Source organism: Flavobacterium algoris (assembly GCF_048158525.1).
In the GTDB taxonomy this organism is placed as follows: domain Bacteria; phylum Bacteroidota; class Bacteroidia; order Flavobacteriales; family Flavobacteriaceae; genus Flavobacterium; species Flavobacterium algoris.
In genome coordinates this window covers 1-54,790 of the sequence record NZ_JBLNKT010000025.1, presented here as the reverse complement: position 1 = coordinate 54,790, position 54,790 = coordinate 1, and the positions used below count along the sequence as shown (strand labels likewise).

50 protein-coding genes and 1 tRNA gene are annotated in these 54,790 nt (G+C 33.3%); 22 read left to right on the top strand and 29 right to left on the bottom strand.

Annotated features, from left to right (window positions below; genetic code table 11):
* Window positions 1-196 precede the first annotated feature (196 nt).
* Both carB and rpmH read right to left on the bottom strand, forming a co-directional pair.
* Window positions 197-3,049 carry a carbamoyl-phosphate synthase large subunit gene (carB, locus tag ACM55I_RS12615; protein WP_416847159.1) on the bottom strand — a complete coding sequence of 951 codons (2,853 nt, stop codon included), beginning with the start codon at window positions 3,047-3,049 and terminating at the stop codon, window positions 197-199.
* Window positions 3,050-3,203: 154 nt separating this feature from the next.
* The gene (gene rpmH, locus ACM55I_RS12610; protein ID WP_007136275.1) at window positions 3,204-3,365 is read right to left on the bottom strand and encodes a 50S ribosomal protein L34; all 162 of its coding nucleotides are present in this window, start codon (window positions 3,363-3,365) and stop codon (window positions 3,204-3,206) included.
* A 164-nt stretch (window positions 3,366-3,529) separates the two neighbouring features.
* On the opposite strand from rpmH, the gene ACM55I_RS12605 reads away from it, so the two are divergent.
* Window positions 3,530-4,045, top strand: a complete 516-nt coding sequence (locus ACM55I_RS12605; protein ID WP_416847158.1) for a DUF2892 domain-containing protein — start codon at window positions 3,530-3,532, stop codon at window positions 4,043-4,045.
* Window positions 4,046-4,106: 61 nt separating this feature from the next.
* On the opposite strand, the gene ACM55I_RS12600 is transcribed toward ACM55I_RS12605, so the two are convergent.
* Window positions 4,107-5,000, bottom strand: coding sequence for a lytic transglycosylase domain-containing protein (locus tag ACM55I_RS12600; protein ID WP_416847157.1), 894 nt, complete (start codon window positions 4,998-5,000; stop codon window positions 4,107-4,109).
* Between the two features lie 28 nt (window positions 5,001-5,028).
* Window positions 5,029-5,712, bottom strand: coding sequence for an alpha/beta hydrolase (locus ACM55I_RS12595; protein ID WP_416847156.1), 684 nt, complete (start codon window positions 5,710-5,712; stop codon window positions 5,029-5,031).
* A 112-nt stretch (window positions 5,713-5,824) separates the two neighbouring features.
* On the opposite strand from ACM55I_RS12595, the gene ACM55I_RS12590 reads away from it, so the two are divergent.
* Window positions 5,825-6,547, top strand: coding sequence for a pirin family protein (locus ACM55I_RS12590; RefSeq protein ID WP_416847155.1), 723 nt, complete (start codon window positions 5,825-5,827; stop codon window positions 6,545-6,547).
* A gap of 24 nt (window positions 6,548-6,571) precedes the next feature.
* On the top strand, window positions 6,572-6,856 hold the full coding sequence (locus ACM55I_RS12585; RefSeq protein WP_416847162.1) for a GNAT family N-acetyltransferase: 285 nt from the start codon (window positions 6,572-6,574) through the stop codon (window positions 6,854-6,856).
* Window positions 6,857-6,921: 65 nt separating this feature from the next.
* Here the strand turns inward: ACM55I_RS12585 and ACM55I_RS12580 are convergent, their stop codons facing one another.
* Together ACM55I_RS12580 and ACM55I_RS12575 are read right to left on the bottom strand one after the other, a co-directional pair.
* Entirely contained in the window at window positions 6,922-7,998 is a 1,077-nt protein-coding gene (locus ACM55I_RS12580; protein WP_416847154.1) for a hypothetical protein, read from the bottom strand.
* A gap of 195 nt (window positions 7,999-8,193) precedes the next feature.
* Window positions 8,194-9,831, bottom strand: coding sequence for an ABC-F family ATP-binding cassette domain-containing protein (locus ACM55I_RS12575; protein ID WP_416847153.1), 1,638 nt, complete (start codon window positions 9,829-9,831; stop codon window positions 8,194-8,196).
* Between the two features lie 376 nt (window positions 9,832-10,207).
* Between ACM55I_RS12575 and ACM55I_RS12570 the strand changes: the two genes are divergently transcribed.
* Window positions 10,208-10,741, top strand: a complete 534-nt coding sequence (locus ACM55I_RS12570) for a murein L,D-transpeptidase catalytic domain family protein (RefSeq protein ID WP_416837507.1) — start codon at window positions 10,208-10,210, stop codon at window positions 10,739-10,741.
* Between the two features lie 95 nt (window positions 10,742-10,836).
* On the opposite strand, the gene ACM55I_RS12565 is transcribed toward ACM55I_RS12570, so the two are convergent.
* Window positions 10,837-12,012 (bottom strand): GlmU family protein, encoded by a 1,176-nt coding sequence (locus ACM55I_RS12565; protein ID WP_416847152.1) that lies wholly within the window; start codon window positions 12,010-12,012, stop codon window positions 10,837-10,839.
* 165 nt (window positions 12,013-12,177) lie between these two features.
* The gene (locus ACM55I_RS12560) at window positions 12,178-12,429 is read right to left on the bottom strand and encodes a type B 50S ribosomal protein L31 (RefSeq protein WP_039109118.1); all 252 of its coding nucleotides are present in this window, start codon (window positions 12,427-12,429) and stop codon (window positions 12,178-12,180) included.
* 241 nt (window positions 12,430-12,670) lie between these two features.
* Between ACM55I_RS12560 and ACM55I_RS12555 the strand changes: the two genes are divergently transcribed.
* The 5 genes from ACM55I_RS12555 (at window position 12,671) to ACM55I_RS12535 (ending at window position 18,831) form a co-directional block, all read left to right on the top strand.
* Complete coding sequence (locus ACM55I_RS12555; protein WP_416847151.1) at window positions 12,671-13,204, top strand: DUF4199 domain-containing protein; 534 nt, start codon at window positions 12,671-12,673, stop codon at window positions 13,202-13,204.
* A 6-nt stretch (window positions 13,205-13,210) separates the two neighbouring features.
* The gene (locus ACM55I_RS12550) at window positions 13,211-14,170 is read left to right on the top strand and encodes a glycosyltransferase family 2 protein (protein WP_039109116.1); all 960 of its coding nucleotides are present in this window, start codon (window positions 13,211-13,213) and stop codon (window positions 14,168-14,170) included.
* A 269-nt stretch (window positions 14,171-14,439) separates the two neighbouring features.
* On the top strand, window positions 14,440-16,167 hold the full coding sequence (locus ACM55I_RS12545; RefSeq protein ID WP_416847149.1) for a phospho-sugar mutase: 1,728 nt from the start codon (window positions 14,440-14,442) through the stop codon (window positions 16,165-16,167).
* 80 nt (window positions 16,168-16,247) lie between these two features.
* Window positions 16,248-18,074: an ABC transporter ATP-binding protein gene (locus ACM55I_RS12540; RefSeq protein WP_416847148.1), complete on the top strand. Its 1,827-nt coding sequence runs from the start codon at window positions 16,248-16,250 to the stop codon at window positions 18,072-18,074.
* Between the two features lie 55 nt (window positions 18,075-18,129).
* On the top strand, window positions 18,130-18,831 hold the full coding sequence (locus ACM55I_RS12535) for a hypothetical protein (RefSeq protein WP_416847147.1): 702 nt from the start codon (window positions 18,130-18,132) through the stop codon (window positions 18,829-18,831).
* 3 nt (window positions 18,832-18,834) lie between these two features.
* Here ACM55I_RS12535 and ACM55I_RS12530 read toward each other — a convergent pair whose 3' ends face one another.
* The 3 genes from ACM55I_RS12530 to ACM55I_RS12520 all read right to left on the bottom strand — a co-directional run bounded on the left by ACM55I_RS12530 (window position 18,835) and on the right by ACM55I_RS12520 (window position 23,863).
* Entirely contained in the window at window positions 18,835-19,557 is a 723-nt protein-coding gene (locus ACM55I_RS12530; protein ID WP_416847145.1) for a hypothetical protein, read from the bottom strand.
* Window positions 19,558-19,684: 127 nt separating this feature from the next.
* The gene (locus tag ACM55I_RS12525) at window positions 19,685-22,153 is read right to left on the bottom strand and encodes a TonB-dependent receptor (RefSeq protein ID WP_416847144.1); all 2,469 of its coding nucleotides are present in this window, start codon (window positions 22,151-22,153) and stop codon (window positions 19,685-19,687) included.
* A gap of 12 nt (window positions 22,154-22,165) precedes the next feature.
* Window positions 22,166-23,863: a M23 family metallopeptidase gene (locus ACM55I_RS12520; protein WP_416847142.1), complete on the bottom strand. Its 1,698-nt coding sequence runs from the start codon at window positions 23,861-23,863 to the stop codon at window positions 22,166-22,168.
* Between the two features lie 180 nt (window positions 23,864-24,043).
* Here ACM55I_RS12520 and ACM55I_RS12515 point away from each other — a divergent pair, with 180 nt between their 5' ends.
* From ACM55I_RS12515 to rny, 3 genes are all read left to right on the top strand, one after another.
* The gene (locus ACM55I_RS12515) at window positions 24,044-24,334 is read left to right on the top strand and encodes a hypothetical protein (protein WP_416847141.1); all 291 of its coding nucleotides are present in this window, start codon (window positions 24,044-24,046) and stop codon (window positions 24,332-24,334) included.
* 8 nt (window positions 24,335-24,342) lie between these two features.
* A complete protein-coding gene (locus ACM55I_RS12510) occupies window positions 24,343-24,636 on the top strand; it encodes a cell division protein ZapA (protein ID WP_416847139.1) in 294 nt (97 codons plus the stop codon).
* Between the two features lie 208 nt (window positions 24,637-24,844).
* Window positions 24,845-26,410, top strand: coding sequence for a ribonuclease Y (gene rny / locus ACM55I_RS12505; protein WP_416847137.1), 1,566 nt, complete (start codon window positions 24,845-24,847; stop codon window positions 26,408-26,410).
* A gap of 82 nt (window positions 26,411-26,492) precedes the next feature.
* On the opposite strand, the gene xerD is transcribed toward rny, so the two are convergent.
* Window positions 26,493-27,404 carry a site-specific tyrosine recombinase XerD gene (gene xerD, locus ACM55I_RS12500; protein WP_416847136.1) on the bottom strand — a complete coding sequence of 304 codons (912 nt, stop codon included), beginning with the start codon at window positions 27,402-27,404 and terminating at the stop codon, window positions 26,493-26,495.
* Window positions 27,405-27,479: 75 nt separating this feature from the next.
* Entirely contained in the window at window positions 27,480-28,004 is a 525-nt protein-coding gene (locus ACM55I_RS12495) for a hypothetical protein (RefSeq protein WP_416847135.1), read from the bottom strand.
* A gap of 303 nt (window positions 28,005-28,307) precedes the next feature.
* Between ACM55I_RS12495 and ACM55I_RS12490 the strand changes: the two genes are divergently transcribed.
* Window positions 28,308-28,871 carry a porin family protein gene (locus tag ACM55I_RS12490; RefSeq protein ID WP_416847134.1) on the top strand — a complete coding sequence of 188 codons (564 nt, stop codon included), beginning with the start codon at window positions 28,308-28,310 and terminating at the stop codon, window positions 28,869-28,871.
* A 73-nt stretch (window positions 28,872-28,944) separates the two neighbouring features.
* Window positions 28,945-29,358, top strand: coding sequence for a type II 3-dehydroquinate dehydratase (gene aroQ / locus ACM55I_RS12485; protein ID WP_039109103.1), 414 nt, complete (start codon window positions 28,945-28,947; stop codon window positions 29,356-29,358).
* A 74-nt stretch (window positions 29,359-29,432) separates the two neighbouring features.
* Here aroQ and ACM55I_RS12480 read toward each other — a convergent pair whose 3' ends face one another.
* From ACM55I_RS12480 to ACM55I_RS12465, 4 genes are all read right to left on the bottom strand, one after another.
* Window positions 29,433-30,302: a cation diffusion facilitator family transporter gene (locus ACM55I_RS12480; RefSeq protein WP_416847132.1), complete on the bottom strand. Its 870-nt coding sequence runs from the start codon at window positions 30,300-30,302 to the stop codon at window positions 29,433-29,435.
* 109 nt (window positions 30,303-30,411) lie between these two features.
* Complete coding sequence (gene murA / locus ACM55I_RS12475; RefSeq protein WP_416847131.1) at window positions 30,412-31,722, bottom strand: UDP-N-acetylglucosamine 1-carboxyvinyltransferase; 1,311 nt, start codon at window positions 31,720-31,722, stop codon at window positions 30,412-30,414.
* A 102-nt stretch (window positions 31,723-31,824) separates the two neighbouring features.
* Entirely contained in the window at window positions 31,825-32,544 is a 720-nt protein-coding gene (locus ACM55I_RS12470) for a DUF4290 domain-containing protein (RefSeq protein WP_416847130.1), read from the bottom strand.
* Between the two features lie 84 nt (window positions 32,545-32,628).
* Window positions 32,629-32,925 carry a DUF493 family protein gene (locus ACM55I_RS12465; RefSeq protein ID WP_416847129.1) on the bottom strand — a complete coding sequence of 99 codons (297 nt, stop codon included), beginning with the start codon at window positions 32,923-32,925 and terminating at the stop codon, window positions 32,629-32,631.
* Between the two features lie 148 nt (window positions 32,926-33,073).
* Here ACM55I_RS12465 and ACM55I_RS12460 point away from each other — a divergent pair, with 148 nt between their 5' ends.
* The 5 genes from ACM55I_RS12460 to ACM55I_RS12440 all read left to right on the top strand — a co-directional run bounded on the left by ACM55I_RS12460 (window position 33,074) and on the right by ACM55I_RS12440 (window position 37,670).
* Window positions 33,074-33,613 (top strand): AAA family ATPase, encoded by a 540-nt coding sequence (locus tag ACM55I_RS12460; protein WP_416837523.1) that lies wholly within the window; start codon window positions 33,074-33,076, stop codon window positions 33,611-33,613.
* 83 nt (window positions 33,614-33,696) lie between these two features.
* The gene (locus ACM55I_RS12455; protein ID WP_416847161.1) at window positions 33,697-35,592 is read left to right on the top strand and encodes a RecQ family ATP-dependent DNA helicase; all 1,896 of its coding nucleotides are present in this window, start codon (window positions 33,697-33,699) and stop codon (window positions 35,590-35,592) included.
* On the top strand, window positions 35,592-36,539 hold the full coding sequence (gene fmt / locus ACM55I_RS12450; RefSeq protein ID WP_416847128.1) for a methionyl-tRNA formyltransferase: 948 nt from the start codon (window positions 35,592-35,594) through the stop codon (window positions 36,537-36,539). Before ACM55I_RS12455 ends, fmt begins: the two co-directional genes overlap by 1 nt.
* Before the next feature lie 179 nt (window positions 36,540-36,718).
* Entirely contained in the window at window positions 36,719-36,991 is a 273-nt protein-coding gene (locus ACM55I_RS12445; RefSeq protein WP_035667751.1) for an HU family DNA-binding protein, read from the top strand.
* A 118-nt stretch (window positions 36,992-37,109) separates the two neighbouring features.
* The gene (locus tag ACM55I_RS12440) at window positions 37,110-37,670 is read left to right on the top strand and encodes a YqgE/AlgH family protein (protein ID WP_039109095.1); all 561 of its coding nucleotides are present in this window, start codon (window positions 37,110-37,112) and stop codon (window positions 37,668-37,670) included.
* On the opposite strand, the gene ACM55I_RS12435 is transcribed toward ACM55I_RS12440, so the two are convergent.
* Entirely contained in the window at window positions 37,667-38,506 is an 840-nt protein-coding gene (locus tag ACM55I_RS12435) for an aminotransferase class IV (protein ID WP_416847127.1), read from the bottom strand. The genes ACM55I_RS12440 and ACM55I_RS12435 overlap by 4 nt on opposite strands.
* 55 nt (window positions 38,507-38,561) lie before the next feature.
* Window positions 38,562-38,954 carry an START-like domain-containing protein gene (locus tag ACM55I_RS12430; protein WP_039109093.1) on the bottom strand — a complete coding sequence of 131 codons (393 nt, stop codon included), beginning with the start codon at window positions 38,952-38,954 and terminating at the stop codon, window positions 38,562-38,564.
* Window positions 38,955-39,108: 154 nt separating this feature from the next.
* Between ACM55I_RS12430 and ACM55I_RS12425 the strand changes: the two genes are divergently transcribed.
* Together ACM55I_RS12425 and ACM55I_RS12420 are read left to right on the top strand one after the other, a co-directional pair.
* Window positions 39,109-39,182 (top strand) — tRNA-Met (locus tag ACM55I_RS12425).
* 274 nt (window positions 39,183-39,456) lie between these two features.
* Window positions 39,457-39,831 carry a hypothetical protein gene (locus ACM55I_RS12420; protein ID WP_416847126.1) on the top strand — a complete coding sequence of 125 codons (375 nt, stop codon included), beginning with the start codon at window positions 39,457-39,459 and terminating at the stop codon, window positions 39,829-39,831.
* Here ACM55I_RS12420 and ACM55I_RS12415 read toward each other — a convergent pair.
* Together ACM55I_RS12415 and ACM55I_RS12410 are read right to left on the bottom strand one after the other, a co-directional pair.
* Window positions 39,828-40,775, bottom strand: a complete 948-nt coding sequence (locus ACM55I_RS12415; RefSeq protein WP_416847160.1) for an IS3 family transposase — start codon at window positions 40,773-40,775, stop codon at window positions 39,828-39,830. The genes ACM55I_RS12420 and ACM55I_RS12415 overlap by 4 nt on opposite strands.
* Entirely contained in the window at window positions 40,733-41,032 is a 300-nt protein-coding gene (locus ACM55I_RS12410) for a transposase (protein WP_416847125.1), read from the bottom strand. The genes ACM55I_RS12415 and ACM55I_RS12410 overlap by 43 nt, the downstream gene beginning before the upstream one ends.
* 298 nt (window positions 41,033-41,330) lie before the next feature.
* Here ACM55I_RS12410 and ACM55I_RS12405 point away from each other — a divergent pair, with 298 nt between their 5' ends.
* A complete protein-coding gene (locus ACM55I_RS12405; protein ID WP_416847124.1) occupies window positions 41,331-41,912 on the top strand; it encodes a helix-turn-helix domain-containing protein in 582 nt (193 codons plus the stop codon).
* A gap of 69 nt (window positions 41,913-41,981) precedes the next feature.
* Here the strand turns inward: ACM55I_RS12405 and ACM55I_RS12400 are convergent, their stop codons facing one another.
* The 8 genes from ACM55I_RS12400 to ACM55I_RS12365 all read right to left on the bottom strand — a co-directional run.
* Window positions 41,982-42,665: a phosphonatase-like hydrolase gene (locus tag ACM55I_RS12400; RefSeq protein ID WP_416847123.1), complete on the bottom strand. Its 684-nt coding sequence runs from the start codon at window positions 42,663-42,665 to the stop codon at window positions 41,982-41,984.
* Window positions 42,662-43,825 (bottom strand): TIGR03364 family FAD-dependent oxidoreductase, encoded by a 1,164-nt coding sequence (locus ACM55I_RS12395; RefSeq protein ID WP_416847122.1) that lies wholly within the window; start codon window positions 43,823-43,825, stop codon window positions 42,662-42,664. The genes ACM55I_RS12400 and ACM55I_RS12395 overlap by 4 nt, the downstream gene beginning before the upstream one ends.
* Window positions 43,809-45,113, bottom strand: a complete 1,305-nt coding sequence (locus ACM55I_RS12390; RefSeq protein ID WP_416847120.1) for a DUF5690 family protein — start codon at window positions 45,111-45,113, stop codon at window positions 43,809-43,811. Before ACM55I_RS12390 ends, ACM55I_RS12395 begins: the two co-directional genes overlap by 17 nt.
* Window positions 45,113-46,210 (bottom strand): sulfatase-like hydrolase/transferase, encoded by a 1,098-nt coding sequence (locus ACM55I_RS12385; RefSeq protein ID WP_416847119.1) that lies wholly within the window; start codon window positions 46,208-46,210, stop codon window positions 45,113-45,115. Before ACM55I_RS12385 ends, ACM55I_RS12390 begins: the two co-directional genes overlap by 1 nt.
* Window positions 46,211-46,446: 236 nt before the next feature.
* Window positions 46,447-47,949, bottom strand: coding sequence for a SusD/RagB family nutrient-binding outer membrane lipoprotein (locus tag ACM55I_RS12380; RefSeq protein ID WP_416847118.1), 1,503 nt, complete (start codon window positions 47,947-47,949; stop codon window positions 46,447-46,449).
* 12 nt (window positions 47,950-47,961) lie between these two features.
* On the bottom strand, window positions 47,962-51,048 hold the full coding sequence (locus ACM55I_RS12375) for a SusC/RagA family TonB-linked outer membrane protein (RefSeq protein ID WP_416847116.1): 3,087 nt from the start codon (window positions 51,046-51,048) through the stop codon (window positions 47,962-47,964).
* 270 nt (window positions 51,049-51,318) lie between these two features.
* Window positions 51,319-54,129, bottom strand: coding sequence for a bifunctional YncE family protein/alkaline phosphatase family protein (locus tag ACM55I_RS12370; protein WP_416847115.1), 2,811 nt, complete (start codon window positions 54,127-54,129; stop codon window positions 51,319-51,321).
* A 247-nt stretch (window positions 54,130-54,376) separates the two neighbouring features.
* The coding region (locus tag ACM55I_RS12365; RefSeq protein WP_416847114.1) for a transposase at window positions 54,377-54,790 on the bottom strand (414 nt) is incomplete at its 5' end.

The window sequence follows — 54,790 nt, the reverse complement described above, 5'->3', positions numbered from 1 at the left end:
TTAAAATGAGAACCTATAAAACAAAAAACAGTAGTAAACCGGAGCTTACTACTGTTTAAAAATTGTACTTTTATTTTTTATTAATCCTGTATCGTTTTTTCAGGACTAGACAAATTTTATTAAAAACAACACAAAATAATCCACAAAAAAAGTCCCGAAAATTTCGGGACTTTTTACATATAACAAATTCAAGTTTTTATTTACTCAAATACATTTTTCTTCTAGAGTACAATTCGTAGAATTGATCGTCTTTCAAGTCATCAATAAACAAGATACTTTCTCCTGTCGATTTCATTTCTGGTCCTAATGCTTTGTTCACATTATGGAATTTACTGAAAGAGAAAACCGGTTGCTTGATGGCATATCCTTTCAATTGTGGGTTGAAAGTAAAATCGGTTACTTTATTGTGCCCTAACATAACTTTAGTCGCATAGTTCACATAAGGTTCACCGTATGCTTTTGCAATAAATGGAACCGTACGAGACGCTCTAGGATTGGCTTCAATGATGTAAACGATGTCATCTTTTATCGCAAACTGAATGTTGATTAAACCAACCGTTCTCAAAGCCAACGCAATATTCTTAGTATGGTCTTTTATTTGTTGCATTACAAATTCACCTAAGTTAAACGGAGGCAAAGTAGCGTTACTGTCTCCAGAATGCACTCCGCAAGGTTCGATGTGCTCCATAATTCCTATGATGTACACATTCTCCCCATCGCAAATCGCATCCGCTTCGGCTTCAATCGCCCCATCCAAATAATGGTCTAAAAGCAATTTATTTCCTGGAATCGTTTTCAATAAATTGATCACGTGTTCTTCTAATTCTTGTTTGTTGATTACAATTTTCATTCCCTGACCACCCAACACATAAGAAGGACGAATCAATAATGGAAAGTCTAAAGTATCAGCCAAAGCAGAAGCTTCGTCAGCTGTTTCTGCAATTCCAAATTGTGGGAAAGGAATTTTTAAATCGGTTAAAAGTTCAGAGAAACGGCCTCTGTCTTCGGCTAAATCCAAAGCATCAAAACTCGTTCCTATAATTTTAATACCGTATTTAGACAGTTTTTCAGCCAATTTCAAGGCCGTTTGCCCACCTAATTGTACGATAACGCCTTCCGGTTTCTCATGTTGAATAATATCGTAAATATGTTCCCAGAAAACCGGTTCAAAATACAATTTATCCGCTGTATCAAAATCAGTCGAAACTGTTTCTGGATTACAGTTGATCATAATCGTTTCATAACCACATTCTTTAGCGGCAAGCACCCCGTGAACACAAGAATAATCAAATTCGATTCCTTGTCCAATTCTATTTGGGCCTGACCCAAGAACGATTATTTTCTTTTTATCTGTAACAACACTTTCGTTATCAACGTAACGTGTTCCATCTGCTTTTTCAATTTCGGCTTCAAAAGTCGAGTAATAGTAAGGCGTTTTTGCTTTAAATTCGGCCGCACAAGTATCAACGAGTTTGAATACACGATTGATGTTCATTTCTGAACGTAAATTGTGAACTTGGCTTTCCAGGCAACCTACCATATGAGCGATTTGTCTGTCGGCAAAACCTTTTTGTTTCGCTTCAAGCAACAATTCTCTTGGTAAAGATTCTACTTTATAGTTAGAAATTTCTTTTTCTAACGTATAAAGCTCTTCGTATTGTTTCAAGAACCACATATCGATTTTAGTAATTTCATGAATGCGGCTCAATGGAATTCCCATCGCGATAGCATCATAAATAACAAAAACACGATCCCAACTCGCAAAAGTCAGTTTCTCGATAATTTGTTCGTAGTTTTTATATCCTTTTCCGTCAGCTCCTAAACCATTTCTTTTGATTTCCAATGATTGAGTCGCTTTGTGCAATGCTTCTTGGAAAGAACGTCCAATTCCCATCACCTCACCAACGGATTTCATTTGAAGTCCTAATGTTCTGTCAGCGCCTTCGAATTTATCAAAGTTCCAACGAGGAATTTTCACAATCACATAATCCAAAGTTGGTTCGAATAATGCCGAAGTCGATTTGGTAATTTGATTTTGCAATTCATCTAAATTGTAACCCAAAGCCAGTTTGGAAGCGATTTTTGCAATAGGATATCCCGTTGCTTTTGATGCCAAAGCAGAGGAACGAGACACACGAGGATTGATTTCAATCGCTACAATATCTTCTTTATCGTCCGGTGAAACGGCAAACTGCACGTTACAGCCTCCGGCAAAGTTACCTATGCTTCTCATCATCAAGATTGCATAATCACGCATTCTTTGGAAAGTCGTATCAGATAATGTCATTGCTGGTGCAACCGTGATGGAATCTCCGGTATGAATTCCCATTGGATCCATATTTTCGATAGAACAGATAATTACAACATTATCATTCTTATCTCTCAAAAGCTCCAATTCATATTCTTTCCAACCCATTAAAGCTTTATCAATTAAAACTTCGTGAATTGGTGATGCTTCTAAACCTCTGGTTAAAAGTTCATCAAAATCTTCTTTTTTATAGACGATAGCAGCTCCGGTTCCACCTAAAGTAAAGGAAGGACGGATTACTAACGGGAAACCAAATTCCTGAGCAATTTCTTTTCCTCTAAGATATGAGGTACATATTTCTGCAGGTGCAGATGGAACTCCTATTTTTTTAAGCAATTGTTTGAACTGCTCTCTGTCTTCGGTAATATTAATCGCATTGACATCAACCCCGATTAATTTTACTCCAAAATCCTGCCAAATTCCTTTTTCATCAGCTTCCAGACACAAGTTCAAAGCGGTTTGTCCACCCATAGTAGGCAAAACGGCATCGATTTGAGGATGTGCTTTAAGGATTTCAATAATGGATTTGGTCGTTAATGGTTTCAAGTAAACGTGATCGGCCATAGTTGGGTCGGTCATAATCGTTGCTGGATTCGAGTTGATAAGAATCACTTCAATTCCTTCTTCACGAATAGAACGTGCAGATTGTGATCCTGCATAATCAAATTCGCATGCTTGACCAATAACAATTGGACCTGAACCTATTATTAAAACTGATTTTATGGATGTATCTTTTGGCATTGTGTGGTAGTATTGTGTTGTGTAGTTATTTTTTTCGAAGTTCAAAGTTACTCAACTTTAACCCCTTAGCATTAAAACTTAACATTTTTAACGATGGGGTATAAAAAAAGGCGATACTAAAAAAAGTAACGCCTTATATATGTTTATAAAAACATTATTTTTTGTGTCTTGGTTCACAAGAAACAGTCAATTTATGTCTTCCTTTAGCTCTTCTACGCGCAAGAACTTTTCTTCCATTTGCAGAAGCCATTCTGTCCATAAATCCGTGCTTATTTCTTCTTTTTCTTTTCGATGGTTGAAACGTTCTTTTGCTCATTGCTTTGTATCTTTAAAATCTTATTTATATGTCTTCCTAATTTCGAATAACTGTTATTCTAAAACCGAGTGCAAATATACAAAGACTTTTTTTTCTCACAAGCAGTTTTGTAAAAATATTTTCAATTCCTTTTACTATATTTGTGATCTTAAAATAAACACACTATGTTTCACAGAAATATTAAACTTATTATCGCCGGACTTATTATAGCTACTGGCATTTGGCAATTTACAGAAGGAAATATCGGGAACGGAATATTCCTTATTTTATTGAGTGCAATTCCTATTTTTCTTTACTTCAAAAACGAATTCATCTTACTTGCCTTCTTAAAACTAAGAAAACAGGATTTTGAAGGAGCTAAAAAATGGTTGGCTTACATCAAAAACCCAGAAACTGCTTTAGTAAGAAAACAACAAGGATATTTCAATTACTTACACGGAATCATGCTTTCACAAACGAATATCAATCAAGCAGAGAAATATTTCAAGAAAGCAATCGAGTTAGGATTATCAATGGATATGGACTTGGCTGTAGCCAAATTGAATTTAGCCGGAGTTGCCATGACCCGTCGCCGAAAATTAGAAGCTACCTCCCTATTGAATGAAGCTAAAAAATTAGACAAACAGAATATGTTGAAAGATCAGATTACGATGATGAAAGAACAAATGAAGAAAATATAATTTTTACAATTATCGAAAAAGGGTCAAATGATACACATTTGACCCTTTTTTTGTCTTTAAATTAATATCCCTTTAAAGGAATTTCGATTTGGTATTTTTTACCGGTATCATTTATTAATTTCGTTTCCCTGAGCCAAGGATTGTGTATTTTCAAAATCTTATAGTTAATCCCTTGACTTTTTGCAAAACCGACCAAATCAGTAATCGAACTATCAATTTCAATTTTCTTAGTTGGTAACATTGCATATAAATCTTCCGAAGCAATAGAAAAACCATATTTTACCGGATTCTTCATGATCTCTTTCAACGCTAAAATCCTGAAAACATAACGAGACGTTTCTTCCGTAAGCAACAAGTCATAATAATTAGAGACTTTTTGAATGTCAATTTGCTTATTCACACCTGTCATTCCTCCATTATAGGAAGCTGCCGCCAAAGTCCAGCTACCAAATTTACCTTTGGCACTCAAAAAATAACTACAAGCCGCTTCTGTAGATTTTTCTAAATCATAGCGTTCGTCAACATTATCATTGACTTCCATTTTTCTTTCTTTGGCAGTGTCCGGCATGAATTGCCAAACGCCTCTTGCTCCTGCTGGCGAAACCACATTGACTAAACCACTTTCTATAACAGCCAGATATTTAAAATCGTCCGGAATTCCGTTCTTTTTCAAAATAGGTTCAATTACAAAAAAAGCACGATTGGCTCTTTTTATAGCCAAAATAGTGGACGCATGCAGATTTACATTTACCAACAATTCCCTGTCCAAACGTTCCTTAACATCGGATATTTTCAATGGTGTTACTTCGCCTGCAAAATCCAATTTTACTGGAAAAACCGACACCGATTCTTTTTTTAAATCTTTTTCCTCATCTGGATTTGCTGTGGCAAAAATAAATATCCCACTCGCAAAAATTACGGTAAAGAGTAGCGTAAACTTATTTATCAATTTCATGTTTTCTTTTTTTATGTCTTTTGAGTAGTTACAAAAGTACGTTTGCTTCTTTTTTTGTTTCCAATATAATGGAAGGCAAATTTTCATTCAACCATTTATATTTATTCAAAATCATAATGTGCGTTCCTCCTTTAACAACAACACAATTCTTGATATTTTTTATTGGAAAAACATCATCCATATCGCCATGAATATGAATCACGTTTTCATCAACAGCTGTTCTGTCCCAAAGAATAACTTGTTCAACTGCCCAATTCAAATAACGAATATCACGGACCGAAAGAAATTTTTTATACAATTTCAATCTTTGATTCACTTTTTCTCCAAAGGAAAATTTAGCCAGACTTTCGATATTTAAAATCAGATTCATAGGAATCAGTTTATAGGCTTTAGTGGTTTTGGCAATTTTTAATCTACGGGGAAATTCCAAATTACTTCTCACACTCGAAATGATAATCACTTTCCTGGCATCAATATATTTTGCCATTTCCTGAACTAAAATACCACCAAAGGAAACTCCAATCAAGACAGGGTTCTTATATTGGATTTTCTCGGCAATTCGTTTTGCATAATCCGTTAAAGATTCATTATCCATTGGGATTTCCCATTCTAATAAATGCATCTCAAAGGTATCTGACGGAAGTGCAATCCGTTCAAAAATTGCAGTACTGGCCGCTAATCCCGGCATTAAATAAACTGGTATTTTACTCATAATTGTTTTAACGATTTTATATCAGCATTCCGTTTTTTATGGCGAATTTTGTATAAAAATAATTTTTTTATCGGAGACTACCCGAATTACCCCTTGATATTATCAATAATTTATGACTACACAACTATTTAAATCGAACACAAGAGGCAAAGCAGATTTTGGTTGGCTTAAAGCCAATTTCTCTTTTTCGTTTGGAAATTATCATAATCCGGAACGGGTACAATTTGGAATGCTACGCGTTTTAAATGACGATACCATAGCAGGAGGGACAGGCTTTGGTACGCACGGTCATGCCAATATGGAAATCATCACTATACCGCTTGAAGGCGGACTGATGCATAAGGACAGTATGGGAAATGAGGGCGTAATTCGTTTTGGAGAAGTACAAGTAATGAGTGCCGGAACCGGAGTGGAACATTCTGAAATGAATGCCAGTCAAAAAGACAATGCCAAAACATTACAACTATGGGTATTCCCTGACAAAAAAGGCGTTACACCAAGATACGACCAAAAATCATTTGATATTGAAAATCAAATCAATACCTTTGTAAATATTGTTTCGCCAAAAGACAATACTGACGGAAATGCGCTTTGGGTTTACCAGAAAACCTTCTTTTATTTAGGTATTTTCGATAGCAACACCACTACGACATACCAAGTTAAAATTCCTCAAAACGGAGTTTATTTATTTTTAATTGAAGGCGAAATAGAAGTTAACAACCAAATTTTGAAGGCAAGAGATGCCATGGGAATAACTGATTTCGATCAATTTGAAATCAAAATTATAACTCAATCAAAAATACTTTTGGTAGAAGTACCAATGAATCACAGTTAAATTAGTATGGAAGCAGCAATCACTATGGAAATCAAAGACAATACTTTTGCAAGACAATTTGAAACCGAAGTGAAAGAAGGATTGGTTTCTGTCGAATATTCGTTTCAGGAGAAAAAAATATTTTTGACAAAAATCAATACCCCCGAATCATTCGATAACGAAGAGTTTATTTCTAATTTTCTAAAAAACATTATGGAAATTGCTGTTGAACGAAAATTTAAAGTTGTCCCTATCCTTCCTAAAATAGTGGTGTTTTTCAAAAAAAATCCTGTTTACAAAGAATTACTTCCTCCTGGAATACGATTATAAAAAAACGAGGCATTGTCAATAAACAGTACCTCGTTTTTTTTATGAGTTAGAAAACAAACCTTTCATCAATTCCTTGTCCTACTCGGCATAGCTTGCCTAGTTGCTCTAGCAGTAGGCATTGACGGACGAGTTGCCGGCCTAGTTATAGGTCTAGTAGTTGGTGCATCCGGACGTGTAATCGGTCTAGTTACTGGTCTAGTTGGAGTATTAGGACGGCTTGGCTTATTTACGGGCCTTACGGGACGAACTGCTGGTCTAGTCGTAGGCGAAATAGGACGGACAACTGGCGACACAGGTCTTTTATAATCTCTACCATTATATGTACCTTTATAATTACCGTTATTTCTATTCTGTCTCACTAAAATTGAACTATTCCTTCTTGAATTATAATAACTATAACGACCTGGGTTTCTTACAATCACAGTTCTATGATAGTAATGATTTCTATAATAATGATTATGAAAACCCCAATAATTATAATAATATATAGGAGCCCACGGTCTCCAATAAGATGGATAATACCCCCAATACCAAGGCGATCTATACACTACATATACAGGGGAAAATAAAAACAATACTACTGGCCAAGCACTAACAGAACTAACATTACTTGCATTGTTATTTGTTGTAGAATAATTATTTGTTGTGTTATTATTGACGATTACCGTTTCATTACTTTTATATCCTGGGTTCACCGTTCCTGAAAGCGTTTCGGTTTCAGTAGGTTCTATTATGTAATCTTTTCCATAAAGCTCCTCATCCCCAATAATCTGAACAATAACTTTATTTTGTTTGTTTTTTTCAACTTCAATAACGGCAACATCTTGATTCTCTTTATTATTAATTGCTACTTTAAGTACTATGGAATGAGAATCACCATCTTTTTCGCTAACTACTTCTATGTAATCAATATTTTTATCATTATCTAAATCCAGATTATTGATATTTGACTCCTTATCGTTTATGGCTTTTTCAAATTCCTCTAATGTTTTTGATTTTTGAAAAACTTCTAAAACTGCATACAGATTCAGATTGTCTCCTGGCAACCCTAAAGCCTCCGGTTCATTATCCGTTTGTGCAAACACGGGTAAACTTAGCATAAAAGCGAGTAAAACGACGAAAGATAAAGTACTGTTTTTCATATTTTTATATTAAAATTAAATCATTCAGTAAATGAATTTAATTACTAAGATATAAAAAAAAGCTTTAGTATAATATTCTCACATTTAAATTTGCCTTTTTGTGTATCGTTATTTCAGGACGGAACAATATTGTCAAAAAAAAGCATGAATAATTAAATTCATGCCTTTTTTTATTTCGAAAAAGAAAATTGAATATTATTTCTTCTCTATCTCTCTCATGCTGTCCATTTTTTTATTTGCCAAGAAACCAGTAATATCCTCGAAATGCTCCACTACTCTCTTGTTTCCAAATTCGAAAACCTTAGTTGCTAATCCGTCCAAGAAATCCCTGTCGTGAGAAACTAAAATTAATGTTCCGTCAAAATCGCGTAGCGCCTCTTTAATAATATCTTTAGTTTTCATATCCAAGTGATTCGAAGGCTCATCCAGAATCAATAAATTCACCGGTTCCAATAATAGTTTTATCATTGCCAAACGGGTTTTTTCACCACCGGAAAGCACTTTTACTTTCTTGGTTACATCATCACCATGAAACATGAAAGCTCCTAAAATATCTTTGATTTTAGTTCGAACATCACCCACGGCAATATCATCGATAGTTTCAAAGATAGTAGCATTTTCATTTAATAAAGAAGCTTGGTTTTGGGCAAAATAACCAATTTGCGCATTGTGACCGATCTCTAAACTTCCGCCATCAATCTCAATTTGCTTCATGATTGCTTTAATCATTGTCGATTTTCCTTCTCCATTTTTCCCTACAAAAGCGACTTTCTCTCCTCTTTCAATAACAACATTCGCATCTTTAAAAACTACATGATCTCCATAAGATTTAGACAAATCTTTCACAATCACTGGATATTGTCCAGAACGTACTGCGGGAGGAAACTTTAATTTTAATGCCGAAGTATCAACCTCATCAACCTGAACAATAACTAATTTCTCTAACATCTTAACGCGGGATTGAACCGCATCAGTTTTAGAAAATGTCCCTTTAAAACGGTCAATAAAAGTCCTATTATCAGCAATCATTCGTTGTTGCTCATCGTATGCTTTTTGTTGGTGCATACGTCTGTCTTTTCTTAATTCAAGATAATGGGAATATTTTGCTTTGTAATCATAAATACGTCCCATAGTAACTTCGATGGTACGATTCGTAATATTATCTACAAAAGCTTTATCGTGAGAAATTACCACAACTGCTTTTGCTGAATTAATCAAGAAATCTTCCAGCCATTGAATACTTTCAATATCCATGTGATTGGTAGGCTCATCCAGTAAAATTAAATCTGGTTTTTGCAAAAGGATTTTAGCTAATTCTATTCTCATTCTCCATCCTCCGGAAAATTCAGAAGTTTGTCGGCTAAAATCTTCTCGAACAAAACCCAAACCAATTAGAATTTTTTCTACTTCGGCTTCATAATTTATTTCTTCAATTGCATAAAATTTCTCGCTTAAGTCAGAAACTCTTTCAATTAATTTCATGTATGCATCACTTTCATAATCCGTACGAATCGTCAATTGCTCATTGATTTCATCGATTTCTGCTTTCATTCCAAAAACTTCACCAAAAGCTTTAGAAGTTTCTTCCATCACTGTCGCGCCATCCGTAGTCAATAAATGCTGAGGCAAATAAGCCACAACAGCATCTTTTGGTGCCGAAATATTACCGGCTGAAGGCTTACTTTGACCCGCAATAATTTTAAGAAGCGTCGATTTTCCAGCTCCATTTTTACCCATAAGGGCTATTTTATCATTTTCATTTATAGCAAAAGAGACATCACTAAAAAGTGTAGTACCACCAAATTGCACAGAAATATCATTAACTGTAATCATTTAGATTATAAGATTTTTAGATAATTAGATTATCAGATTTTAAAAGTGCAAAGATAGATTAAATAAAGAATTGGACAATTGAAATAATTTATAACAATTTAAGTTTTTAATCCATGAAATATAAAAATAAAACAGAGAACAATAATAGTATTTTTTTATAGTTTTGTATTTGATATCCAGACCATTAAATAATAAAAAAAGACACTATATTTAAACCAAATTAAAACCTTAACAACTATAAAACAGAAACAATACCGAAGATATTAATTATCGCTTAAATAGTGTAAAAAGCGAGAATAGTTTAGAGAATAATACTGATGATGAAACTACAAACCCGAATTATTTAGGCTCGGAAAAATATTTTAAAAACTAGTTCATGAAAAAAACACTAACAATAATTCTTTTATGCACGATTAATTTCATTGTAGCTCAAAACAACGAAGAAATTGTAAAGAAGGCAAAAGAGATAGAAACAAAATGGGGTTTTAAAGCCAAAAATAAAGACATTATAACCCTAATCGATTTTTCAAAATCAATAGAGGAAGCAAGACTGTATGTTATTGATTTGAAAAATAGCAAAATACTACTAACCAGTAATGTTGATCATGGCTCTGGCTCAGGTACAGGATTAACTCCTAATTTATTTAGCAATGCTATTGGAAGCAATGCGACTTCATTAGGCTGTTACGTCACTTTACAAACCTATAATGGTATGTGGGGCTATTCTTTAAAGTTAGATGGTTTAGAAAACGACAAAAATTCCAATGCTTTGAAAAGAAATATTGTGGTCCATTCTTCAAAAAGGATGTATAGTAAATTCAGCTGGGGATGCTTTTCCGTTCCGGACTGTAATGCAAATAAACTGATTGACCTGATAAAAAATGGTTCTCTTCTTTATGCCTATCAATAAAAAAAGCCTCGATTAGAAGCTTATTTTATTGGGGTTCTTATTATATTTTAGCATTCAACAAGAAGGGATTCTTCATTTGACAGAATATAAAAAAACTAGTCTTTTCTCCACTTTCTAGTTTCCTCAAAAACATGTTCTAAAATCGCAGCTTCTCTTTCATCAAAGTCAACATTTCTTCGAGCCATTACTAATCGAGCCGTTTCAAAAGCTTTTTTGGTTATGTAAGTGGTAAAACCTGAAGCTCCGCCCCAAGAAAAACTCGGCACAAAATTGCGAGGAAATCCGCTTCCAAAAATATTGGCACTTACCCCTATTACCGTTCCTGTATTGAACATGGTATTAATTCCGCACTTGCTATGATCCCCCATCATCAATCCACAAAACTGAAGTCCTGTTTTAGCAAAACCTTCGGTTTCATAACTCCACAATTTCACTTCTTCGTAATTGTTTTTCAGGTTGGAATTATTACTGTCCGCACCAATATTACACCATTCACCAAGAACAGAATTTCCTAAAAACCCATCATGTCCTTTGTTCGAATAACCAAACAATACCGAATTATTAACTTCGCCTCCAATTCTGGAATACGGACCTACCGTGGTTGCTCCATATATCTTAGCTGCCATTTTTACAGTTGCATTTTCGCACAAGGCAAATGGGCCTCTAATTACAGCACCTTCCATAATTTCAGCATCTTTACCAATATAAATTGGCCCTGTAGAAGCATTCAAGGTAACAAATTCCAACTTTGCTCCTTCTTCTATAAATATATTTTCCGGCGCAATGACATTAACGCTTTTTGGAACGGGTTGCGATTTTCTATCTTCGGTTAAGAATTCAAAATCCTCTCGTATTGCTGCATCATTTTTGGAAAAAATATCCCAAGTATGTTCCACCGTTAAGCAATCATCTTGATATTCTATTATTTCATACGTATCAAAATCTACTTCTTCCTGGTCTTCGTTGGTATGAAAAGCAATTACTTCGTCACCTTTGAAAATAGCCTGATTTGATTCTAAATTACTAACCATTTCAGCCAAAACATCATTAGGTAGAAAAGAAGCGTTTATCATCACATTTTCCTCCAGTTCTACCATTGGAAATTTTTCCGACAAATATTCCTCTGTCAATGTTGTGGTAGTGGATCCCAAACGCATTTCCCATTTTTGACGAATGGTCAAGATTCCTATAAGAATATCCGCAACGGGACGTGTAAAGGTAAAAGGTAATAATGCATTTCGAGCAGGACCGTCAAAAAGTATGTAATTCATAAAATAGTTTATTTGTTGATTCGGTTATTTGTTGATTCGAAAATTAATTTCATCAATCTACCGTTTTAATAATATTGACACCAAAGTTACAAAGTTTTCAAATAGATAAAAATAAAAAAAGCCTCCCAAAAGGAAGGCTTTACTGTATTTGAAAACAAGTTAAAATTATTTAACGTGTTTAGCGTATTTAGTTTTGAATTTATCGATACGTCCTGCAGTATCAATAAGTTTAGATTTACCTGTGTAAAAAGGGTGTGAAGTTCTAGAGATCTCCATTTTTACAACTGGGTATTCAACACCATCAACTGTTAATGTTTCTCTTGTATCTGCAGTAGATTTAGTAATAAAAACTTCGTCATTTGACATGTCTTTAAATGCAACTAATCTGTAATTTTCTGGGTGAATTCCTTTTTTCATCTTGTTAATCTTTTTTATTTGTTAATTATAACTTGTCTTGAAGCTTTTCCTCTAACAGAAAAGGTATAAACTCATTATAACTTTTTGTTTTACATTATTATTTTGAGTTTGCAAATTTACAATTTTTTTCCAATAATCAAATCTTTGCATCACTTTTTTTATATAATCGTAAAAAGCGATTTTTATCCTCGAATATATTGGGAATTGTTATATTTGTGGATTAATAAATAAACAGCTACTAATGGTTAATGAAATTATAAAAAGAAACGGGATTACATTTGGGATAATTACAGGAGTAATATTATCGTTAATTACTGCTTTAATGTATGCAATAGACATAGAATTATTCATTGCTTGGTGGACTACCCTTTTAAGCTTTTCTGTTTTTATCATTGTTCCAATTCTATCGCTTTCTAAAACAAAAAAAGAATTAAACGGCATATTCCCTTTTAAAGAAGCTTTTACTACCTATTTTATTACAGCTGCTATTGGGGTACTTATTTCTCTCGCTTTTAAAATCATTTTATTCAATTTCATAGATCCATCAGTAAAAACTGCTTTACTGGATTTAACCATAAAATATTTGATTAGCACTTCTGAAAAATTTGGAGTAGCTGCATCTTCTTTAAATGAAACCATTTTAAAACTAAAAGAAACAGATCCTTATTCTATAGTTGAACAATTAAAAGGGTCTATTTTCAATCTCTTTTTTTGCGCTATATTAGGATTGATTATGGCCGCATTTTTTAAAAGTAAATCTTCATCACAAGAATAAACAGGAATGAATTTATCTATACTCATACCGCTTCTTAACGAAGAGGAATCACTTAAGGAACTTTACACTTGGATCATTAAGGTGATGCAAGTGAATAATTACACCTATGAAATCATTTTTCTGGACGACGGAAGTACGGATGATTCTTGGGCTATTATTGAACAATTTGCAAATGAAAATCCTCATGTGAAAGGCGTTCGTTTCATGAAAAATTTCGGAAAATCACAAGCCTTACATGCTGGTTTTGCAAAAGCCAAAGGCGATGTCATCATCACCATGGATGCCGATTTACAAGACAGTCCAGAAGAAATTCCCGGATTATACGAAATGATTGTCAATGGCAAATTTGATTTGGTTTCCGGTTGGAAAAAGAAACGTTACGATTCTGTGGTTGCCAAAAATTTACCTTCAAAATTATTCAATTGGGCAGCCAGAAAAACATCGGGAGTTGAATTGAATGATTTTAATTGCGGATTGAAAGCCTACAAAAATGTTGTGGTGAAAAATATTGAAGTTTCGGGTGAAATGCACCGATACATTCCAGTTTTGGCAAAAAATGCCGGTTTTGGCAAAATTGGCGAAAAAGTAGTACAACATCAAGCTCGAAAATATGGTGAAACTAAATTTGGAATGGAACGTTTCATCAATGGTTTCTTAGATTTAATTACCATTTGGTTTCTTTCCCGTTTTGGAAAAAGACCAATGCACTTATTCGGCGCCATGGGCTCTTTAATGTTTATAATTGGTTTTTTATTGGCGGGTTATATTGGTGTTTCAAAACTGTACCATATGTATAATGGCATGACCTATAATTTAGTAACCAGTAATCCTTGGTTCTATATTGCTTTAACAACCATGGTATTAGGTACCCAATTATTTTTGGCCGGATTTCTTGGCGAAATAATTTTGCGAACAAAAAACAATGAAGAGCGTTATAAAGTTTCAACTGAAGTTAATTTTTTATAATTTTTACTCAAAATTAAAAAAAACACGAATTTAATGTAAATTGTATTGTTTGATTTTGCAAATTGCATATCGGAAGAATTACTGAAATTTACGTGAACTATTTCTCATCAGGACACAAACTAGCCCTGATAGCAGCGACATCCTTTTCTTTTTTTAAGAAAAAGATATAGCGGATAGCAGGAATAGCTCCTAAAAAAATTAATTTAATTTACCGAAGCAACTATATTGAAATTTCAAACTAAGAATTTAGAACCTAAAAACATACAAAAATGGATATCAAACAAAACATTTTGGATGCAGTAAATGAATGGCTTACTCCAACATTTGACACAGCAACACAGGAAGCAATCAAAGAATTAATGACTACTTCACCAAAAGAACTGGAAGAAAGTTTTTATAAAAATCTTGAATTTGGAACTGGTGGAATGCGCGGTGTAATGGGTGTAGGAAACAATCGCATCAATAAATATACTCTTGGAAAAAGCACACAAGGTCTTTCGGATTATTTGCACACATCATTTCCTAACCAACCCATAAAAGCAGTTATTGCTTATGATTGTCGTCATAATAGTGATACACTAGCCAAATTGGTTGCAGATGTTTTCTCTGCCAATGGTATTCATGTATATTTGTTTTCTAGTTTGAGACCAACACCAGAATTGTCATTTGCACTTAAATATTTAGGTTGCCAATGCGGAATTGTTCTTACTGCTTCTCACAATCCACCGGAATATAATGGTTATAAAGTATACTGGGAAGATGGTGGACAAATTGTTCCGCCAGAAGACGAGGGAATCATCAATGTAATTGAAAATTTAAATTACGACCAAATCAAGTTTACTGCAAATGAAGATTTGATAGAATACATAGATACCGAAGTTGACGAAGCTTTTGTTAAATCAACTATCGAAAATGCCAGTTTCAATACTCCAGCTGAAGCCAAAGAAAATTTGAATATTGTTTTTACTTCTTTGCATGGTACATCAATTACACTTGTTCCAGATACTTTTGCACAAGCTGGTTATCCTAACGTGCATATTGTTGAAGAGCAAAGAGTTCCAAATGGTGATTTCCCAACAGTAAAATCTCCTAATCCTGAAGAGCCGGAAGCATTAGCAATGGCATTGGCATTGGCAGATAAAACAAATTCTGATATTGTAATTGGTACTGATCCAGATTGTGACCGATTGGGTGTTGCTGTTCGAAATAACGAAGGACAAATGACTTTGTTGAACGGAAATCAGACCATGATTTTGATGACCGCTTTTTTATTGGAAGAATGGAAAAAAGCAGGAAAAATCAACGGGAAACAATTTGTAGGTTCAACTATCGTTTCAACACCTATGATTATGGAATTGGCATCGGCTTATGGTGTACAATTTAAAGTGGGTTTGACCGGTTTTAAATGGATTGCCAAAATGATAAAAGATTTCCCTGAACTACAATTCATTGGTGGTGGTGAAGAAAGTTTTGGATATATGGTTGGCGATGCGGTTCGTGATAAAGATGCCGTAGCAGCAACTTTATTAATTTGCGAAGTTGCGGCTCAGGCCAAAGCCAAAGGAAGTACTGTTTATAAAGAATTATTAAAACTTTATGTAGCACATGGTTTTTACAAGGAACATTTGATTTCTATCACTAAAAAAGGAATGGAAGGCTTAGCCGAAATCAATCAGATGATGATTTCTTTACGTGAAAATCCTGTAAAAGAAATTAACGAACAAAGAGTAATCATGTTAGAAGATTACAAATCATCTGTTGCCAAAAACTTACTAACTGGCGAAGAAGAAATCATGGATATGCCAAAAGCAGATGTTTTGATTTATTATACTGAAGACGGATCAAAAATTTGCGCCAGACCTAGTGGAACTGAACCTAAAATAAAATTCTATATCAGCGTAAATACAGCATTGGATGCTGTTGAAAATTTCAATAAAGTGGAAGCTGTTTTAAATGAAAAAATAAAAAACATTATCGCTGCCATGCAATTGAATTAATTGAATGCAAATAAATTTTTCTGACAGACCCGACAGGCTTTAAAAATCCTGTCGGGTCTTAATGGTAAAAAACAACATAAATGATCAATTTTAAAAAAATATTCCCTTTTATAATTCCGTATAAAAAGTATGCATATCTAAACATATTTTTCAATGTTTTATACGCTCTTTTCAGCACGCTTTCTTTTGTATCACTAATTCCTATGATGCAGGTTTTATTTGACCAAACCAAAAGAAATACGGTGCTTCCAACTTACAAAGGAATTTGGGAACTTAAAAAATATGGCGAAGATTATCTAAGCTATTATATTACCAATACAACTGATTCTTTTGGTGTAGGCCATACCTTATCCATTATGGTTGCTGTGATTATTGTAATCTTCTTACTAAAAAATATTAGTGATTATATGGCCATGTTTTTCATCACCTTTTTAAGAAATGGTGTCTTGAGAGACATGCGAAATGCGATGTATAAAAAAACTATTGATTTACCGTTAGCCTTTTTTTCAGAGAAAAGAAAAGGAGATGTAATTGCCAGAATTTCAGCAGATGTAAATGAAGTCCAAACTTCTTTTCTTTCTATTTTGGAACTTATTGTAAAAGAACCGCTAACCATTATTTTTACCATTACCACCATGTTTACCATAAGTATGAAACTGACACTTTTTGTGTTTATTTTCATTCCGGTTTCGGGTTATGTGATTTCATTGATAGGAAAGCAACTGAAAAAAAAATCAACCAAAGCACAACAAGAACAAGGTATCTTTTTATCTACCATTGAAGAAACCTTAGGAGGATTAAAAGTAGTAAAAGGATACAATTCAGAGCGTTATTTCAATCGCATTTTTCAAGAATCGACGCAACGCTTTTTTACGCTATCCAATAGTATTGGCAATCGCCAAAATCTAGCTTCTCCTGCCAGTGAATTTATGGGAATTATGGTAATTGCTATTTTACTTTGGTATGGCGGACACATGGTTTTGATTGAAAAAACTTTGAACGGTGCATCGTTTATTGCTTATATGGGATTAGCGTATAACATTCTTACACCCGCAAAATCAATATCGAAAGCATCGTATGCTGTAAAAAGAGGAAATGCTGCTGCAGAACGCGTTTTGGAAATTCTGGACCAGGAAAACACTATTAAAAGCAAGGTAAATGCTATTAAGAAGGATTCGTTTGATACTAACATAGTTATTAAAGACATTAACTTTAAATACGAAGACGAGAATGTTTTAAAGCATTTTTCATTGGAAGTAAAAAAAGGACAAACTGTAGCATTAGTTGGTCAATCAGGAAGTGGAAAAAGTACCATTGCTAATTTATTAACTCGTTTTTATGACGTAAATAAAGGGACAATTTCTATTGACGGATTAGACATCAAGGACATGAATATCCATTCGCTGCGTGACTTAATGGGATTGGTTACTCAAGACAGCATTTTATTTAACGATACCATAAAAGCCAATATTTCACTTGGTAAACATGGCGCAACTGAAGATGAAATCATTGAAGCACTGAAAATTGCCAATGCATATGAATTTGTAAACGAGCTACCGTTAGGAATTCACACTAACATTGGCGACAGCGGAAACAAACTATCCGGTGGACAAAAACAACGTTTATCAATTGCGAGAGCCGTTTTGAAAAATCCTCCAATTATGATTCTGGATGAGGCAACTTCAGCATTAGATACTGAAAGCGAGAAATTTGTTCAAGTGGCTCTGGAAAACATGATGCAAAACCGAACTTCCATTGTTATTGCACACCGTCTTTCTACCATTCAAAAAGCAGATTTGATTGTAGTGATGCAAAAAGGAAAAATTGTGGAACAAGGCAACCATGAGGAACTAATTGCGTTAAATGGAACATATAACAAATTAGTAACCATGCAATCATTCGAATAGTGATTAAAGAATGGTACTTTTATGTTTAATGTGCGTAAAATCTTAAAGCTAAAAAATGTATCTTAATAACACAAACATAAAACTTCCAGAAGATCCAAATACTATTGTTTGGAAATACCTTGACTTGTCTAAGTTTCTTGACTTGTTAATGTCTCAAAAGCTATTTATGTCACGGTCTGATAAATTTGAAGATCAATATGAAGGTACTTTTAGCGAACCCACATTTGAAGAAATCAAAAAATTATCTATTAATAATCCTGATTTTCTTGATTTTTACAAAACGCATCGGGAAAGAGTGGCTATTAGCAGTTGGCATATAAATGAATATGAATCCTTTGCAATGTGGCAAATTTTCACGCAAAACAGCGAAGGATTGGCGATTCAATCCACGATTGGGAGATTACAAAATGCACTTCATCCTGAGGTTAATTTCAATCAATACATTGGAGAAGTAAATTATATAGACTACAAAAAGGAGTACATCCCTTTTGATGATATGTTCTTTCCTTTTTTATTCAAAAGAAAGAGTTTTCAATACGAACGTGAAGTACGTATCATTTCGGATGTTTCTGACAATACCATTAAAATCAACGATGGACTTAAAATCAATGTTGATATCAACGAACTCATTGAAAAGATATACATTCATCCAAAATCTGAAAACTGGTATAAAAATCTCGTTATTCAATTGGTAAAACAATTAGGGTTCGATTTTACAATTGAAAAATCTGATTTAGAAAGTGATATTTTAATTTAGGTTTTAAACCGGTTTGTAACTAACGATTTTCCATTGTTTATTTGACAAATCAACATAGTTATAATGCACTACATCCATTTTATCAAATTGCCCATTTTTATTGGTATCTTCAACTGTTCTAAAATACAAACGGTTAGTAGATTCTATCAAATTCCAATCGATTAATTCTTGATAACTATCAGATAATTTAGTCAATTTATCTCCGCTAATTTCACTAAGATACAAAGCCTTAATATCACTCGTATCAAGTTTCCCATCTTTATTGGTGTCCATATCAACCATCGTGTAAACCATGATTTGATTTTTAGTTTTATCAGCAACTGATTTTAAATACGTTGCAGTTTGAATCAAAACAGGCTCATCTGTCAATGCTTTTATAGAATCTGAACCTATTTTTTGAAACTTTATGTTTTGTAAAAAACCAGTGATTTCATTTTCTCCATAATTAGATATGGTAAAACTCAAGTCATTCACACTGGAAGATCCGTATCTTGTTTTTATTCCTCTTTCACGAATACTTAAATCGCCTACGGGATGAATCAAATAATTAGTCCCTTCCATATGAATAGGCAAATCAGCAATTTCTATATCAGTAGAATCAATTTTGGCAATTTCTTTTTCTTTATTTGCACCACCGTAAATTACTTTTGGTTTTTCTGCGTCTTCTTTGCAGCTGGTTAAAAGTAGAACTGAAAGTCCTAATAATGCTATATGTAATTTTTTCATGATGATGTCTTATTAAAAAATAAATTCAAATGTAATCATTTTTAAAAATGCTCGTGGCATTCTGCAAATGATTTATGATTTAGAAATCTTTCTGTCCTTTATAAAAAACGTTTCTAATTCTTTTCTATTATAATTTCGCGCTCAATTTTATATTAAAAACCCTTGTGGTCATATAATTAGGAATGGCATATTGATTTTTTGAATACACATCCCGAACCCAAGTATTGGTAATCGCATTTTGATTGTCAAAAAGATTAAAAATTTCCAATCCTATAGCCAGCTCCTTGAAGCTTTTGAACCAACCGCTATTGCTATTTCCTGTACTATTATCTATAAGTACTTTAGAAAAACCAACATCCGCTCGACGATAATCCCTTAATCTATTTTGATACAAATAAGGATCTGCATACGAAGGCGAACCTCCTGGCAAACCTGTATTATAAACTAAATTCAGGTATATTTTTACACTTGGAATATTAGGCATGAAATCCTGAAACAAAAGCCCAAATTTCAATCTTTGGTCGGTAGGCCTTGCTATGTATCCTTTGTTATTGCTGTTTTCTTCCGTCTTCAAATATCCAAAACTAAACCACGATTCTGTTCCGGGAACAAATTCGCCATTTAAACGAACGTCCAGTCCTTGTGCATATCCTTTAGCATTATTATTAGCCGCATAACGTATGCGAACATTATCAATGGTATAGGTATTTACATCCGCCAATGATTTATAATACAATTCTGAAACCAGTTTAAAAGGACGATTCCACATTTTGAAACTGTAATCATTACTCAAAACTAAATGAATGGATTGTTGCGCCTTAACATTAGGTTGCACTATTCCATCAGCATCTCTAAGCTCTCTATAAAATGGCGGTTGGTGGTACAAACCTCCCGAAATCCTGAAAACCATATCCTTTTCCCAATTTGGTTTTATGGCAAATTGCGCTCTTGGACTAAAAGTAACTTGAGATTTACCCATTACATTATCTCCTGAAACTTCCCAGTTATGCATTCGCACTCCCGCATTATACCAAACTTCATTCGAGCCTAAATTCCCTTTACTACTCCATTGAGCATAACCTGAAAACCGGTTAATCGTATTAAAATTAGTGGCTCTCACATTCTGATAAGGTACTAAAGGTCCTGTGTAAGCAGTATATGGCTGATCATTTTTAGGCAAAATAACAATAGGTGGATTTATGGAAAACCCTGCCGAATCAATTACTTCCCACTCCACTATTTTATCCCGAATGGATTCTCGAGTGTATTTTACTCCCCATTCGAATTGATTTTCTTTCCAATCGTGGAATCCTTTTACTTCCGTATTGATAATTAGTGCATCTAAATCATTTCGTGCGTGATTAAGCTGTGAACCAATTCCTCTTGTAAAAGAAACATCGCCATACGTATCCGAACCGATATTGGCATCGACTTCACCCAAGCGATATTGCGCAAAAACATCAAAATGTTCCTGTTCTAAAGTATGAAAAACGGATCCGATAAATTTCAATGTAAAATTACTCGAAGCTTTAAAAGTTGTTTTTATTGCTCCAAAATAAGTATCATACTTATCTTTTTCCTGACCTTCATAATAAATTGAAAGTGCCATAGGATTATCAATAGTTCCAAAATTAGTTTGGCGTGTCAATGGCTGATATTGGTATTTATTTTGAGAAATGTTTCCTAAAAAACTCCATTGCCATTTGGCCGATGCCTGATAATTAATATTCGTTTGAATATCAGCAAATGTTGGTGTGAAATTCGTTTGTGTTTCCTGACTTTTCACCAAAAGACTATTGTTACGATACCGAACTCCCGTTACTGCAGACCATTTTTTATTCTTAGAAACGGCATCTATCGAAAGGCTTCCGCCAAGAAAACTCGCTTCAAGATTAGCGCCAAATTTTACTGGTTTTCTATAGGTAATATCCAACACTGAAGATAATTTATCTCCGAATTTCGCCTGAAAACCTCCAGCAGAAAAATCAATATTTTGAACCAAATCGGTATTGGTAAAACTCAATCCTTCTTGCTGCCCCGAGCGAATTAAAAAAGGCCTATAGACTTCTATTTCATTGACATAAACTAAATTTTCATCATAATTTCCACCACGAACAGCATATTGTGTACTGAGCTCATTATTAGAATTTACCCCTGGTAAAGTTTTCAGTATATTTTCGATACCAGCATTGGCTCCAGGAATTTTTCGAATCACTTCAGGTTCAATGGTGGTAATTCCCTGTACTCTCTTTTTGTTTTTTGCAATAACGACAACTTCGCCCATCTGTTCCTCATGGTCATTCATCACCAAATTGAATTCATAATCTTCATTAGATTTTAAAACAATCGAAACAGTAGTCTTTTTTAAAGAAACATGCGTAAAAACAACTACTAGTTTTTGATTTGCAGGAACAGCCAAATCAAAAAAACCATTTGTATTAGATTGCGTTGTTTTACCAAGACAGAAAACATTTACGTTATCTACGGGTTGGTTATTTTTATCAAGAATAATTCCTTCTATTCTCGCTGATTGGGCTGATGTAGCAAGTCCAACACAGAAACAAAAGAAAACAAGTAATAATTTATTAGTCCTCAAATGGTTTGGTTTTTATTTTTTTTGACTTCTAAAAAAATGAGTTTCAAAGATAGTCGAATTTCCTACATTATCAATCACAACCACTTTTAAATCATTGGCACCTTCGGCTACAATTCCGTCGTTGAATTTGTGAATTATTTTTTTAGTTTTATTGTCATATTCGAATAAAATCCAATTTCCATTCAAATAACCATTATACGATTTTATACCTGACAAACTATCATTTACAGTAAGTTGAATCGTCTTTTGATCACTCAACCATTTTCCTTCAATAGGCTTCGCTATAGCAATTTTAGGAGCTATAGTGTCCATAATCAATGCATATTTCCCTAAGGTTTTCACTTTTGTATTAAAAACATTCTCTTTCTTATAGGTAGGATTGTAAGTTACTTTTTGACCTTCGATTAAACCTATAAATATTTTTTCTCTTTGAACTTCCGTATATTTATTGTCTTCTATAGAAATCGTAAAATTAGTATGCGCTGGAACAGTATCGTCATGAAGAAATAACGTGTCTTTTTTTACATCAAAATTCATATCAAAATCCTCATAAAAAGTTCCTGCAGGAAAGAAAACCGACATATTATCTTTGGCAAAATTACTGTCTTTGTTTGCTTTTACAAAATAGTTAGATACTATGGGTTCCTTCTCAATAATGGTAGACAATAAATCATATTGTATTGGAATAGAAACAGTGCTTTTATTGCCATTAAAATCCGAAACTTCAACACGATAAACCAAGGATAAATTCGGTGTTACAGTAACAGCTCCGTTATTTTCATCAGACTGAATAATGCTTAATCTGTATTTGTTTTTCATAAATAATTTCTGAACTCTTTGTTGTGTTTTCTTATATTTTGAATAATCGATAAGTGCATTTACATAACGCATTTCATCAAAAGAATATGTGTCGAATTGATACCCAAAAGTTGGTTTTCCATTAGAAAAAGATTGTACTTTGAAAACGCCGTTTTTATTAAAGGAAACATCATCGTAATCAAATGTGTTAATACCAAATCCTATTTTTCCATTGGCAATAACCTTTTCAGATAAATAAGTACCATCTTTTTGCAATGACAAATTAAGTAATAAGGGACGCTTGGAATGATTCACCGAAGTTTTTGTTTCTAATGGATATACATAAATGCCTGAAATGGTAGGCTTTTTGGTATCCTTAAGCATTTTATCAAATCCGAAAAACATAGGATTAATAATTTTTTCTGTTTTCGTATCTCGAATTTCAAAATGTAAATGTGGTCCCTCCGAACCTCCAGTGTTTCCAGAAAAGGCGATTATTTGACCTTTTTTAACGATCAATTCATCTGATTTTGGAAACAACTCTATTTCAAAAGATTTTAAGGCATAATGAGATTTTTTAATATACTCTTCAATAAGTCCATTTGCTATTTGTAAATGGCCATATACGGAAGTATATCCGTTAGGATGTGTTATATAAATAGCCTTTCCATTACCAAAAGTAGAAATTTTTATTCTTGATATATACCCGTCAGCAACAGCGTAAACTTTCAATCCTTCTTTCTGCAATGTTTTTAAATCAAATCCAGCATGAAAATGATTGGGTCTTAATTCTCCGAAATTTCCTGAAAGTTGCATTGGGATATCAAGTGGAGAGCTGAAATAATCTTTAGGATATTCGACCTGAGCAAAAAGAGAAGTGCAAAAAAATATAAGAAATATAAAAATTTTCATGAGTTTCATTTTTGCTAAGATAAAAAAAAGTAGTTAATAAAAAATTCATAAAAGAAATCAAATCACAACGTATTGAATTACATATAATTGATTTTTTTAACGTAAAAAAATCAATAAAATATTGTAATAATAAAAAGGAATACTAACTTTGTAAGATTAAGTAATGAATTAGAATTAATAATGAGTGTAATTGCAGAAATAATTGATACTCTTGAAAATAAGATTGAAAAACTTTTTATTAAATTAAAGAGTTTGGAGAAAATCAATCAAGATTTAAAGGTTGAATTAACAAAATCTGCACAAACCATACAAACTCAACATCAAGAGATTGAAGCGCTAAAAACGCAATATGAAACCCTCAAAATTGCTAATACATTATTAGGCAGTGACGATAATAAAAGAGATACAAAGCTTAAAATAAATTCATTAATTCGCGAAATTGATTACTGTATAGCACAACTATCAGATTAATAAAAGATATGGACGATAAGCTTAAAATTAAAATATCAATCGCAGACAGAGTTTACCCGTTAACGGTAGAACTGCTTCAGGAAGAAGGACTTAGAAGCGCCTCAAAGAAAATTGATGTGATGATAAAGCAATTTGAAGAAAATTATGCTGTTCGTGACAAGCAAGATGTTTTAGCCATGTGCGCTTTACAATTTGCTTCTCAAGTAGAACAAAAACAAATTGATAATGCGATTGATGGTGAAGCGACCATTGAAAGATTAAAAAAAATCAATGCGGTTTTAGATCAATATCTCGATAATTAAACGTTCTTTACATAGACTAAGATACTGCCTACATTAGTTCATATTTGGTAAACTCAACACTAACAATTTAGAATGAGCAAATCATCACTACTAAAGCATGCCACGCTCCGGCGAGGAAACTTGAACAGTGAGTTAGCTCAAAACTTGTCTTTCCGAGTTTATTCAAGCAACCTAATGTAGGCTTTTTTATATATAAATTTTAACAAACATGGACAACATATTAACGATCATTATTACTGGTTTTATAGGTATTGCAGGGGGGTTTGGAGTAGCCAAACTAATAGAAAAAAGCAATATTTCTAACTTAATTAAAAACGCAAAAAAGGAAGCCGCATCGATTCTAAAAGATGCTAATCTTGAAGCTGAGAACATAAAAAAAGATAAAATTCTTCAAGCTAAAGAAAAATTCATCGAATTAAAATCAGAGCATGAGCAAGTAATCCTTTCCCGTGACAAAAAAGTAGCAGAAATTGAAAAAAGAGTTCGTGACAAAGAATCTCAAATTTCTAATGAATTGTCTAAAGCAAAAAAAGTTAATGATGATTTTGAATCAAAAACTTTAGAATATACCACTAAAATAGAAGTTTTAGATAAAAGACAAGCTGAAGTAGATAAATTACACAAAAGCCAATTGCAACAATTGGAAGTAATCTCTGGTTTATCAGCTGAGGAAGCTAAAAATCAATTGGTAGAAGGATTAAAAGCTGAAGCTAAAAGCAAAGCAATGTCTCATATACAAGACACGATTGAAGAAGCTAAATTGACAGCTCAACAAGAAGCAAAGAAAATTATCATCAACACGATTCAAAGAGTTGGGACAGAAGAAGCAGTAGAAAACTGTGTATCTGTTTTCAATATTGAATCCGATGATGTAAAAGGTAGAATCATTGGTCGTGAAGGTAGAAATATTCGTGCCCTAGAAGCTGCAACCGGAGTTGAAATCATTGTAGACGACACACCGGAAGCTATTATTCTTTCTTGTTTTGATCCTGTACGCAGAGAAATCGCACGTTTGGCATTACACAAACTGGTAACTGACGGAAGAATTCACCCTGCACGTATTGAAGAGGTTGTTGCTAAAACAGCAAAACAAATTGATGATGAAATTATAGAAGTTGGTAAACGCACGGTTATTGATTTAGGAATTCATGGATTACATCCTGAATTGATTAAAGTTGTGGGACGAATGAAATACCGTTCTTCTTATGGACAAAATTTACTGCAACACTCCCGCGAAGTTTCTAAGCTTTGTGGAATCATGGCGGCTGAACTTGGTTTAAATGTTAAACTGGCTAAAAGAGCAGGTTTATTACACGATATTGGTAAAGTTCCAGATGCAGAAAGTGATTTACCTCACGCTTTATTAGGAATGCAATGGGCTGAAAAATACGGTGAAAAAGAAGAGGTTTGTAACGCCATTGGAGCGCACCATGATGAGATAGAAATGAAATCATTGTTATCACCGATTATTCAGGTTTGTGATGCTATTTCAGGTGCAAGACCGGGTGCGAGAAGACAAGTACTAGATTCTTACATCCAACGTTTAAAAGATTTAGAAGAAGTAGCCTACGGTTTTAGCGGTGTAAAAAATGCTTATGCTATTCAAGCCGGTAGAGAACTTCGTGTTATTGTAGAAAGCGAAAAAGTTTCTGATGAAAATGCAGCAAATTTATCTTTTGAAATATCACAAAAAATTCAAACAGAAATGACTTATCCTGGTCAAGTTAAAGTAACTGTAATCAGAGAGACAAGAGCAGTGAATATTGCGAAATAATCCTCCTCTAACCCCTCTCTGAGGGGAGTAAAAACGTATAAAATAGTAAGACTTATTGATTAAAAATCGATAAGTCTTTTTTTTAATCTCTAACTGAATTCTTCCTTGGATGAAAAGTGTTAATTACTTCTGTCAAAAACTTTCGATCAAGATGGACATAAATCTCTGTTGTAGTTATCGATTCATGTCCCAGCATTAATTGAATGGAACGTAAATCGGCTCCATTTTCCAGAAGATGTGTAGCAAAAGAATGTCGCAAGGTATGCGGACTGATATTTTTATTTAAATCTATTTTAGTGGCTAAATCTTTAATAATCGTAAAAATCATGGCTCGTGTCAATTGATTACCTCTTCGATTTAAGAACAACGTATCTTCAAATCCTTTCTTTATGTTCAAATGGATTCGCATCGTATTTTTATAAATTTGAATGTATTTTTGAGTTAAATTTCCAATAGGCACAAACCGTTGCTTATTCCCTTTTCCTGTGATTTTGACAAAACCTTCGTCAAAAAACAAATCAGAAATTTTCAAAGCTGTCAATTCAGAAACTCGCAATCCACAACCATAAAGGGTTTCAAGCATGGCACGATTGCGTTCCCCTTCATTAGTGGTTAAATCAATAGCCGAAATAAGAGTATCAATTTCAGTAACAGATAAAGTATCCGGAAGTTTTCGGCCCGTTTTCGGCGTTTCAATCAATTCTAAAGGATTGCTATCCCGAAAGTCTTCAAATATTAAATAACCGAAAAAACTTTTAAGTCCCGAAATGATTCTGGCTTGTGAGCGTGGATTAACTTGTTTTGAAACATCATAAATAAACTGCTGAATGGTTTCATCATCAATATATATTGGAGAAATAACGATTCCATTATTTTCCAGAAAAAGACACAAACGTTCTATATCGAAAGAATAATTTTCAATAGTATTCTTTGACAAACCCCGTTCAATTCTTAAATAAGACTGATAGCTTTTTATATAGGTATTCCAATTCATATCCCAAAGTAAAGCATTTTTTTGACATAAAAAACCTCCCAATTGGGAGGTTTCTGATATTGTAATTTTAAAATATTAGAAGTGTAATACAAACCCAATTAACCCTTGAAAAGCATTATCAGCTTTGTTATTGTCAAGGGTCGCATTATAACGAATTGCAGGCTCAATTGAAACATTGTCTCCAATAAATAAAGCATACCCCCCTTGAAAACCAATCCAGTTGGCATTATTTCCGCTTCCTGAAGTACCAGTAAAATCAATACCTACCGGAAACTGACTTACGATGTAATACTTAACTCCTATTTTATAACTAAAAGGATTATAACCATCACCATCGTCTGAGTAACCTAAACCTGCTTTTATTGCTAAATCTTTTATAACAAAATATCCTCCTTCTAAACCAACTGACCAAGCGGTGTTTCCTCCATTAACAGATAGTAAGGAAAACGAAGTATTTCCGGTAGCCCATGAACCAGTATTAGCTTCAATTAACCATTTTCCTTCTGCAGTTTGACCACCACCATTACTCATTTTTTTGTCTTGAGCACTCACAAATCCAAATGCGAATACCATCACTACTGATAAAATAATTTTTTTCATGATTTATCATTTAAAATTTATATACCCAAAGTTAGAAAAATCAACAATCGCATCAGATTTTACGCCAAAAAACTCGTTGATTGCTAAATTAATCCGTTTAAAAACAACAAAATAAGATTTAACTCATTGATTTTTAATTAATTACAAACTAGCCGATACTTATTAAAAACTTAAAAACACCTTCTCTTGAATCAAAAACTAAGTAAATATTATAAGTAATAAACATAAAAGTGTAATATTTCTTTACTTTAAGAGTTTTACTTTGTAGATTCAAATTATGGACAATAATTAAATATCAATATTATGAAAAAGACAATCTTAGTTACCGTTTTACTTCTAGCTATTTCAAGTAATATGCAAGCTCAATTAGTTAAGTTTGGAATAAAAGCTGGTTTAAATTATGCAAATCAAACTGGGTCAGATATCACAATTAACAATTCTAATTATAGCACTTCAGCTATTACGAGTTATCATGCCGGTTTAATCGCAGAAATTAAAATTATAGATAGTTTCTCTATACAACCTGAATTACTCTATTCTACACAAGGAGCGACTTACAAAAATGCTGTTACAGAGTTTAAAAATGAATTAGGTTATTTATCAATCCCCGTTTTAGCAAAAATCAATTTGAATAAAGTTGTGAGTATTGAACTAGGACCACAAGCTTCCTTTTTATTGAGCGAAAGGAATAATTTTGATGTAAAAGATGCAAATACTTTCGATTTTGCAGTTGTTGGCGGTTTAGGTCTAAATATTACTAACCATTTATTCATACAAGGACGTTATGGTTTAGGATTAACAGATGCTTCAAAAGATGCACAAGTTAAAAATTCTGTTGTTCAAGTTTCGGCAGGTATTAAGTTCTAAGAAATTAAAATAAATTATTCAAAACCGTTCCATAAATTGGAACGGTTTTTTTATTTTTACCAAAATAACATTTATGAAAATAAGTATCATCAACGGACCAAATCTTAATCTTCTTGGGAAACGTGAGCCAGAAGTTTACGGCAGCCTAACTTTCGAAGAGTATTTTACTACTTTACAAATAAAATTTCCTGCAATAGAATTCACCTATTATCAAAGTAACATTGAAGGTGAATTAATTGATAAAATTCAGGAATTTGGTTTTTCTTATGATGGCATAATTTTAAATGCCGGAGCTTACACCCATACTTCTATAGGAATTGGAGATGCCATAAAAGCGATTACGACTCCAGTAATTGAGGTACATATTTCGAACACATTTTCTCGCGAAAGTTTCCGTCATCAATCGTATATTTCTGGTAATGCAAAAGGAGTTATATTAGGCTTTGGATTAAAAAGTTATGAATTAGCAGTACAGTCTTTTTTGTAGTTTAAAAGAATAATCAAACAATATATTATAAACAAAAGGCACAAAAAATTTGCGCTTTTTGTCTATTGTCAAATTCATGAATTTGGTTCCACATGAATCAAAACGTGGCCTAATTCAGGAATTTCTTGTCTTAAAGTATCTTTTAGTTTATGGGCTAAATCATGTCCTTCTCTTACTGAAATGTTAGCATCTACTATGGCATGAAGATCAACATGATATTGCATTCCTGCTTTGCGAATGAAACATTTTTCAGTATCAATAATTCCCTCGACTTGAAACGAAACCTTTCTAATTTCATCAACTAAATCATCGTTCAGATGCTCGTCCATGATTTCTCCAAGTGCGGGTCTGAAAATAAGATAGCTGTTATACAATATAAAACCAGAAGCAAAAAGTGCTGCCCAATCATCGGCTGATTCATATCCTTTTCCTAAAATTAATGCAATAGAGATTCCTAAAAATGCCGCTACCGATGTTATGGCATCACTTCTATGGTGCCAGGCATCGGCACGTAATGAAGAACTATTCGTTTCTTTACTACGTTTCATCACTATACGAAACGAATACTCTTTCCAAATAATTATGGCACCAAGAACATAAAGCGTCCAAGATTCAGGCAATTCATGGGGTGTCCCAATATTATCAATACTTTCATATGCTATAATAGTTGCTGATGTTATCAAAAACCCTACAACCAAAAAAGTTATTAATGGTTCTGCACGACCATGTCCGTAGGGATGATTTTCATCTGCTGGTTTATTAGAATATTTGATTCCGAACAAAACTAAAAAAGAGGAAAAAATATCGGTGGTAGATTCTATTGCATCAGCCACTAAGGCATACGAATTACCAAAAAAACCTGCCAAGCCTTTTATAATTGCTAAACAAATGTTTCCTACTATACTAAAATATGTAGCCTTAATTGCTGTCTGTTCTTTTGACATTGTATTGTGTAATAATGAAATTAAAAATCGTTTAAAAATTCCTTTTTAAAATCTGAATTTACATATTCAAAAAGGAATCCTTAAACGATTATTTTTAATAATTAGAAATTTATGCTCGAATAATATTAGCTCCAATCGCTCTTAAGCGTTCGTCTATTCGCTCATAACCTCTATCAATTTGTTCTATATTTTGAATGGTACTTGTTCCTTTAGCTGAAAGGGCAGCAATCAATAAGGAGATTCCAGCGCGAATATCTGGTGAAGACATCGTTGTTGCTTTCAATTGTGATTTAAAATCATGACCCATAACTACCGCTCTATGCGGGTCACATAACATAATTTTTGCTCCCATATCGATTAATTTATCTACAAAAAACAATCGGCTTTCAAACATTTTTTGATGAATCAATACATCTCCTCTTGCTTGTGTTGCAACTACTAAAACAATACTCAATAAATCAGGTGTAAATCCTGGCCAAGGCGCATCAGCAATAGTAAGAATAGAACCATCGATATCCGTTTTCACTTCATACCCTTCTTCATGAGCAGGAATATAAATATCATCTCCTCTTCGTTCCAATGTGATTCCTAATTTTCTAAAAGTATTTGGAATAACCCCAAGATTGTCCCAACTTACATCTTTAATTGTAATTTCACTTCTAGTCATGGCTGCCAATCCAATCCATGAACCAATTTCAATCATATCCGGAAGAATTCTATGCTCACAACCGCCAAGGCTTTTAACGCCTTCGATAGTTAATAAATTAGACCCAACACCAGTGATATTTGCCCCCATGGAGTTCAACATTTTACAAAGTTGTTGCAAATAAGGCTCACATGCTGCGTTATAAACTGTAGTTTTTCCTTTTGCCAAAACTGCAGCCATAACAATATTTGCAGTTCCGGTGACGGAAGCTTCATCAAGTAACATATCAGTTCCCGTTAATCCTTTTGGAGCTTCAACACCATAAAAATGATCTTCTCTATTGTAACGGAATTTAGCACCCAGATTAATAAAACCTTCAAAGTGTGTATCTAATCTTCTACGGCCTATTTTATCTCCACCTGGCTTTGGAATATATCCTCTCCCAAAACGAGCCAATAATGGTCCAACAATCATAATGGAACCACGAAGTGAACCTCCTTCTTGTTTGAATGCTTCTGTTTCTAGATACTGTACATTAACATCATCTGCTTGAAAAGTATAAGAATCGGATGCGTTTTTCTGGATTTTAACTCCTAAATTTCCTAAAAGTGTAATTAGCTTATTGATATCAATAATATCAGGAATATTATTAATTGTAACTTTTTCAGGAGTCAAAAGAACTGCACACAAAATTTGTAATGCTTCATTTTTAGCTCCTTGTGGCGTGATTTCTCCTTTTAGACGAATGCCACCTTCTATTTTGAAAATTCCCATATTCTTTTTTTAAGGTTTAAGTTTCTAAGTTTCTAAGGTTCTAAGGTTATTCATAAGCTTTTCAACTTAGAACCTCAGTATCTTAGTGACTTAGCACCTCTTTTATTTTGGATTATTGTTTTTTACGAAAGGTTTTGGTTTACCCGTTTTTAAATTCTTATTGCTTAGAATTTTTGGTTGCCCAATAGGAGTGATTTTATTGGAAACTCGTTTATTAGTTCGCAATAAATCGGTAGTATTTAAAAGCTCTTCTGTACTTTGAAGTAAATTCAATTTACCATCGGATAATTCATATAAGTGTTCGAAAATAACATCATCCTTTACGGTATCTTTATTCCAACTCAAATAGGATTTTTTCATGTGATTGGCAATTACTTTTACCAATGCATTTTTCATTTCGCCATCTTCCCATTTATTAGCGACATCAATCATATATTTTATGTTGTTTCCATAATACCTGTATTTTGGAAAATTTTGCGGGTATTTTAAAACATCTGGTTTTAATTGCAAGACTTCACGAGATGGAATTGGATAGGGTGAATCAGCCACTAATTTAAAATCAGCCATGATAAAAATCTGATCCCATAATTTATGTTGAAAATCAGGAACATCTCGTAAGTGAGGATTCAAACTCCCCATCACCTGAATAATATATTTTGCTGCTTTGTTGCGCTCCACATCATCTTCAATCTTTGTAGCCTGATCAATCAATTTTTGCAAATGACGACCATATTCCGGAATAATTAAATGGGATCGCTCCGCATTATATTCCAAATGATGGACAGTATCGTTCGCGTTTTCTTTTATATATTTTGAATTCATATTCGAATGTATATTTTTTTGATCTTATATGCCACATTACCGAAGATTTAAATCATTCGAAATGTATCAAAAATTTATTTTATATTATAGGGAAATAATACCTTTAATCGTAGAAACTTCCTGGTATTTATCTACTATTTCTTGTGAATCTTTTACGGTAACGTCAACAGATATACTTGTAAATTTACCCGTTTTGGATTTTGTCGTTTTTATAACCGCTCCCATACAGTCAAAAGCCAACTCAACACGCTCTACATTATCATTTTCTGTTGGCACAATAAACTTAAATAAGTATTCTGCTGGCCATGTATTACTCATATCCAGCTCTACTTTTAATCTTTCGTAAAATTCTGCAGTCTCTTTTTCTTTATCGTTATCCATTTTCAATTTAAAAATAAGAGCAAATATACGGTTTCAAATGTAAATTTTGAATATTTGAAATATGATTTTTTGTCTAATTATGTTTTTACGGCAATCATTTTTTCAAATTCCAATAAGTTTGAGTAATTTCGCGCCTTATTTGTAAAAAGTGCAGAAAGAAATCATAGTTATCATTGGCGGTCCCGGAACTGGAAAAAGTACAATCATAGATGGATTAGTGGCAAATGGATATTGCTGTTATCCCGAAATTTCCAGACAAGTGACTTTAGAAGCTCAAAAACAAGGTATCGAACAATTATTCTTAACAAATCCTTTACTGTTTAGCGAATTACTTTTGGAAGGTAGAAAAAAACAGTTTCAAAGCGCACTTGAAGAACCGCATAAAATTGTGTTTATAGACCGTGGTATTCCAGATGTTGTAGCCTATATGGATTATATCGGTGACAGTTATCCATCCTTTTTTGACACAGCCTGTAAAGAATACAAATACACAAAAATCTTTATTCTTCCACCTTGGGAAGAAATCTACACGAGTGATACTGAACGATATGAAAACTTCGAACAGGCAAAAAATATCGACACACACCTTGTGGCAACTTATCAAAATTATGGTTACGAACTTATAGAAGTACCTAAAGATAGTGTTGATAACAGAATTCTTTTTATCTTAGATAAAATTTCTAAATAATTTAAGGATTACAAATTGGGATTTACGATTTTTTCATCAAGTATAAATTAAAATCTAATCCCGAAGCTTTGGGAACGAAATCTATGCCAGAAGCATTACAAATTCTTCAAAAGTATTGGAAACATGACAAATTTAGATCGCTGCAAAACGAAATTATAAATTCTGTTTTAAGTGGTGAAGATACTTTTGCGCTAATGCCTACCGGTGGCGGAAAATCAATCTGTTTTCAGGTTCCTGCCATGATCAAAGAAGGAATTTGCCTAGTAGTTTCTCCTTTAGTTGCATTAATGAAGGACCAAGTCGCCAATTTACAAAAACGAAATATTAAAGCGATTGCATTGACTGGTGGAATAAAGTCCGATGAAATGATTGACTTATTGGACAATTGCCAATTTGGAAATTATAAATTTTTGTATTTATCCCCGGAACGTTTGCAGTCAGACTGGATTCTCGAAAGAATAAAAAACCTACCTATCAACCTGATTACAATTGACGAAGCACATTGTGTTTCACAATGGGGACACGACTTTAGACCTGCTTATTTGAAAATCTCTGAATTAAAAAAGCATTTCCCTAAAACCCCTTTCTTAGCTTTGACCGCAACGGCAACACCTAAAGTTAAAGAAAGTATCATCACTGATTTAGGATTGCATAATCCAAAAATTTTCGAGAAGTCATTTGCACGGGAAAATATAGCCTACATGGTTTTTGAAGTCGAAGACAAACTTTTTAGAATAGAGCAAATTCTGAAAAAAAACCCTCAGTCCTCTATAATATATGTAAGAAATAGAAAATCGTGTTTGGATATTTCCTCACAATTACAATCTTTAGGATTCAAAGCAACGTATTATCACGGCGGACTTACGTCCAAAGAAAAAGATAAAAACATGCAGTCTTGGATGAATGAAACAACACAAGTTATTGTTGCTACCAATGCGTTTGGGATGGGAATTGATAAAGCCAATGTAAAAACAGTTATCCACATTCAGCTTCCTGAAAATTTAGAAAATTATTACCAAGAAGCTGGACGTGCCGGAAGAAATGGCGAGAAAGCTTATGCCGTATTATTAACCAGTCCATCAGACATTATTCAAACTGAAAATCAGTTCATTAATGTCCTCCCCGATAAAAAGTTTTTGAATCTAATGTATGTCAAACTTTGCAATTATTTTCAGATTGCATACGGAGAAGGAATCGACGAGCAATTTACTTTCAATTTGCATCATTTTTGTCTAAAATATGAGTTTCCAACATTGAAAACCTATAATGCCATGCAGTTTCTGGACAGACAAGGAATTATTAGTTTATCTCAAGAGTTTTCTGAAAAAATTACATTGCAATTTCTTATTCCTTCCAAAGAAGTGATTCGTTACATGAGTTTAAATCCAAATGATGAAGAAATCATTTTAGCAATATTGCGAACGTATCCTGGAATTTATGAAATGCAAACTGCCTTCAATATAGAATTGATTGCAAAAAAGTCAAATCATGCCACAAATAAAATACAAGCAGTTTTACATAAATTGAAAGAAAAAGACATTCTTGAATATCATTCAAAAAATAATGATGCGACTTTAATTTTCAACGAAGTTAGGGAAGACGAAAGAACCATTAGTCGAGTTTCTAAATATTTAGAAAAGCAAAACGAATTAAAAAAGGAACAACTTAAAGCAGTCCTGTTTTATGTTAATGAAAAGAAAGTTTGTAAGAGTAAATTGATTTTGGATTATTTTGGTGAGAAGACAAACGTTGATTGTGGAATTTGCTCCTATTGCATTACTAAAAAAAATAGAAAATTAGACATAACTTCACTTTCGAAAGCCATTATTACCTTGCTACAAACAGAAGATTTAAATTCCAGAGACATTCAAAATCGCACTAAAAATAGCCCAGATGACATTATCTTTGTGCTGCAACATTTATTAGAAAACAACACTATTTTGGTTAAACCAAATAATAAATATACTTTAAGATCATAATGGAAAAATTACGAATTATTTTTATGGGAACCCCAGAATTTGCCGTTGGGGTTTTAGATACTATGGTAAAAAACAACTATGAAGTTGTGGGTGTTATGACAGCAGCAGATAAACCTGCCGGTCGCGGACAAAAATTAAAATATTCGGCGGTAAAAGAATATGCGCTTGCCAATAACCTTACTTTATTACAACCTGCAAACCTAAAAGATGAAGCTTTTTTATCGGAATTAAAATCTTTGAATGCCAATTTACAAATTGTAGTTGCTTTCAGAATGTTACCAAAAGTAGTTTGGGAAATGCCTTCATTAGGAACATTCAATCTTCACGCTTCGCTACTACCCAATTATCGTGGAGCAGCTCCAATAAATTGGGCAATCATAAATGGAGAAACAAAAACGGGTGTGACTACATTTTTTATCGATGATAAAATTGATACTGGAGCAATGATTTTAAGTTCGGAAACACCAATCTCGGCGACTGAAAATGCAGGACAATTGCACGATCGATTAATGGATTTGGGAAGTACGACCGTAATTGAAACTTTGGAAATGATTGAAAAAGGAAATGTAACGACCATTATTCAAAAAGATGATGCTGATATTAAAACAGCATACAAGCTAAATAAAGAGAATTGCAAAATAGATTGGACAAAATCAGCTTCAGAAATAAATAATTTGATTCGAGGTTTGAGTCCTTATCCAGCTTCTTGGTGTTTCTTTGGAGACAAAAATGAAGAATGGAATGTCAAAATATATGAAGCAAAAATCATCTCGGAACATCACAATTATCCTGTTGGTAGTTTGATTTGTAACAAGAAAGAGATGAAAATTCCTGTAAAAGATGGATTTATCCAAGTACTCAGTTTACAGTTTCCGGGAAAAAAGAGAATAAGTACTGCGGAATTGTTAAATGGGATGTCTTTTTCTGAAAACGCAAAAGTCTATTAACATCAGTAAAAACGGGTGTTTCAATAATTTTAACAAGAAATAAGCCTTGTTTTATGAACAAAAAAAATAAGTTATTAACAAAACAAACTAAAATAACACAAAACGCTTGCAAGGAACGGATTTCCTACTAAATTTGTGTATTAACAATTTTTTTAACCAACAATTAATAACTATTTATTATGAACAAATCAGAATTAATCGATGCTATCGCTGCAGATGCAGGAATTACAAAAGCTGCAGCTAAATTAGCTTTAGAGTCATTTTTAGGAAATGTAGGCGGTACTTTGAAAAAAGGTGGAAGAGTATCTTTAGTAGGTTTCGGATCTTGGTCTGTTTCAGCTAGAGCAGCTAGAGACGGAAGAAATCCTCAAACAGGAAATACTATTCAAATCGCAGCTAAAAATGTTGTGAAATTTAAAGCTGGTGCAGAATTAGAAGGAGCGGTAAACTAATTTGAGTTTTCCAATATAATCAAAACCTTCCACATGGAAGGTTTTTTTATGCATTTGAACGACTTTCTTTGGTTTTTTTGAAATTTTATTCTTAAATTTAATAAAAAAAGTAGCCGTTATGATTTCAGAAAAATTAAAAAAAGGACATCTACTTATAGCAGAGCCTTCTATATTTGGAGATTTATCATTTAGCCGATCAGTAATATTATTAGCAGACCACAATAAGGAAGGTTCTGTTGGTTTTATTATAAACAAACCTTTAAAATATACCATCCACGACTTAATACCGGATATAGACGCTCGATTTAAAATCTACAATGGTGGTCCAGTGGAACAAGACAATCTTTATTTTATCCATGATATTCCAGAACTGATTCCTAATAGCGTAGAAATTTCAAATGGTATCTATTGGGGTGGTGATTTCGAATCTGCGAAAGAGCTTATCAATTCTGGTAAAATAAGAAAAAATAACATTCGCTTCTTTTTAGGGTACACTGGCTGGGAAGAAGACCAACTAGAAACCGAAATGGAATGTAATTCTTGGATAATTACTGAAAATAATTATGAAAATAAAATCATAGGAAAATCACCCGCTCATTTCTGGAAAGAACAAATCATGGAATTAGGAGGAGAATACCTTATTTGGTCAAATGCTCCAGAAAATCCTTATTTAAATTAAATACTATTTACAGCCTCGTTCAATTTTCCAACTAGTTCATTAGCTAATTTAGCTGTAAACTCTTTTTTACGGTATTTAGTTATAGGCTGGATTCCTTTTATAACATTTGTGACAAACAATTCGTCAGCTTTTTGAATATCAAATGGAGAAATTACTTCTTCAACAACCTCAAGATTTTCTATCTTTTTTGCCAAACCCAATATTTGTTTTCTCATTACACCATTCAAGCATCCTTCGGAAACAGGAGGTGTAATCAGTTTATTCCCTAAAAGCATAAAAATATTTCCTTGCAAAACTTCAACGACATTCTTACTGTCATTTAACAAAATACAATTGTCTAATCCATTTTCGTTAGCATAAATACTACCCGTTATGTTTATAATTTTATTTGTTGTTTTTATAGAAGACAGCAATTGTTTTGTCACATAAAAGTCTTTATACAAATCGACTTCATATTCCTTTTGGTCAATTGAATACAAAGTGTTTTCTAGTGCTATTGTATGAATCAAAAAAGAGATTGTATTGCTCAAAGGTAAATAATAGCCTCCATCATTTCTATAAATAGTAATTCTGGCCCTTGAAGAACGCTCTAGTTGATTAACTTTAACTACTGACAGGATTTGCTCTTCAAAATATTCCATGGTAAAATTCATCGGGATTTCCATTCGAACCACACGCATAGATGCCATTAATCTAAAATAATGATCTTCTAAAAAAAGAATTTTATTATTTATTATTTTAACTGTTTCGAAAACGGCATCACCATATAAAAAAGCGCGGTTCTGTGTCAATATATTAGCATCTTGAGACACTATAGTTCCATTAAAATTAATCATAAAAAAAGCCCTAAATTTTGTTTAGGGCAAATATAAGTCATAAAATATGATTTTACTATACAGAACCAATTAGATGTTTCAAATCTGAAATTTGATTTTCCCATAGCTGAGTTGCTTCATCAACTTCATCTTTGGATGCAAAATCAACAACCATTAATGAGACATCTTTAGTTAGTTCATCAACTAAAATATGTAATTCAAAAAAATATTCCGTGTCTTTACTGTTTTCGTCAACCCACTTGAATTTTACTTTTTCACCAGACTTCTTAGAAGCAAGTCTTGCTTTTTCTTCGGAATCATTCCAAATGAAAGTGAAAAATTCTCCACGAGAATTTACGTTGTCGGCAAACCACTCCGATAAACCGGATGGAGTCGATATATATTGATATAATAATTGAGGCGAAGAATTTATAGGAAACTCGATTTCGTAACGTACTTTTTGATCCATGAGCTACATTTAATTTTTGTGAAATATAAGAATATAAGTCCGAAAAAAAAGGATTTTTAAAAATATTTTTTTTTCTTGAAAAAACACTTGCAACCTGTAATATTATTTTTATATTTGCACCCGCATTCAGGGCTGGTTATCCACCCTCGATCATGGCGAGATAGCTCAGTCGGTTAGAGCGCAGGATTCATAACCCTGAGGTCCCGAGTTCAAATCTCGGTCTCGCTACAGACTTAAAGTCAAGTAAATCACGGATTAGTGTCAACTAATCCGTTTTTTTATGTCTAGTATTTTATTACTTTTACAAAGAGTACACCAAAACGTACACCAAACAGTACACCCTTTGATCCAAAAAAAATATTCAGAGCCTAGAATTTATATCGGAGGAGTTGATATCACTTTATGGAATCAACTATCAAAAGAAGAGTAAAACGCTGCGCTTTCAAAGGATTGGTACATTTAATACAAATTTATTGACGAGGCAACTGGTAAACTAAAGCGCATGCCTAATATAAAAGGAGGTGCAAATCGATTTAAAACAAAAAAGAAAAGACTTCATATTTTCAATCAGTTAAGAGATTCGTTAGAATATCTTTTAGAAAAAGGATTAAATCCTTACACTGACCCTGATTTAACCTTGCTTCAAGATGAAAAAGCTACTAGCACCACAAAACCTATTATAGCTATACCGCAACCCGCTGTTGAAGCCGTAGCTATTATTGAACCTTTAATCAATATATCAGATGAACCCATTTTGTCTATAAAGGAGGCTTTTGAATATGCATTAAAAATCAAGAAAAAATCACTTAATGACGTCTCTTTTATAAATTATAAGGGAAGAATTGGATATGCAAATGAAAACTGCACATTAAGTTAAGCTACATTTTTGTAATTAATTTGATTGTTAAATTCTTCAATAGTTGCATAATTCAAAGCAGAATGTCTCCTTTTTCTGTTGTACCAAATTTCAATGTATTCAAAGATTTCTAGTTTCATTTGTTCTTTAGAAATTAGTTTGTTTCCATAAATCAATTCAGTTTTCAAGGATTTAAAAAAGCTTTCCGCTACTGCATTGTCCCAACAATTTTCCTTGCAGCTCATACTACGGGTTATTTTTTTATAGAAATCAAGAACATTTACAAATTTTTTGCTTGCATATTGAACACCTCTGTCGGAATGAAAAATCAAACCTTCCTCAATATTTCGGTTTTTAATCGCCATTTTCCAAGCTCCAAGCGTAGTTTCATCTGTACTCATTCCATCGCTTAAACTCCAACCTATAATTTTTCGGTCGTATAAATCCATAATCGTTGTCAGGTATACAAATCCCTCCTTGGTTTGGATGTAGGTAATATCCGAAACCCAAGCTTTTGAAGGCATTTTTACAATAAACCCTCTGTTTAATATATTTTCAACGATTAAATAATTATGATTTGAGTTGGTCGTTACTTTGAATTTCTTGCTTAATTTACTTCGTAAGCCTAGCTGTTTCATATATTTTGCTACACTAATTGCTTCGCCTGTTCGAGCAAAGCTCTCGGGTCTTGAAATTTTATAACCAATACTCCAAAGTTCTAATGTTATTCTAGGACTTCCGTATCGCTGTTTGGATTTAAAATAAATCAATATTATCTGTTCTTTTATGGCGATTTTTCGTTGCTGTCTTGCAGTGATTGTTTGTTTTTTCCATCGGTAATAACTTCCACTACTCACTTGTAGAACTTTGCACATTTTTTCAATCGGGAATACTTGTTCATTGTTTTTAATGAAACTATAAATCATCGACCGCTCTTGGAAAAAATGCCGATTGCTTTTTTTAATATATCTCGCTCTAACTCGGCATCTTTTAGTCTTTTCTCCAATTCGTGAATTTTTTCTTGTTCAGGACATAGTTTTAAATTCCCTTTTCCTGGAAAACTTCCCTCTCCAAACTCCTCGAACTCTTTGCGCCATTTGTACAACTGTGGTGCTGTTACTCCCAATTCTCTGGCGAGTTCTGATACATTTGTTCTATCATAACTCAATTGAACGGCTTTTTCTTTAAAAGCTTTATCATAAATTTTGCGGACTTGTTTCATAGGCTAAAATTAAGATTATTTCTTAACTTAATGTGATGGCTAAGTTAGCATGTCCAAGGAGTTCTGCCAATACAATAGTTTAAAGATGGAAAAGTTCTAACCGTTGATAATTGTGTAGGAATTATTTTCTACACAACTAAATTTTGAAAGGTAAGTTGTTCAGGATTACTTCTCCCATCCTGAAATTAATATATATATTAAAATGACACAAATAAACTGTTGTTTTAGATATAAAAAACATGTCTTTCTTTTTTATATCGATAGAAATATCGATATTCGTAATAAACACAGGGGAACAATGAATGACTATTTAATAGGTATAGGTAAGAGAATTAAGGATATTCGAAAAGCCAACAAAAAAACCATCAGTACAGTAGCTAGTTCAGCTGAGGTGAGTAACGGTCTTATTTCCAGAATTGAAAACGGGAGAACCATTCCTTCCTTGCCGGTTTTACTCAATATCATCAATGCACTCGAAATCAACGTTTCAGATTTTTTTGAGGGTATCCCTAAACCTTCAGAACTGAGTTATATTGTTTCTCGATGCGAAGAAAACGCAACGATAGAAAAGGAAGATGAAGCCAGAGGCTTTACCTATAAATATATTTTTGGAAAACAGCTGTCAACTATAGGCTTTGAAGCTGTTTTATTAGAAGTTGAGCCCAACTCACAAAGAGACAAAGTAGAAACGGATGCCTATGAATTCAAATACATGATTACTGGAGAATGTTTTTATAACATTGGAGAGGAAGAAGTACTTTTAAAGGAAGGAGATTCTCTTTTTTTTGATGGTAGAATTCCTCATGTTCCTATCAACAGAGGGAATATTTCTGCTAAAATGTTAGTACTTTACTTTTTTTTTAACACTCAAAAAGAATGATTTTTTTTTAAAAACTCCCCTTTTTAGTATATCAAAAAGGAGAGTTCAACAATAAAAACAAACAAAAAATCATAAGAGAATCGCTCTTAATTCATTTAAACTTTCTATAATGTATGTTGGATTGGCTTCTTGAATTTGAGCTCTGTTTTGAGCTCCGGTTAATACACCAACAGTAATACCACAATGGGCATTTTTCCCCTCTTCAATATCAATAGCGGAATCCCCAACTTTCATCACTTTTTCAGCATCATATATACCTGCATTTTTCATGGCTAGAAGAATCATATCTCCTTCTGGCCGTCCATTTTCTACATCATCTGCAGTAACTAAACCATCAATGGTTTCGCCTACAATCCATCCTAATTTCTCTAATAAAAAAAGAGCCGTTGTACGGTCATAACCCGTATTTAAAACTACTTTAATACCACTATCCCTTAACTCTTTAAAAAGTGACTCAGTACCTTCAAAAGTTTTAATTTCCAAGGTTATATAAGCCTCTTTTAGCGCCGTTTTAAATTTTGAAAAGGCAATATTAGCAATTAAACCTATTGAAGTCAAGGTAGTACTCTCCTTTAAAACATCTGTTATCGCCTGATGTTTTTCTTTTCCTGCTGCATATTTTAAAACCTCCTCTAAACTGACATTAAATCCTTCATCATTAATTACTTTTTGCACTGTTTTATAAACAACGTTATCTTCATTTACTGTCGTTCCGGCCATATCAAAGACCACTAATTCTATTCTTTGCTTCATTCTTTCGTATTAAAAATTTTATCTATATTTTCTTTAGAAAATCCGGCACTAGCTGTCATTCCTTTTCCGCCTATTCCTGTTATGATATGAATATTATGATCTATTGTATGCTCAAAAACATCCTTAGTTTTACATTGCGAATACATGCCATACCATCTGCTTTGAATTTCATAATTGGGTAAATCAATGATTTTTTTGGCTTCTTCGATCATAAAATTATCAATATCCATGTCTAAATCAAAACCCAAATCATCACTATCTTTAGCATCAGCATACTGATGGGAATCGCCCAAAATAACCGAGCCATCTGCCGCTTGTTTGAATAAGAGATGTACGCCCCATTTTTTCTCTGAAGAATTTGGATCTTCATTTGCTTTAATTGATTTAAAGGAAGGACATTCATAAAAGGCCTCATATCGTCTAATAGATAAACCCGTAAGGATAGAACCATCAAGTGTATAATTTTGTTGAGGTTTGGTTTGCATCATTTGCAACTTAGAAACCTCTAAATCACTCTCATTAAATAGTTTTGGAAACAAATTTTTAAACTCATTCCCATTACAAATAATCACTTTACTGGCTAAAAAAACCGTATTAGCAGCACTCAAAAGAGAGACTCCCTTTGAGGTCGATTCACAATTAATAATACTGGTGTTCGGGATTAGTTTTAGCCCCATATTCTGAATCATAAACTCTTGTAACCTGTAAATCATCGTTCGCGGTTCTACAGTAACTTCTTCCGGAAAAAACAATCCTGCCTTGACATAATTAGAACGCAAACCGGGATACTTATCCAAACATTCTTGTTTAGTCAATAAATAGGATTGATAATGATTCGATTGATTAATTTGGGACAACTCTTCAATTAATTGCACTTCTTCCTCATTCGAAGCCAAATAAACTGATCCCTTTTGACGAATTGAAATATCAAATTGACTTTGAATTTCTTTATAAATTGCTAAGCTTTCTCTTCCGTAAGCCTGCCATTTTGAGTCCATTCCTGAGGGAACTACTTGTCCAAAATTTTGAATGGTCGCTCCTTTTGGCATTTTATCTTTTTCTATAATGGCAACCTGAAGTCCTTTTTTTAAGGCATGATAGGCATGAAAAGTACCTAAAACTCCGCTGCCAACAACTATAAGATCATACATTGGTTTCATCTAATACTAATTTATAATTGACACTACTTTTTTTATGTGTTTTAAATTTCCCTTTTAAGTAAAGAATTGAACTGATTGTTACCACAAATCCGATACCTGCAACCGCATACGCGCTATATGTGAAAAATTCAATCCAAGACAAACCAGATTGTCCAAAATTTTTATACAACAAAACAACAACGCTTCCTAAATAGCCAAAGGCATCTGCTAGGTAAATAAGGAAGCCAGCATTGCCTTTGATCCGGAAAGCTCCTATAAAACGATCAAAAAACAGGCAGTTGAAAGGCACATAACAAATGTATAATCCAAATCCTGAAACAACCATCCAAGTGAATGGCGCTATATTTCCACTATGGAATAAATAGGTTGATACACCTAATGAGATGGAACCTAGCAAAAGCAAAAATTGGTAAAACAATAATGCTTTCATATTATCCTTAAAATAAAATGCAAAACCTAACACCAATAATACAATACAAGCGACCCATGTTTCAGAACTAGAATAAACCGATATATCGCCTTTATACCCCATTGAATCCCATAATTCACGCGAGAAATTATCCCTGAAATCTCTAAAAGAAGTCAGGAAAGTGTAAAACAAAACCCATATCGTTATTGGAAATGCAAATTTCAATACTAATTTTTTTCTTTCTTTTCCTGTCATCGGGATACGCTCGGAGCGGAGCTCAATATCTTCTTGTGTAGGCTTTGGGATTCGCTCCAATAACCAAGCAAAAAACAATAAGGGCAGAACAAATAATGAACCTGTAATGGCTGGCATCCAAAGCTGGGAAAATCCCCAAGAAGTCATCACGAAAAGTCCAACTGATTTCACGACACCACTAGAAACTATGAAACTAGTGCTTAAGGCTACCCCCAATATCTCAGTGAATTTTCGACCTTCCAGATACGAGAAAACAATTCCCCAAATCATTCCTAAGGGAACCCCATTCAGGAACATAAAAACAACATTAAACGGTTGGGGCACCAAAGCAAATAAAACCAAAGCCATTTCCGCCATGAGGATTAATCCCAGTAAATAATATACCCGTTGATTTACTTTTAATTCGGAAACTACTTTAATTCCAATAAATTTAGAAAGCGCATAACCCAGTACTTGTGCGATGATTAGAATAATTTTATAATCAATATGAAACACTTCCATCCCTTCAAATGTGGCTACACTAAAGGGTTTTCTAAAAGCATACATGCAAAAGTAAGCTCCGAATGAAGCCAGTGAAGCGTTCAATAAAAATGGAATATTCGATTTTTTTACTGACTTTTGCATTAGTCTTTAAATAGATCTACCGCGTTTCCCTTCATTTCTGTGTCTTTCAATTTACTATCTAAAACCTCTAAAACGGTTGCTGCGATTTGGTTTGTGTACAATTGCTCCTTTTTCGCTTCTCCTATTGCTTTTACATTAGGTCCTAAAATAGCCATCCATGTTTGGTCAGCTCCTTTAACACCATTTCCATGATCTGTCCATTTAGAATCCTTTTCAACGCCTGTACCTCTACCATGATCTGTAGTAATTATAAAATAGCTGTTATTTTTATAAAACGGATCATTTTGAACATAATTCCATAAATCTTCAATTAAGGCATCGGTGTTATGCATTGATTTTGTGTACAAATCAAAAAAACCTGCATGTGCAAAATCATCGGTTTCTCCATAAGAAATATAAACTAATTTTGGATGACTCTTTTTAATGTATTCTTTAGCAAAATGATGCGTAAATACGTCTAAACGAACCTCTTCGAATATAATTGGTGCTTGACGCTGTATCTCGTTTAAAAACTTTTCTTTTTCATTTAAAACGCCCTTAGCATCCATATAACCAGCATTTACCGGAACACCGCTTCGTTTATCGTTTATTATGTATGGAAAAACATCCCAGCTACCAAAAGCAGCAACTTTACCTTTATAGTCCTCCGAATTATTTGCTTTTTCTAAGATGGTTACATTTTTATTGTATATTTTGTCATTGCTTTTTACGTTTTCATCATCTGCTTTTCCGGTTAGAATCTCATTATATCCAGGATATGAAAAAGCCATTTTGTTAGTTAAGTTTACCTTACTATCCTTGTTTCGATTACCATGTAATTGTCCTTCTTTGGCAATCGTATTCCAGAAGAAAGGCATTAACAAGGTTCTGTTTTCTTCAGTTGAGTTTCCGACAAATTTTTTGGTTAACAATGCTTTATCCTGAGCATAAGAACTATTCAACAAAACAGGATCTATTCCTGTAAAAACATCTTGCCAGCGTACGCCATCTAAGGTGATTAAAAATACGTTAGCTTGCTTTTCTGCTTTTTGTTGTGCTTGAGTTGTTCCTAAAAATAACAAGGCAAATAGGCTCGTTAGTACAATTGATTTCTTCATTTTATTCTATTTTTTGATGTTCTACTGCCATTAAACTTTCTTAAGATTGATCTTTTACTGATTACATTCACTTAACTCCGATTGCATATCAATAACATGCTCTTGCACAATCGGAATTGATTTGGCAAAAAAAACTACAAACTTTATCACGCTTGTTGGCTCAATATTCTTATTGTGACAAGACCACAGGGAGCAAATCTCTATGGTCATGAAATTTTTTAGTAGTGTAATCTTGATTATTTAAGCAACCACATTTTAGCATTTATATCATCCGATCCTCCATATTGAGTACTTAATGCAGCCTTAATATTAATGCTGTTAGTTTCAAACTCACTTTGTGGATATTTCCAACGATTGGGAATGCGTGAGCCATTTTTGTTTGCTGGTCCTACGTTAAATACAGGTATGCCCGTTCTTCTATAATTGAAATAAGATTCTCTTTCTGAATTTTGAAAGAAAGCGACATATTTTTGACTTAAAATTTGCGTCAATCCATCCGCTGTATTTCCCTTATAAACAATATTTGAATTCGCTAAGAAATTGTTGATATCACTTGTACTAATAGAATAAAAGTTCATGGAAGCTTTTATACCTTGATTATAATGGCTGGCGGCGTCCCCTGCAATCCAACCTCTGTTGATTGCTTCAGCTATTCCGAATTCCTGCTCTGCGAAACCAATTAAGATATAATCTTCTCCGCTAAAAGTGCTGTAATATCTTTTTTGATTTGGATATGATAATTTCCCCTTATCAGAAGCAACTTGCATAGCTCCTTGATCATCACCAGTATAAGCCGGAACATACGCATTCAAGCTTAATGGATCATTTGGATTATAATAAAAAGTTGCAGCATCCACTACCTTATAGATTCTTGGGTCATTATTTTGTTTTAAAATATCTAAATAGGTACCCGCCATAATATTTCTGTTTCTGTTGAAACCAAAATTACTTGGGTTTAATGCATATTGGTTCCCATTCTCATCAGCAAAATGACGTGCTAAATTATCAGCTATACCTGTCATCAATGGATATTTTTCTGGATTAGATATAATCTGGCTGAACTGAGATTTTATATTAATTTCAGACTCTTTTTTACTCAAACTGATTAAAACTCTTACACGAAAAGAATTAATCAATTTCTGCCATTTGTTTAGATCACCCCCATATAAAAAATCACCTGAAATATTTCCTGTTCCTACTTCTCCTTTTGCAATTATAATTTGATCGTTTGCAGCATCTAAAAGAGATAATATCGAAATATAAACCTCTTTTTGGCTATCATATTTAGGCTCTGTGATTGCAACGTCACTAGTCGCTTGCAGTGCTTCAGTCATTGGAATATCTCCAACTCTTTTTGTCATATAATCTAAAAAATAAGCTTTAAAAAATTTAGATAAAGCTCCATATTTATTTTTCGTACCTAATTTAGAAGCTTCTTTTTCCATAGCTACTACATTGGACATCGTAGTATATCTGAAAGCTGCAGAACCCCAGTTATAATCTTGTGATCCATAATAATCAAAAGATATTGCCCAAAATTGATTGTCTCGCTGTGCTGCAGACCAAGGCCCTTCATCTAGGTTATTCATTACTCTTAAGACCTCTGACAACAACATTGATGGAGGAACGCTCGTCGCTTTATTTGGATCACTAGCCAATTCATCAAAATTAGTACAAGAACTAATGATGAATAGCAATGCAACCGCGAATAATGTTTTATAATTATTTAATGTTTTCATTTTTTGTACTTTTTAAAATTTAAAATTTAAGTTAAGACCATAACTTTTTACAGTAGGTGTTTGCAATGGTGAAGTACCTTCATTTAGAAATTGATCTAAATCTATATTCTTATTTTTAGAGAAATACAATAAATCTCTTCCGATTAAGGATACTGAAGCTGAGTTTATAAATGAGCTCTTTAATACTGATTGTGGTAAATTATAAGTGATACTTACTTCTCTTAATTTAAAGAAAGTTTTGTCAATAATGTTAGCGGCTGTTCTTCCATTGTAAGATTTAGAAAAATCCTGATAAAACATTTTTGTAGTATTTGGTGCGTAGGTTCTGGTATCTGTTAATGTATTTCCTTGACCATCGGTTACTAAAGAACCTCCTGTCACCACTACTCCATCAGTTACATATGATTTTATACCTATAACATCATTTGCTCTTTCTGGTGTATCACTACCCTCATGAGTTCCACTTTGCCACATTTTTTCGTTTACATAATTTTCTATTTTCCCACCATATCTACCATCAAAACTAAAGTTCAATGCGAAATTTTTGTATTTAACATTATTGGTCACCCCTAATGCTCCATCTGGTGCTTTATTACCAATTTTTGTTTTATAAGAGTTCAACAAAGGTTTTCCATCACCACCGACTATTAATGCGCCTGTATTAGATCTCATGAAATCATTGATATAAAATCCGTCTACACGATCTCCAATTTTGATTAAACCATTATTGCTGATTCCATCATATACTCCTTTCAGATACTCTTTATAAGTAGACCAGTTCACAATAAAATCCCAACTAAAATTCTTCGTTTTTATGGGTTTAACAAAGAAAGAAACCTCTGTTCCTTTAGTGTCGGTTGTAATTCCATTCGCTTTACTTCCTAAATAACCTGAAGCTGCTGAATAACTTAAATTAAAAATTTGTGGGCCATTAGTATTTTTGAAATAAGTGATATCAAAACCAAATCTGTTTTTGAACATTCTAGTTTCTAACCCAATTTCATTGGAAGAGTTAAACGCTGGTTTCAAATTAGGATTCGCTAATATTTCTCCAACATATGCAGCATTATAGGTCTTTCCATCAATTGTAAATGGATCTCTTAATCCATAAGTATTTTGATTGCTGTAGATATCCAATGAACCGCCTACTTTAGCGAAGGAACCTCTTAGTTTTAAAAAATCAACAGTAGGAATCTTGATAATTTCACTTAAAACGGCACTCACGGCTACTGATGGGTAAAAGAACGTATTATTCTGTTTTGGTAATCGGGAATCTTTGTCAAATCGTCCTGTAGCTCCTAAAAACAAGAATGATTTATAAGATAAATCTAAAGACCCATAAGCACTGTTAGTTTCAAAATGACTGTTATAATTAGTAGGTTGTACTGGACTTTGTGTGTTACTCAAATTGTATAAACCCGGAACAATTAAATAATTAGTCGTTGCAAAAGAATTTCTGTACTTCTCGGTATTATTATTTAAACCAACTGTAGCTTTGATGTCAAAATCACCAATGCTTTTATTATAATTCAACATTAAATCAGAATAATTTTTGAATTTATAATCATTTTGCTCTTTGTAGTCCCCTTGTGCTTTTTCTCTGCCATAGGTAGTCATAGAATAAGGAAATTTTTCATTGCGAAACAAATTGCTTACCGCCATATTTGTTCTTAATATAACATCAAAATTGGAATTGAATTTATGGTTAACACTAACTTGTCCGGAATAATCATTTTTATAATAGCCTCTCAACCATTCGTAAGCCATGAAATAAGGATTATTATAACGGGTATATTCAAAATTTTTCTGTTGTAAACCTTCCTTTCCATCTTGCCAGTAATTCCTTAAATCACGTACATCATAATCAGCTCCACCCCAAATAATCATATTGTATAAATAACTGTTTGGTCCATAAGTTACATTTGGATTGTTAGGTGAAGTCTGAAAATTGAAATTAGAACTAGCATCTACCCATGTATTATCACTAAGATTATACCTTCCGCTTAAATTGTAATTGTAGGTATTTAATTTAGTATTTGGGTTGACCCCTTTTTGATATACATTGGACACCGAAAAACGAATATTTCCCTTATCAAAGTTAGACGCTAAGGATAAGTTATTCGTAACAAGCAAACCGGATTCCATAAAATTAGTGAAGTTGTTTTTTCCTCTTGCCAACCAAGGTGTCGGAATTAAATTTCCCTGGGCATCCAATGGACTGTCATACTGTGTAATCAACTGCCCATTAAATTTTGGTCCCCACTGATCGAAATCGGCGTCATTTACTCCTCCCCCTTTTCCGTCCTTAAAAGCATATTGTCCATATGATCCAGATCCGTAATTACTTTGAGTTTTAGGTATTGCATTAAAACCCGATTGAAATAAAGTGTTATGATTGTATTCAACGACAAAGCCTTTACCGTTTTTAGTACCTCTTTTTGTAGTGATTTGTACCGCTCCGTTTCCTCCCACCGAACCGTACAAAGCTGCAGCGTTAGCTCCTTTTAAAACATTAACACTCTCAATGTCATCAGGACTAATATTATAAGTGTCCGTACCTAATGGAACACCATCTACCACTATCAGCGGATTTTTTCCTCGTATATATAATTTTGGAGCAGTGAAAAATTCAGAAGAAGCGGCTACAATTAATCCCGATATCTTACCGGCAAGTGAATTCAGAACATTCGCATCTCTGCCTTTTGTTAAATCACCTTCTACCTGTTGAACCGAATAGCCTAATTTCTTTTTTTCTTTTTTAATCCCTAATGCAGTAACAACAACTTCATTCAAACTTTGTGAGCTTGCTTGAAGCACTATAACGGCACTGGTCAATTTTGAGGTGTTGAAATCAACACTATTAAAACCAATATAGGAAATCGTCAGTATTTCATTTCCTTTTGGCAATTGTATTTCAAAATTACCATTCATGTCAGTGTCAACTGCAGTAGTTTTTCCTTTAATAAGGACTGTTGCTCCTGGCAACGAAACATTTTGTTCATCAACAACCCTACCCTTAAACGAGGTCGTTTGTGCAAAAATTAAAGATGTCGTGAGCATCGATAATAAAATAATTAAAGTCTTTAAATTTTTCATCATTCTTTTAAATAGTTACTATTAGTAAATTTTATAAGGCAAATTTGACAAATATTTTACTATTAGTAAATATTTTGATTTTAAGAAATCTTTAACAAGTCTTTATTGTATTGTCAATTAAATGTTAAGTAATGAGGTAAAAGTGGTTCAATAAGTCTGAGTCTTTATATTGAAATAAAAAAACAAGTAAATAAAACAGCCCAACAAAATAACTCATGACTGGAGTAATTCTGTTGGGCTGTTGCTGAAGTAGAAATAATTAGTGGTTAAATACTATTGCTTTTTCTCTCTGTTTTCTAATCGATTTGCATCTTGTTCTTTACTATCTCGAAACATATCTTCTACATCATCAATTTTGGGAGCGTCTTTAAGTGCCTTCCAATTAAATTTTTCGTCAAATGGATCTAATGCTTTTTGAGGATTAAAAATTTTAGGGTCCACTTCTAATGCATTGTAAGGTTTATAGTTTGGAGTAGTCATAAAAAGATCGTTTAAATCCGTCGCACCCGCATCATATTGATTTAAATAAGGCATATCGAGAATATTCCAAAATGTTTTAAATATACTCCCAAAACTATAATGTCGATGGCCTACATAATCTCTTTTTACCCAAGGAGAAATAAGCATCAGAACGCTTCTATGTGCATCAATATGATCAACTCCATTTTGCGCATCATCTTCGGTAATTACTATTAACATGTTTTTCCAATAGGGCGTATGCGATAAATATTCTACAATTCGACCAACAGCCAAATCATTATCCGCCATGTAGCTTTCTCTAAAAGAATATCCGGCTTCAGGAAGATCAGCTGCACCATGGTCATTTGGAATTATAACTGTCAAAAACGGAGGCATAATTCCTTTCCCATTTATCCATTTCTCATCAAATTCTTTAATGAATTGATCAATTCGGAACTGATCTGGTATGGCTGTATTGTAGGTTGGATACATTTTAGAAGTCCTTTCGAATAAGGGTTCCGGCATTGGAAAATTAACAAATTGTTGGATTCCAGTATATTTAAATTCAGACTTATATAAAGCCGGTTCAAACATAATGCTGAAACCAAAATTATAAAAATCAACATTATGACGGGCCAAATGGTCCCACATGGATCCTGCTTCATTATAATCTTCGGGATATATGGCTCCTGCAGCGCCATTCATTGCAAAAACTCCAGGCGCTTTTGAATGTTCTTTGAAGGTACGGTTGCCCCCATAACTGGCTGCTGTCGCGGTTTCACACCACTCGTTAGGATAAGTATTGGTTAGCCAGCGATGACCATCTGCTGAAACATCAGAATCGACATAAAAATTATCTGAAATACTAAATTGTCTGGCCAAGGCCAAATGATTAGGCATAACAGTTGTATTTGAGACAGAATCTGTTTTCTTTCGGTTCGAAAAAGAAGCGTTTTCACCATATCGGGCTAATGTTGCGTCTCCATTTCCATTTTTAATCTGACCAAAAATTTCATCATAGGTTCTATTTTCTTTCGATATAAATACAATGTGTTTAATTGGGCTTTCTTGCGCTCCTGGATAAAGTGGAATTGGATTATTTGCTCTTTTGTTAAAAATAGAATCGGTCGCATTATTAAATTGAAAGTTATTGGAAACAACGTGTTTTGTGTGCTCTTGCAATTGTTCGTCTTTTGGGATGTCAACAACTTGAACGTTTCCTTTCATCAATGACCCGATATAACTTCCGTCAGGACCTACTTCATAAGTTGCACCTCCATTAGGACCGCTTCCAAAACCTTTCGCATTGGCAATGATTAGTTTTGTTCCATCCCGACTTACTTCAATTTTAGAGGGAAACCAAGCTGTTGGTATATGTCCTAAAACTTTTTGATCAGATACATTGATTACTGCCACAGCATTTATTCCAGATTCTGCTACATACAAACGTTTTTGATCTTGGCTTAAAGCCAATCCAAAAGGAATAACACCTCTAAATTGTTTTATACGGGGATCTAGTTTCAAAGCAATGGTATTCACAACAGCATCTTTTGCAATAGATATAACCGATATATTATCATTGGTACCATTACTGACAAAAACATAATCATCTGTTGCTACAATAGAGTTGGGACTGGAGCCACCTACCGCAGGAATTCCTTCGACTAATGCACCAACTAAATTTCCTGTTTTAATTTTAGCCACTACTTTTGGATGCAAAGTATCTTCAATATTGATAGAAAATATAGAAAAAGCATCAATAGCGTTAAGGTCTCCTAATCCTTTAATAGCGATAGTGTCATTTTGAATACCAGTTTGCATTTCTTTAGAACCATACGCAAAAGCAGGGTAATTTATTGATTTTATCTTAGCGTCTTTTTCGTTACTTTCTTTTATATAATCGTATTCAAACATACCGACATTAGCGACATACACTTTCTTTTCATCTGGTGAAAGGCAGATCCCAAACGGATAACGTCCCACTGGAACAGAATGTATCAAGGTTCTAGTTTGTGTATTCATAATTACCATTCTAAAACCAATTTGGTCCACTGCATAAAGTGTTTTTCCATCTTTAGACAACTTCATATCTCCAATATAACCATGACTATAATCAACTATTTCAGAAGTAAATGAACAATCTATAGAATCTTTTTTTACACCAGTATTCACGTCAAATAAATACACTTTATTCGCTTGTCCACCAGCAACATAAATCGTTTGATTATCTGGTGCAATTGCTAAACCCATAAATACCGAAGCCAAAACTCCTTTATCTGTAGCAGGACCTGGAGGAACTTGTTGCACTTCGGGATGCTCTGACATAATATTTCTAATAATAGTAATCGATAAAGGATTAGTTCCTGAATTTGCTGTAACTGCAACTTTCCCGTTCGGACTTAAAGTCAATCCGTAAGGATGAGGCGCAGTCATAATATTTTTTCCACCGGGAGTAATAAAACGTCCGTTTGGAAGTACCGTAATTCCTAATTTATCGATTTTTGTAATCTGATCACCACTGGGCGCAGCTATAATCCATAAAGGTTTAATTGAGACGTCTTTTTTAACACCACTACATCCTGCAAAAAAAAGGAGTAGAAATAACGATCTAATAGTTGTTTTCATGATTTTGTATAAAATATTTTTTTTTAATTTGACATAAAACACTTCGTGTTTAAAATTTGTAGAAAATAACACTGCTGTAAGTAAAGTTCAAAATATGACTTTACTATTTTAAATTAAGATCAATTTATCTCATTCTTTACATCAATAGCTACAAAATTATAAGATTAAAATATTTTTATGTTATTTTAAATATCAACCTACTGTTATTTTACTGTTATGGATATGCAAATGAAAACTGCACATTAAGTTAAGCTACATTTTTGTAATTAATTTGATTCTTAAATTCTTCAATAGTTGCATAATTCAAAGCAGAATGTCTTTTTTTTCTGTTGTACCAAATTTCAATGTATTCAAAGATTTCTAGTTTCATTTGTTCTTTAGAAATCAGTTTGTTTCCATAAATCAATTCAGTTTTCAAGGATTTAAAAAAACTTTCCGCTACTGCATTGTCCCAACAATTTCCTTTGCGACTCATACTACGGGTTATTTTTTTATAGGAATCAAGAACATTTACAAATTTTTTGCTTGCATATTGAACACCTCTGTCGGAATGAAAAATCAAACCTTCCTCAATATTTCGGTTTTTAACCGACATTTTCCAAGCCTTAAGCGAGGTTTCATCTGTACTCATTCCATCGCTTAAACTCCAACCTATGATTTT

Excerpts from the sequence above, each read along its gene's own strand:
- carB (WP_416847159.1), bottom strand. The coding sequence starts at position 3,049 with ATGCCAAAAGATACATCCATAAAATCAGTTTTAATAATAGGTTCAGGT.
- rpmH (WP_007136275.1), bottom strand. The coding sequence starts at position 3,365 with ATGAGCAAAAGAACGTTTCAACCATCGAAAAGAAAAAGAAGAAATAAG.
- ACM55I_RS12605 (WP_416847158.1), top strand. The coding sequence starts at position 3,530 with ATGTTTCACAGAAATATTAAACTTATTATCGCCGGACTTATTATAGCT.
- ACM55I_RS12600 (WP_416847157.1), bottom strand. The coding sequence starts at position 5,000 with ATGAAATTGATAAATAAGTTTACGCTACTCTTTACCGTAATTTTTGCG.
- ACM55I_RS12595 (WP_416847156.1), bottom strand. The coding sequence starts at position 5,712 with ATGAGTAAAATACCAGTTTATTTAATGCCGGGATTAGCGGCCAGTACT.
- ACM55I_RS12590 (WP_416847155.1), top strand. The coding sequence starts at position 5,825 with ATGACTACACAACTATTTAAATCGAACACAAGAGGCAAAGCAGATTTT.
- ACM55I_RS12585 (WP_416847162.1), top strand. The coding sequence starts at position 6,572 with ATGGAAATCAAAGACAATACTTTTGCAAGACAATTTGAAACCGAAGTG.
- ACM55I_RS12580 (WP_416847154.1), bottom strand. The coding sequence starts at position 7,998 with ATGAAAAACAGTACTTTATCTTTCGTCGTTTTACTCGCTTTTATGCTA.
- ACM55I_RS12575 (WP_416847153.1), bottom strand. The coding sequence starts at position 9,831 with ATGATTACAGTTAATGATATTTCTGTGCAATTTGGTGGTACTACACTT.
- ACM55I_RS12570 (WP_416837507.1), top strand. The coding sequence starts at position 10,208 with ATGAAAAAAACACTAACAATAATTCTTTTATGCACGATTAATTTCATT.
- ACM55I_RS12565 (WP_416847152.1), bottom strand. The coding sequence starts at position 12,012 with ATGAATTACATACTTTTTGACGGTCCTGCTCGAAATGCATTATTACCT.
- ACM55I_RS12560 (WP_039109118.1), bottom strand. The coding sequence starts at position 12,429 with ATGAAAAAAGGAATTCACCCAGAAAATTACAGATTAGTTGCATTTAAA.
- ACM55I_RS12555 (WP_416847151.1), top strand. The coding sequence starts at position 12,671 with ATGGTTAATGAAATTATAAAAAGAAACGGGATTACATTTGGGATAATT.
- ACM55I_RS12550 (WP_039109116.1), top strand. The coding sequence starts at position 13,211 with ATGAATTTATCTATACTCATACCGCTTCTTAACGAAGAGGAATCACTT.
- ACM55I_RS12545 (WP_416847149.1), top strand. The coding sequence starts at position 14,440 with ATGGATATCAAACAAAACATTTTGGATGCAGTAAATGAATGGCTTACT.
- ACM55I_RS12540 (WP_416847148.1), top strand. The coding sequence starts at position 16,248 with ATGATCAATTTTAAAAAAATATTCCCTTTTATAATTCCGTATAAAAAG.
- ACM55I_RS12535 (WP_416847147.1), top strand. The coding sequence starts at position 18,130 with ATGTATCTTAATAACACAAACATAAAACTTCCAGAAGATCCAAATACT.
- ACM55I_RS12530 (WP_416847145.1), bottom strand. The coding sequence starts at position 19,557 with ATGAAAAAATTACATATAGCATTATTAGGACTTTCAGTTCTACTTTTA.
- ACM55I_RS12520 (WP_416847142.1), bottom strand. The coding sequence starts at position 23,863 with ATGAAAATTTTTATATTTCTTATATTTTTTTGCACTTCTCTTTTTGCT.
- ACM55I_RS12515 (WP_416847141.1), top strand. The coding sequence starts at position 24,044 with ATGAGTGTAATTGCAGAAATAATTGATACTCTTGAAAATAAGATTGAA.
- ACM55I_RS12510 (WP_416847139.1), top strand. The coding sequence starts at position 24,343 with ATGGACGATAAGCTTAAAATTAAAATATCAATCGCAGACAGAGTTTAC.
- rny (WP_416847137.1), top strand. The coding sequence starts at position 24,845 with ATGGACAACATATTAACGATCATTATTACTGGTTTTATAGGTATTGCA.
- xerD (WP_416847136.1), bottom strand. The coding sequence starts at position 27,404 with ATGAATTGGAATACCTATATAAAAAGCTATCAGTCTTATTTAAGAATT.
- ACM55I_RS12495 (WP_416847135.1), bottom strand. The coding sequence starts at position 28,004 with ATGAAAAAAATTATTTTATCAGTAGTGATGGTATTCGCATTTGGATTT.
- ACM55I_RS12490 (WP_416847134.1), top strand. The coding sequence starts at position 28,308 with ATGAAAAAGACAATCTTAGTTACCGTTTTACTTCTAGCTATTTCAAGT.
- aroQ (WP_039109103.1), top strand. The coding sequence starts at position 28,945 with ATGAAAATAAGTATCATCAACGGACCAAATCTTAATCTTCTTGGGAAA.
- ACM55I_RS12480 (WP_416847132.1), bottom strand. The coding sequence starts at position 30,302 with ATGTCAAAAGAACAGACAGCAATTAAGGCTACATATTTTAGTATAGTA.
- murA (WP_416847131.1), bottom strand. The coding sequence starts at position 31,722 with ATGGGAATTTTCAAAATAGAAGGTGGCATTCGTCTAAAAGGAGAAATC.
- ACM55I_RS12470 (WP_416847130.1), bottom strand. The coding sequence starts at position 32,544 with ATGAATTCAAAATATATAAAAGAAAACGCGAACGATACTGTCCATCAT.
- ACM55I_RS12465 (WP_416847129.1), bottom strand. The coding sequence starts at position 32,925 with ATGGATAACGATAAAGAAAAAGAGACTGCAGAATTTTACGAAAGATTA.
- ACM55I_RS12455 (WP_416847161.1), top strand. The coding sequence starts at position 33,697 with ATGCCAGAAGCATTACAAATTCTTCAAAAGTATTGGAAACATGACAAA.
- fmt (WP_416847128.1), top strand. The coding sequence starts at position 35,592 with ATGGAAAAATTACGAATTATTTTTATGGGAACCCCAGAATTTGCCGTT.
- ACM55I_RS12445 (WP_035667751.1), top strand. The coding sequence starts at position 36,719 with ATGAACAAATCAGAATTAATCGATGCTATCGCTGCAGATGCAGGAATT.
- ACM55I_RS12440 (WP_039109095.1), top strand. The coding sequence starts at position 37,110 with ATGATTTCAGAAAAATTAAAAAAAGGACATCTACTTATAGCAGAGCCT.
- ACM55I_RS12435 (WP_416847127.1), bottom strand. The coding sequence starts at position 38,506 with ATGATTAATTTTAATGGAACTATAGTGTCTCAAGATGCTAATATATTG.
- ACM55I_RS12430 (WP_039109093.1), bottom strand. The coding sequence starts at position 38,954 with ATGGATCAAAAAGTACGTTACGAAATCGAGTTTCCTATAAATTCTTCG.
- ACM55I_RS12420 (WP_416847126.1), top strand. The coding sequence starts at position 39,457 with ATGCCTAATATAAAAGGAGGTGCAAATCGATTTAAAACAAAAAAGAAA.
- ACM55I_RS12410 (WP_416847125.1), bottom strand. The coding sequence starts at position 41,032 with ATGAAACAAGTCCGCAAAATTTATGATAAAGCTTTTAAAGAAAAAGCC.
- ACM55I_RS12405 (WP_416847124.1), top strand. The coding sequence starts at position 41,331 with ATGAATGACTATTTAATAGGTATAGGTAAGAGAATTAAGGATATTCGA.
- ACM55I_RS12400 (WP_416847123.1), bottom strand. The coding sequence starts at position 42,665 with ATGAAGCAAAGAATAGAATTAGTGGTCTTTGATATGGCCGGAACGACA.
- ACM55I_RS12395 (WP_416847122.1), bottom strand. The coding sequence starts at position 43,825 with ATGAAACCAATGTATGATCTTATAGTTGTTGGCAGCGGAGTTTTAGGT.
- ACM55I_RS12390 (WP_416847120.1), bottom strand. The coding sequence starts at position 45,113 with ATGCAAAAGTCAGTAAAAAAATCGAATATTCCATTTTTATTGAACGCT.
- ACM55I_RS12385 (WP_416847119.1), bottom strand. The coding sequence starts at position 46,210 with ATGAAGAAATCAATTGTACTAACGAGCCTATTTGCCTTGTTATTTTTA.
- ACM55I_RS12380 (WP_416847118.1), bottom strand. The coding sequence starts at position 47,949 with ATGAAAACATTAAATAATTATAAAACATTATTCGCGGTTGCATTGCTA.
- ACM55I_RS12375 (WP_416847116.1), bottom strand. The coding sequence starts at position 51,048 with ATGATGAAAAATTTAAAGACTTTAATTATTTTATTATCGATGCTCACG.
- ACM55I_RS12370 (WP_416847115.1), bottom strand. The coding sequence starts at position 54,129 with ATGAAAACAACTATTAGATCGTTATTTCTACTCCTTTTTTTTGCAGGA.